At 63.9% G+C, this 56,948-nt stretch carries 51 protein-coding genes, 1 tRNA gene, 1 pseudogene and 1 riboswitch (2 of these 54 only partly in view); of the genes and pseudogenes, 25 read left to right on the top strand and 28 right to left on the bottom strand.

The features are described from left to right. A protein-coding gene (locus MTX23_RS32050; protein ID WP_280974082.1) for a LysR family transcriptional regulator crosses the window boundary here: on the top strand, window positions 1-810 show its 3' portion. It extends 84 nt beyond the left edge of the window; 810 of the gene's 894 nt are visible here — the last part of the coding sequence; the start codon falls outside the window, past its left edge; its stop codon occupies window positions 808-810. Between the two features lie 58 nt (window positions 811-868). Here MTX23_RS32050 and MTX23_RS32045 read toward each other — a convergent pair whose 3' ends face one another. Both MTX23_RS32045 and pobA read right to left on the bottom strand, forming a co-directional pair. After that, window positions 869-1,306 (bottom strand): PaaI family thioesterase, encoded by a 438-nt coding sequence (locus MTX23_RS32045; protein WP_280974081.1) that lies wholly within the window; start codon window positions 1,304-1,306, stop codon window positions 869-871. Window positions 1,307-1,567: 261 nt separating this feature from the next. Further along, entirely contained in the window at window positions 1,568-2,737 is a 1,170-nt protein-coding gene (gene pobA / locus MTX23_RS32040) for a 4-hydroxybenzoate 3-monooxygenase (protein ID WP_280974080.1), read from the bottom strand. A gap of 283 nt (window positions 2,738-3,020) precedes the next feature. On the opposite strand from pobA, the gene MTX23_RS32035 reads away from it, so the two are divergent. The 9 genes from MTX23_RS32035 (at window position 3,021) to MTX23_RS31995 (ending at window position 12,009) form a co-directional block, all read left to right on the top strand. After that, window positions 3,021-4,043, top strand: a complete 1,023-nt coding sequence (locus MTX23_RS32035; protein ID WP_280974079.1) for a TRAP transporter substrate-binding protein — start codon at window positions 3,021-3,023, stop codon at window positions 4,041-4,043. A 123-nt stretch (window positions 4,044-4,166) separates the two neighbouring features. Then, a complete protein-coding gene (locus tag MTX23_RS32030; RefSeq protein WP_280974078.1) occupies window positions 4,167-4,733 on the top strand; it encodes a TRAP transporter small permease in 567 nt (188 codons plus the stop codon). A gap of 6 nt (window positions 4,734-4,739) precedes the next feature. Beyond that, window positions 4,740-6,044: a TRAP transporter permease gene (locus MTX23_RS32025; RefSeq protein ID WP_280974077.1), complete on the top strand. Its 1,305-nt coding sequence runs from the start codon at window positions 4,740-4,742 to the stop codon at window positions 6,042-6,044. 45 nt (window positions 6,045-6,089) lie between these two features. Then, window positions 6,090-6,551 (top strand): DUF3237 domain-containing protein, encoded by a 462-nt coding sequence (locus MTX23_RS32020; protein WP_280974076.1) that lies wholly within the window; start codon window positions 6,090-6,092, stop codon window positions 6,549-6,551. A 147-nt stretch (window positions 6,552-6,698) separates the two neighbouring features. After that, complete coding sequence (locus MTX23_RS32015) at window positions 6,699-7,493, top strand: crotonase/enoyl-CoA hydratase family protein (protein WP_280974075.1); 795 nt, start codon at window positions 6,699-6,701, stop codon at window positions 7,491-7,493. Then, window positions 7,490-9,373 carry a feruloyl-CoA synthase gene (locus MTX23_RS32010; protein ID WP_280974074.1) on the top strand — a complete coding sequence of 628 codons (1,884 nt, stop codon included), beginning with the start codon at window positions 7,490-7,492 and terminating at the stop codon, window positions 9,371-9,373. Before MTX23_RS32015 ends, MTX23_RS32010 begins: the two co-directional genes overlap by 4 nt. Before the next feature lie 20 nt (window positions 9,374-9,393). After that, on the top strand, window positions 9,394-10,155 hold the full coding sequence (locus MTX23_RS32005; protein ID WP_280974073.1) for an SDR family NAD(P)-dependent oxidoreductase: 762 nt from the start codon (window positions 9,394-9,396) through the stop codon (window positions 10,153-10,155). Window positions 10,156-10,349: 194 nt separating this feature from the next. Further along, window positions 10,350-10,769, top strand: a complete 420-nt coding sequence (locus MTX23_RS32000) for a thioesterase family protein (protein ID WP_280974072.1) — start codon at window positions 10,350-10,352, stop codon at window positions 10,767-10,769. A gap of 88 nt (window positions 10,770-10,857) precedes the next feature. After that, window positions 10,858-12,009, top strand: coding sequence for an ABC transporter substrate-binding protein (locus tag MTX23_RS31995; RefSeq protein WP_280974071.1), 1,152 nt, complete (start codon window positions 10,858-10,860; stop codon window positions 12,007-12,009). Window positions 12,010-12,083: 74 nt separating this feature from the next. On the opposite strand, the gene MTX23_RS31990 is transcribed toward MTX23_RS31995, so the two are convergent. The 3 genes from MTX23_RS31990 to MTX23_RS31980 are packed head-to-tail and all read right to left on the bottom strand — an operon-like array spanning window position 12,084 to window position 15,627. Further along, window positions 12,084-12,815: an ABC transporter ATP-binding protein gene (locus MTX23_RS31990; RefSeq protein WP_280974070.1), complete on the bottom strand. Its 732-nt coding sequence runs from the start codon at window positions 12,813-12,815 to the stop codon at window positions 12,084-12,086. Then, on the bottom strand, window positions 12,812-14,581 hold the full coding sequence (locus MTX23_RS31985; RefSeq protein WP_280974069.1) for a branched-chain amino acid ABC transporter ATP-binding protein/permease: 1,770 nt from the start codon (window positions 14,579-14,581) through the stop codon (window positions 12,812-12,814). The genes MTX23_RS31990 and MTX23_RS31985 overlap by 4 nt, the downstream gene beginning before the upstream one ends. Before the next feature lie 5 nt (window positions 14,582-14,586). Continuing rightward, window positions 14,587-15,627 carry a branched-chain amino acid ABC transporter permease gene (locus tag MTX23_RS31980; protein ID WP_280974068.1) on the bottom strand — a complete coding sequence of 347 codons (1,041 nt, stop codon included), beginning with the start codon at window positions 15,625-15,627 and terminating at the stop codon, window positions 14,587-14,589. Window positions 15,628-15,806: 179 nt separating this feature from the next. On the opposite strand from MTX23_RS31980, the gene MTX23_RS31975 reads away from it, so the two are divergent. Next, a complete protein-coding gene (locus MTX23_RS31975) occupies window positions 15,807-16,325 on the top strand; it encodes a MarR family transcriptional regulator (RefSeq protein WP_280974067.1) in 519 nt (172 codons plus the stop codon). Window positions 16,326-16,429: 104 nt separating this feature from the next. Here MTX23_RS31975 and MTX23_RS31970 read toward each other — a convergent pair whose 3' ends face one another. From MTX23_RS31970 to MTX23_RS31920, 11 genes are all read right to left on the bottom strand, one after another. Beyond that, on the bottom strand, window positions 16,430-17,713 hold the full coding sequence (locus tag MTX23_RS31970) for a glycerate kinase (RefSeq protein WP_280974066.1): 1,284 nt from the start codon (window positions 17,711-17,713) through the stop codon (window positions 16,430-16,432). Window positions 17,714-17,941: 228 nt separating this feature from the next. After that, window positions 17,942-19,174 carry an ABC transporter substrate-binding protein gene (locus MTX23_RS31965; RefSeq protein WP_280974065.1) on the bottom strand — a complete coding sequence of 411 codons (1,233 nt, stop codon included), beginning with the start codon at window positions 19,172-19,174 and terminating at the stop codon, window positions 17,942-17,944. 211 nt (window positions 19,175-19,385) lie between these two features. After that, complete coding sequence (locus MTX23_RS31960) at window positions 19,386-20,612, bottom strand: ABC transporter substrate-binding protein (protein ID WP_280974064.1); 1,227 nt, start codon at window positions 20,610-20,612, stop codon at window positions 19,386-19,388. 160 nt (window positions 20,613-20,772) lie between these two features. Beyond that, window positions 20,773-22,002 carry an ABC transporter substrate-binding protein gene (locus MTX23_RS31955; RefSeq protein WP_280974063.1) on the bottom strand — a complete coding sequence of 410 codons (1,230 nt, stop codon included), beginning with the start codon at window positions 22,000-22,002 and terminating at the stop codon, window positions 20,773-20,775. 182 nt (window positions 22,003-22,184) lie between these two features. Continuing rightward, the gene (locus MTX23_RS31950; RefSeq protein WP_280974062.1) at window positions 22,185-23,411 is read right to left on the bottom strand and encodes an ABC transporter substrate-binding protein; all 1,227 of its coding nucleotides are present in this window, start codon (window positions 23,409-23,411) and stop codon (window positions 22,185-22,187) included. Between the two features lie 117 nt (window positions 23,412-23,528). After that, window positions 23,529-24,758 (bottom strand): ABC transporter substrate-binding protein, encoded by a 1,230-nt coding sequence (locus tag MTX23_RS31945; protein ID WP_280974061.1) that lies wholly within the window; start codon window positions 24,756-24,758, stop codon window positions 23,529-23,531. 31 nt (window positions 24,759-24,789) lie between these two features. Continuing rightward, window positions 24,790-25,833, bottom strand: coding sequence for a branched-chain amino acid ABC transporter permease (locus MTX23_RS31940; protein WP_280974060.1), 1,044 nt, complete (start codon window positions 25,831-25,833; stop codon window positions 24,790-24,792). 2 nt (window positions 25,834-25,835) lie between these two features. Next, window positions 25,836-26,714 carry a branched-chain amino acid ABC transporter permease gene (locus tag MTX23_RS31935; RefSeq protein WP_280974059.1) on the bottom strand — a complete coding sequence of 293 codons (879 nt, stop codon included), beginning with the start codon at window positions 26,712-26,714 and terminating at the stop codon, window positions 25,836-25,838. A gap of 12 nt (window positions 26,715-26,726) precedes the next feature. Beyond that, entirely contained in the window at window positions 26,727-27,440 is a 714-nt protein-coding gene (locus tag MTX23_RS31930) for an ABC transporter ATP-binding protein (RefSeq protein ID WP_280974058.1), read from the bottom strand. Beyond that, window positions 27,437-28,234 (bottom strand): ABC transporter ATP-binding protein, encoded by a 798-nt coding sequence (locus MTX23_RS31925; protein WP_280974057.1) that lies wholly within the window; start codon window positions 28,232-28,234, stop codon window positions 27,437-27,439. Before MTX23_RS31925 ends, MTX23_RS31930 begins: the two co-directional genes overlap by 4 nt. A 69-nt stretch (window positions 28,235-28,303) precedes the next feature. After that, window positions 28,304-29,170 (bottom strand): IclR family transcriptional regulator, encoded by an 867-nt coding sequence (locus tag MTX23_RS31920; RefSeq protein WP_280974056.1) that lies wholly within the window; start codon window positions 29,168-29,170, stop codon window positions 28,304-28,306. A 171-nt stretch (window positions 29,171-29,341) separates the two neighbouring features. On the opposite strand from MTX23_RS31920, the gene MTX23_RS31915 reads away from it, so the two are divergent. The 6 genes from MTX23_RS31915 to MTX23_RS31890 all read left to right on the top strand — a co-directional run bounded on the left by MTX23_RS31915 (window position 29,342) and on the right by MTX23_RS31890 (window position 38,083). Beyond that, window positions 29,342-31,438, top strand: a complete 2,097-nt coding sequence (locus MTX23_RS31915; protein WP_280974055.1) for a 3-hydroxyacyl-CoA dehydrogenase NAD-binding domain-containing protein — start codon at window positions 29,342-29,344, stop codon at window positions 31,436-31,438. Window positions 31,439-31,612: 174 nt separating this feature from the next. Further along, window positions 31,613-33,301, top strand: coding sequence for a dicarboxylate--CoA ligase PimA (gene pimA / locus MTX23_RS31910; protein WP_280974054.1), 1,689 nt, complete (start codon window positions 31,613-31,615; stop codon window positions 33,299-33,301). Further along, on the top strand, window positions 33,298-34,485 hold the full coding sequence (locus MTX23_RS31905; RefSeq protein WP_280974053.1) for an acetyl-CoA C-acyltransferase: 1,188 nt from the start codon (window positions 33,298-33,300) through the stop codon (window positions 34,483-34,485). Before pimA ends, MTX23_RS31905 begins: the two co-directional genes overlap by 4 nt. Before the next feature lie 175 nt (window positions 34,486-34,660). Then, window positions 34,661-35,851 (top strand): pimeloyl-CoA dehydrogenase large subunit, encoded by a 1,191-nt coding sequence (pimC, locus tag MTX23_RS31900; protein WP_280974052.1) that lies wholly within the window; start codon window positions 34,661-34,663, stop codon window positions 35,849-35,851. Between the two features lie 163 nt (window positions 35,852-36,014). After that, window positions 36,015-37,160 carry a pimeloyl-CoA dehydrogenase small subunit gene (gene pimD, locus MTX23_RS31895; RefSeq protein ID WP_280974051.1) on the top strand — a complete coding sequence of 382 codons (1,146 nt, stop codon included), beginning with the start codon at window positions 36,015-36,017 and terminating at the stop codon, window positions 37,158-37,160. Between the two features lie 149 nt (window positions 37,161-37,309). Further along, the gene (locus tag MTX23_RS31890; protein WP_280974050.1) at window positions 37,310-38,083 is read left to right on the top strand and encodes an SDR family oxidoreductase; all 774 of its coding nucleotides are present in this window, start codon (window positions 37,310-37,312) and stop codon (window positions 38,081-38,083) included. A 187-nt stretch (window positions 38,084-38,270) separates the two neighbouring features. Here MTX23_RS31890 and MTX23_RS31885 read toward each other — a convergent pair whose 3' ends face one another. After that, entirely contained in the window at window positions 38,271-39,464 is a 1,194-nt protein-coding gene (locus MTX23_RS31885; protein WP_280974049.1) for an O-succinylhomoserine sulfhydrylase, read from the bottom strand. A 77-nt stretch (window positions 39,465-39,541) separates the two neighbouring features. Then, a riboswitch (SAM riboswitch) is annotated at window positions 39,542-39,621 on the bottom strand. 122 nt (window positions 39,622-39,743) lie between these two features. Between MTX23_RS31885 and MTX23_RS31880 the strand changes: the two genes are divergently transcribed. Together MTX23_RS31880 and MTX23_RS31875 are read left to right on the top strand one after the other, a co-directional pair. Next, window positions 39,744-40,850, top strand: coding sequence for a 2'-deoxycytidine 5'-triphosphate deaminase (locus MTX23_RS31880; RefSeq protein ID WP_280974048.1), 1,107 nt, complete (start codon window positions 39,744-39,746; stop codon window positions 40,848-40,850). 170 nt (window positions 40,851-41,020) lie between these two features. Next, complete coding sequence (locus MTX23_RS31875; protein WP_280974047.1) at window positions 41,021-42,463, top strand: MATE family efflux transporter; 1,443 nt, start codon at window positions 41,021-41,023, stop codon at window positions 42,461-42,463. Window positions 42,464-42,652: 189 nt separating this feature from the next. Here MTX23_RS31875 and MTX23_RS31870 read toward each other — a convergent pair whose 3' ends face one another. The 4 genes and pseudogenes from MTX23_RS31870 to MTX23_RS31855 form a co-directional block, all read right to left on the bottom strand. Further along, window positions 42,653-43,069, bottom strand: a complete 417-nt coding sequence (locus MTX23_RS31870) for an SRPBCC family protein (protein ID WP_280974046.1) — start codon at window positions 43,067-43,069, stop codon at window positions 42,653-42,655. A 121-nt stretch (window positions 43,070-43,190) separates the two neighbouring features. After that, on the bottom strand, window positions 43,191-43,550 hold the full coding sequence (locus MTX23_RS31865) for a VOC family protein (RefSeq protein ID WP_280974045.1): 360 nt from the start codon (window positions 43,548-43,550) through the stop codon (window positions 43,191-43,193). A 53-nt stretch (window positions 43,551-43,603) separates the two neighbouring features. Next, window positions 43,604-44,443 (bottom strand): AraC family transcriptional regulator, encoded by an 840-nt coding sequence (locus MTX23_RS31860; RefSeq protein WP_280974044.1) that lies wholly within the window; start codon window positions 44,441-44,443, stop codon window positions 43,604-43,606. Window positions 44,444-44,452: 9 nt separating this feature from the next. Further along, a pseudogene (locus MTX23_RS31855) lies at window positions 44,453-44,650 on the bottom strand (cysteine methyltransferase); the annotation flags it as partial. Between the two features lie 101 nt (window positions 44,651-44,751). On the opposite strand from MTX23_RS31855, the gene MTX23_RS31850 reads away from it, so the two are divergent. Both MTX23_RS31850 and MTX23_RS31845 read left to right on the top strand, forming a co-directional pair. Beyond that, window positions 44,752-46,383: a 4-amino-4-deoxy-L-arabinose transferase gene (locus MTX23_RS31850; protein ID WP_280974043.1), complete on the top strand. Its 1,632-nt coding sequence runs from the start codon at window positions 44,752-44,754 to the stop codon at window positions 46,381-46,383. A 212-nt stretch (window positions 46,384-46,595) separates the two neighbouring features. Continuing rightward, a tRNA-Gly gene (locus MTX23_RS31845) sits at window positions 46,596-46,669 on the top strand. Window positions 46,670-46,783: 114 nt separating this feature from the next. Here the strand turns inward: MTX23_RS31845 and MTX23_RS31840 are convergent. Beyond that, window positions 46,784-47,803: an LLM class flavin-dependent oxidoreductase gene (locus tag MTX23_RS31840; RefSeq protein ID WP_280978289.1), complete on the bottom strand. Its 1,020-nt coding sequence runs from the start codon at window positions 47,801-47,803 to the stop codon at window positions 46,784-46,786. 244 nt (window positions 47,804-48,047) lie between these two features. Here MTX23_RS31840 and MTX23_RS31835 point away from each other — a divergent pair, with 244 nt between their 5' ends. Together MTX23_RS31835 and MTX23_RS31830 are read left to right on the top strand one after the other, a co-directional pair. Further along, entirely contained in the window at window positions 48,048-49,214 is a 1,167-nt protein-coding gene (locus tag MTX23_RS31835) for an NADH:flavin oxidoreductase/NADH oxidase (protein WP_280974042.1), read from the top strand. A gap of 23 nt (window positions 49,215-49,237) precedes the next feature. Then, complete coding sequence (locus MTX23_RS31830) at window positions 49,238-50,167, top strand: dihydrodipicolinate synthase family protein (protein ID WP_280974041.1); 930 nt, start codon at window positions 49,238-49,240, stop codon at window positions 50,165-50,167. Window positions 50,168-50,301: 134 nt separating this feature from the next. Here MTX23_RS31830 and MTX23_RS31825 read toward each other — a convergent pair whose 3' ends face one another. Together MTX23_RS31825 and MTX23_RS31820 are read right to left on the bottom strand one after the other, a co-directional pair. Further along, window positions 50,302-51,471 (bottom strand): cytochrome P450, encoded by a 1,170-nt coding sequence (locus MTX23_RS31825; protein ID WP_280974040.1) that lies wholly within the window; start codon window positions 51,469-51,471, stop codon window positions 50,302-50,304. A gap of 98 nt (window positions 51,472-51,569) precedes the next feature. Next, on the bottom strand, window positions 51,570-52,364 hold the full coding sequence (locus MTX23_RS31820) for a helix-turn-helix transcriptional regulator (protein ID WP_280974039.1): 795 nt from the start codon (window positions 52,362-52,364) through the stop codon (window positions 51,570-51,572). Here MTX23_RS31820 and MTX23_RS31815 point away from each other — a divergent pair. Next, complete coding sequence (locus tag MTX23_RS31815) at window positions 52,321-52,863, top strand: hypothetical protein (protein ID WP_280974038.1); 543 nt, start codon at window positions 52,321-52,323, stop codon at window positions 52,861-52,863. The two genes, MTX23_RS31820 and MTX23_RS31815, sit on opposite strands and share 44 nt — an antisense overlap. Window positions 52,864-53,234: 371 nt before the next feature. Then, window positions 53,235-55,343: a methyl-accepting chemotaxis protein gene (locus MTX23_RS31810; protein WP_280974037.1), complete on the top strand. Its 2,109-nt coding sequence runs from the start codon at window positions 53,235-53,237 to the stop codon at window positions 55,341-55,343. A gap of 149 nt (window positions 55,344-55,492) precedes the next feature. On the opposite strand, the gene MTX23_RS31805 is transcribed toward MTX23_RS31810, so the two are convergent. The 4 genes from MTX23_RS31805 to MTX23_RS31790 all read right to left on the bottom strand — a co-directional run. Next, a complete protein-coding gene (locus tag MTX23_RS31805; RefSeq protein WP_280974036.1) occupies window positions 55,493-55,858 on the bottom strand; it encodes a nuclear transport factor 2 family protein in 366 nt (121 codons plus the stop codon). Window positions 55,859-55,952: 94 nt separating this feature from the next. Then, entirely contained in the window at window positions 55,953-56,273 is a 321-nt protein-coding gene (locus MTX23_RS31800) for a cupredoxin family copper-binding protein (protein WP_280974035.1), read from the bottom strand. A 12-nt stretch (window positions 56,274-56,285) separates the two neighbouring features. Then, complete coding sequence (locus tag MTX23_RS31795) at window positions 56,286-56,807, bottom strand: DUF4142 domain-containing protein (RefSeq protein WP_280974034.1); 522 nt, start codon at window positions 56,805-56,807, stop codon at window positions 56,286-56,288. Between the two features lie 91 nt (window positions 56,808-56,898). Next, window positions 56,899-56,948: the end of an RNA polymerase sigma factor gene (locus MTX23_RS31790; protein ID WP_280974033.1), read on the bottom strand. Its footprint extends 640 nt past the window's final position; only the last 50 of its 690 coding nucleotides appear in the window; its start codon lies beyond the right edge, outside the window — the gene reads right to left on this strand; it ends in the stop codon at window positions 56,899-56,901.

Below are 56,948 nucleotides of genomic sequence, written 5' to 3'. Positions count from 1 at the left end.
TCGCCGTCGGCCGTGACGCGGCTGATTGCGGCGCTGGAGGAGCGGCTCGGCGCGCGGCTCTTGCAGCGGACCACTCGGCAGGTGACGCTGACCGACGCCGGTTCGCGCTACCTGGAGCGGGCGCGGCGGATCCTCGCTGATGTCGAGGAGGCCGAGGATGCGGTGGAGGGCGAGCGCACGCACCCTGAGGGCCGGCTGGTGATCTCGGCCCCGGTCGGTTTCGGCCGGCTGCATGTCAGCCCGGTCGTGACCGCCTACCTGAAGCGCTATCCCGACGTCGGCGTCGACCTGCGTCTGACGGACCGGGTCGTCAACCTCGTGGAGGACGGCGTCGATGCCGCGGTCAGGATCGGCCATCTGCCCGATTCGACGCTGGTGGCACGGCATGTCGGCGAGATGCGGCGCATCGTGGTGGCTTCGCCGGGCTATCTCATGGCACGCGGCGAGCCGAAGCGGCCCGCGGACATCGCGGCGCATGACATGATCCAGTTCGGCGCCATGACCGCAGCGCCCGACTGGCGCTTCGCGGAGAACGGTCGCGAGATCAGGGTCGCGAGCTCGCCGCGCTTTGCCAGCAACAGCTCGGATGCCGCCATCCAATATGCCGAGCAGGACGGCGGCCTGACGCGGGTGCTGGCCTACCAGGCGGCCGCGTCGCTGAAGGCCGGGCGGCTCAGAATCGTGCTTGCGGAGTTCGAGCAGCCGGCGCTGCCGATCCACATCGTCTACCCGACCTCGCGGCTGTTGTCGGCCAAGGTCCGCACCTTCATCGATCTCGTCACCGAGATCGATGACTGGCATTTCGGCTAGACCTTCGTTCGACGCGCTTTCCTCACGCGAACCGGGGTCCACTGCGCCCGTAAACGCTTCAGCCCGACGCCTTCTTCGGCACCACGCGGAAGGTGCCGTTGGCGCGCGCGATCGTCACGCCGTCGGCCTTGATCAGGCTCTGCGCGAAGCAGATCGTGCTGCCGGTCTTGATCACCTCGCTCTCTACCGCGAGCCATTGCCCGATATTCGCGGTGCCGACGAAATCGACCGCCAGCGAGATCGTCACAAAAGTGGTGGTCCAGCCCGTTGCCTGCCCGCAGCTATAGCCCATCGCGTTGTCGGCGAGTGCGGCGATCAGCCCACCATGGATCAGTCCGCGTGCATTGGTGTGTGGCTTGGCCAGCCGCAGGCCGAGGATCACGGCCTTGTCGGTCTTCTTTGCGTAAAGCGGCTCCCAGGGATCAGTGAGCGGGCTCTTGCGGAAATGCGGCTCGAAGCCGGCGGGGATGTCGAGGATTGGCGTATCGGTGCTCATCTGAGGCTCGCGCATTGGCGTTTCGTTTGCGCCATTGAACGCGATGTCGATGACAGTTTCACCGCCTACAAAGTTTTAAACGAAATTTGCGCTCGTGTTTGAATGCGGCCGGTTCGTCATCACCCGCGAAGGCGGGTGATCCAGTATTCCAGAGACGCCAGCGCTTGAATCGAGGAGCCGCGGCGTACTGGATACCCCGCATGCGCGGGGTATGACGACCGGCAGGCGGCGATGAAAACCGCAAAGAGCCCGGCAAGGTGCCTAGAACGGCAGCCCGACATAATTCTCCGCCAGCGAGGTCGACGCGGCCTTCGAGCTCACGAGATAGTCCAGCTCGGCGATCTGGATGCGCGCGGCGAATTCGCCGTCGTCGGGGAACTTGTGCAGCATCGAGGTCATCCACCAGGAGAAGCGCACCGCCTTCCAGACCCGCGCCAGCGCTTTGGCGGAGTAGCCGTCGATTCCGGCCGAGGACTTCTCGTCATAATATTCGCGCAGCGCCTGCGACAGGTAGTGCACGTCGCTGGCGGCGAGGTTCAGGCCCTTGGCGCCGGTCGGCGGCACGATATGCGAGGCGTCGCCGGCAAGGAACATCCGGCCGAACCGCATCGGCTCGGCGACGAAACTGCGCAACGGTGCGATGCTCTTCTCGATCGAGGGTCCGGTGACGAGCTCGTCGGCGGCCTTCTGGTCGACGCGGCGCTTCAGTTCGTCCCAGAACCGCTCGTCCGACCACTGGTCGACATGATCGTCGAGCGGGCACTGCACGTAATAGCGGCTGCGGTGGGTCGAACGCATGGTGCAGAGCGCAAAACCGCGCTCGTGGTTGTTGTAGATCAGCTCCGACGACACCGGCGGCGTTTCCGAGAGGATGCCGAGCCAGCCAAACGGATAGATCCGCTCATAGCTCGTGATCGCCGACGCCGGCACGCTGGCACGACTGATACCGTGGAAACCGTCGCAGCCTGCGATGAAATCGCATGCGATTTCATCGGTGACGCCGTCTTTCACATAGGTGACGCGCGGATGATCGGTGTCGAAATCATGCGGCTTGACGTCGGCGGCCGAGTAGATCGAGGTCAGCCCGGCGGCCTTGCGGGCGTTCATCAGGTCAAGCGTGACCTCTGTCTGGCCGTAGATCGTTACGGACTTGCCGGTCAGGCCATGCATGTCGATGCGATGCCGCGCGCCGCCGAACGCCAATTCGACGCCGTGATGGACCAGACCTTCGCGATGCAACCGGTCGGCGGCGCCGACCTTCTCGAGCAGGGACACCGTGCCTTCCTCGAGCAGGCCGGCGCGGATGCGCCCGAGCACATATTCCGGGGTCTGGCGCTCCAGGATCACGTTGTCTACGCCAAAGGTATGAAGTAGTTGCCCAAGCAACAGTCCGGCCGGACCTGCGCCTATGATTGCTACTTTTGTCCGCAATACCCGCTCCTTCCGATAAGGTAGGCTTGATCATGGCCCGCACGTCGCGGGCTGCCGTCGTCGGCTTGCCATGGTGATTATATCATATAACAGTCTTCGCAAAGCGCGTTTGATCAGCGAGGGGACTTCGCCGCAATGCAAGAGACCGATTCGGCCGGATGACCGCCGGTGCGACGCGGTGTCTGGCGGGCGCATTTCGCCTTGAACAAACGCGCAAGATATATAACATGTTAAGTAACGAGACCGGGCGCAAAGCCCGCCGTCATGGAGAGGAGGAGATCGAATGAAGAAGGCGTTGTTGGCGCTGCTCGTGGCCGCGGGTGTCACGCTGGCTGTTGCACCTGCGCTGGCGCAGGACAAGACGGTCAATCTGAAAGTGTCGCTCTGGGTACCGCCGGCACATCCGCTGGTTCCGGCGACGCAGGCCTGGGCCGCCGACATCGAAAAGGCCTCGGGCGGCACCATCAAGATCACCGTGTTCCCGTCGGAGCAGCTCGGCAAGGCATTCGATCATTACGACATGGCGCGCGACGGCATCGCCGACGTCACCTACGTCAATCCCGGCTATCAGCCTGGCCGCTTCCCGATCGCGGCCGCAGGCCAGCTTCCGTTCGTGTTCTCCGACGGCAAGAAGGGCACGCTGGCGCTGAACGAATGGTACCACAAATACGCGCCGACCGAGATGAAGGACACCAAGCTCTGCTTCGCCTTCATCCACGATCCGGGCGCGCTGCACGGCAAGAAGAAGATCCTGCTGCCGACCGACCTCAACGGCGTGAAGGTGCGCCCCGCCCAGAGCACGATCGGCGAGATGGTGAAGATGTTCGGCGGCACGAATGTGCAGGCGTCCGCGCCGGAAGCGCGCGATGCTATCGAGCGCGGCGTGGCCGACGAGATCACCTTCCCCTGGGGCTCGATCTTCCTGTTCGGCATCGACAAGGTGGTGAAGTACCACATGGACGTGCCGCTCTACACGACCGTGTTCACTTACAACATTAACCTCGCCAAATATAACTCGATGTCGGATGCCCAGAAGAAGGTGATCGACGATCACTGCACGCCGGAATGGGCTTCCAAGGTCACCGACCCCTGGACCGAGTTCGAGGCCAATGGCCGCACCAAGATGAAGGCGCTGGCGGGTCATGAGGTCTATCAGTTGACTGCGGATCAACTCGCCGAGTGGAAGAAGGCGGTCAAACCGCTGCATGACAGCTGGGCCGAGGCGGTGAAGAAGGCCGGTGGCGATCCGGAAAAGATCGCTGCCGATCTGCAGGCGACCCTGAAAAAGTACGACGCCGGATTCTGATTCCGTCATTCCGGGGCGCGCGCTGGCGCGTCCCCGGAAGCTCGTTCATAACGTCCAGGTCCGGGGCTCGCTCGCCTTGTGAACTCCCGGAATGACCGCTCCTGACAGCGATAGTCCGACATCATGGCTGCCAATCCTGAAGTCACTCAAGACGGCGTCATCACCGGTCCGCCCGAGCCGGCCCGCAAGAATTTCATGGACCGCTTCATCGATTCGATCGAATGGGTCGCAGCATTCTTCGTCGGCGTCGTCGCGCTGAACACCTTCACTGCGGTGTTCATGCGCAAATTCTTCTCGGTGACGATCCCCGACTACTACAATTTCGGCCAGTTCCTGCTCGGCATCCTGATCTTCTGGGGCATTGCGGCGACCAGCTATCGCGGCACTCACATCACCGTGGACCTGGTGTGGGCCAATGCCTCGCCGCGTTACCAGCGCTGGATCGACATCTTCGCGACGCTGGTGCTGCTGTTCGTCGTCACGGTGCAAACCTACACGTTGGTCGACAAGGTGATCGACACCAGGAACAGCCACATCGTCACCATGGATCTTGGTGTGCCGGTCTGGCCGTTCTTCCTGGTGTCGTGGATCGGCGACGTCTCCGCGGTGCTGCTGATTGCGATCCGCACCTACCGGCTGATCTTCCATCCGGAAGACATCCACGATGCCAAGATCAAGACCGCGGAGTAGCCGGTTATGAGCAGCGAGACCGTAGCCGTCATCGGCTTTGTCAGCCTGTTCGTGCTGATGCTGTTGCGCGTCCCCGTCGGCATGGCGATGGGCCTCGTCGGCATCACCGGCTTTGGCTATCTCACCGGCTTCGAGCCGGCGCTGAAACTGGTCGGCCAGACCACGATGCGCACGGTGACGGACTATTCCTTCGGCGTGATCCCGATGTTCCTGCTGATGGGCGCCTTCGTGTCCGTCTCCGGCATCAGCCGCGAGTTGTTCCGCGCCGCCAATACGTTCGTCGGCCACTGGAAGGGCGGGCTCGGCATTGCGACCATTGCCGCCTGCGGCGGCTTTGCCGCGATCTCCGGTTCGTCGGTCGCGACCGCCGCGACATTTTCCGCGGTGGCCTATCCCGAGATGCGCCGCTTCGGCTATCCGCAATCGTTCTCGACCGGCGTGATCGCGGTTGGCGGCACCCTGGGGGCGATGCTGCCGCCGTCCACGGTGCTTGCGGTCTATGGCATCATCACCCAGCAGGATATCGGCAAGCTGTTCATCGCCGGCGTCATCCCGGGCCTGCTCGCGATCCTCATGCACATGATCACGATCGGCATCATCGGGGTGACGCGGCCCGGATTCCTGCCGGCGGGGCCAAAGGCCAAATGGCACGAGCGTGTCCTGGCGCTGCGCGATGTCTGGGCGCCGTTGCTGCTGTTTCTGTTCGTGATCGGCGGCCTCTACGGCGGCTTCTTTGTCCCGACCGAAGCCGGCGCGGTCGGTGCGGTCGGCGCCTTCATCATCGGCATCCTCCGCGGCAGGCTCTCCAAGGACGGTATCCTGCAATCGCTGCTGCAGGCGACCCGCACGGCGGCCGCCGTGTTCACCGTGCTGATCGGCGCGCTCTGCTTCGGCTATTTCCTCACCATTACCCAGACGCCGCAGAACGTCACCGCCTTCCTCACCGGGCTCGGCATCGGCCCCTATGGCGTACTGGCGCTGATCCTGCTGATGTATATTGTGTTGGGCTGCCTGATGGACGCGATGGCGATGGTGATCCTCACCGTGCCGATCGTGTTCCCGGTCGTCACCTCGCTCGGCTTCGACCCGATCTGGTTCGGCATCATCATCGTGATGACGGTCGAACTCGGCCTGATCCATCCGCCGGTCGGCATGAATGTGTTCGTGATCAAGAGCGTGATCAAGGACGTCAACATGTCGACGATCTTTGCCGGTGTGCTGCCCTTCGTGATCACCGATCTGATCCGGCTGGTGATCCTGATCTTGTTCCCGCTGCTCGCGACCTGGTTGCCGCAGCGCATGATTGGCTAGGCATGATCCGGAAACGGATCATGCCGATCAGCGAATGAGCTTACGATGGCGCCTGAAATCCAGACTCGCTACGTCTTCACGATCACCGCACGTATCGCTGACGTGACTTCCGCCGGCGACATCGGGACCGGCGTCCGCCGCATCATCCCGATCACCGGCGGCGAGGTGAGGGGAGAGAAGGTCAACGGCAAGGTGCTGAGCTTCGGCGCCGACTTCCAGATGATCCGGCCCAACGAGCTGATCGAGCTGGAGGCGAAATATGCATTCGAGACCGACGACGGCGCCGTGGTTTATGTCGAGAACAAGGGCATCCGGTTCGGGCCGGTCGATCTGCTGCAGAAGCTGAAGCGCGGCGAGCCGGTTGATCCAAAGCTGATCTATTTCCGCACCGTGCCGAAGTTCGAGACCGGTGCCGAGAAATATCGTTGGCTGATGGAGCACATCTTCATCGCCTCCGCCGCGCGCCACGCCGACCGCGTCGTGATCGACGTGCATCAGGTGCTGTAGGTTCTGCAAACCCGGCTCAGCTCCAGAGTCGCCGTCGCCATACGGAATAGCCCGCTCCGTCCGGAGGAGTGTGAAGTCCCAGGGCATATTGACTCCTGCGATGATAGTTATACAACATAACTATTCTGAACAGGAAACAATAACGCCATGGGAAACGCCTCCGCCGCTGACCATGCGGCGCTGCTCAAGATCGAACAGTCCGGCGCCGTGCTGACCGTGGGCCTCAACCGTCCCGCCAAGCGCAACGCGCTGAACGACGGCATTATCCTTGCGCTGCAGGGCTGCTTTTCCGCCATTCCCGATACGATCGGCGCCGTCGTCATCCACGGCATCGGCGATCACTTCTCCTCCGGCCTCGATCTGTCCGAACTGACCGAGCGCGACGCGACCGAAGGGCTTGTGCATTCCCAGATGTGGCATCGCGTGTTCGACCGCATCCAGTATTGCCGCGTGCCGGTCATCGCCGCACTGAAGGGTGCCGTGATCGGCGGCGGGCTCGAGCTTGCCTGCGCGGCGCATATCCGCGTCGCCGAGCCTTCTGCCTATTTCGCGCTGCCGGAGGGGCAGCGCGGCATCTTCGTCGGCGGCGGCGGATCGGTGCGGCTGCCGCGGCTGATCGGCGTGCCGAGGATGGCCGACATGATGCTGACCGGCCGCGTCTATTCCGCGACCGAAGGCGCCTCCTACGGATTCTCGCAATATCTCACCGAGGCCGGCGGCTCGCTGCCGAAGGCGCTGCAGCTTGCCGAGCGCGCCGCCGCGAACGCGCCGCTGACCAATTTCGCGGTGCTGCAGGCGTTGCCGATGATCGCGGAGGCCAATCCGCAGACCGGGCTGCTGATGGAATCCCTGATGGCGACCGTCGCGCAGAGCGACAAGGAAGCCAAGCGGCGGATCCGCGAATTCCTTGACCGCAAGACCGCCAAGGTGAAGCCGACATGAGCGCCGAGCCTGATACCCCCCCGTCCGCGACAGCCGCCAGCGCACATCCGCTGCGCCCGATCTCCTTCGGCAATCCAGTCGTCACCGTCGAGCGCCGCGCCGACGGCACGATCTATCTTCGTCCGAAGGTGAAGCTTGCCGACTATCCCGTTCGCATCACCGACCGCCTGCATCACTGGGCCAGGGCCGAGCCGAACCGCGTGTTCATGGCCGAGCGCGCGCCAGGCGGTGGCTGGCGGCAGATCACCTACGCGCAACTGCTGGAGACGACCCGGCATCTCGCGTCGGCGCTGATCGCGCGCGGATTGTCCGCCGAGCGGCCGATCGTGATCCTGTCTGGCAATTCGGTCGACCACGCGCTGATCGCGTTCGGCGCGCTCTATGCCGGCATTCCGTTCTGTCCGGTCTCGCCGGCCTATTCGCTGGTGTCGCGCGATTACGGCAAGCTCAGTTTCCTGATCAAGCTGCTGACGCCGGGCCTCGTCTTCGTCGACGACGCCGACAAATTCGCCGATGCGCTGATCGCCAATGTGCCTGCGGGTATCGAGATCGCGGCCAGCCGCGGTGCCGTGCCCGGCCGCGACGTCATCCGGCTCACCGATCTCCTGGCGACGCCGGAAAACCCGCGTCTTGACGCGGTCCATCAGGGAATTGGCCCGGACACGATCGCAAAGTTCTTGCTCACGTCGGGGTCGACGGGCGACCCCAAGGCCGTCATCAACACCCAGCGCATGATCTGCGCCAATCAGGTGATGCTGCGCGAGACCCTGGCGTTCCTGAAGGATGAGCCGCCCGTCATCGTCGACTGGCTGCCGTGGAATCACACCTTCGGTGGCAACCACAATATCGGATTGACGCTCTACAACGGCGGCTCGATGTATCTCGACGAGGGCAAGCCGATGCCCGGCGGCATCGAGGAGACCGTGCGAAACCTGCGCGAGATTTCGCCGACGGTCTATTTCAACGTACCCAAGGGCTACGAATCGCTGCTGCCTTACTTGCGCGACGATGCGAGCTTGCGGGCGAAATTCTTCGACCGTCTGCATGCGATGTTCTTCTCGGGCGCGGCGCTGTCGCCGTTCGTCTGGAACAGCCTCGATGAGCTCGCGGTGCGGGAGAAGGGCTATCGCGTGCCTGTTCTGACTGGCCTGGGCGCCACTGAAACTTCACCGTTCTTCATGTCGGTGCGCCCCGCCACCAGCCGCTCCGGCCATGTCGGGCTTCCCGTGTCGGGCAACGAGGCCAAGCTTGTGCCGAACAACGGCAAGCTGGAAGTCCGCGCCAGGGGACCGAACGTGACGCCGGGCTACTGGCGCCAGCCGGATCTGACCGCCAAGGCCTTCGACGAGGAGGGCTTCTACAAATTCGGTGATGCGCTGAAGCCTGCCAATCCCAATGATTTCGATGCCGGCTTCGACTTCGACGGCCGCATCGCCGAAGACTTCAAGCTGGCAAGCGGCACCTGGGTCAGCGTCGGTCCTTTAAGGGCGCGCTTCGTCGGCACTTGCGCGCCGCTGGTGCGCGACGTCGTGATCGCGGGCCTCAACCGCGACGAGATCTCGGCGATCGTCATCCTCGACCTCGACGGCTGCCGCCTGATCAATCCCAATCTTGCGGCCAACGACGTCGCGGCGGCTGCCGCCGATCCGTTGGTGCGCGCGGCCTTCCACGAACGCTTCGCGCGATTCCTCGCCAGCGCGACCGGTTCGTCGAACCGTATCACCCGCGCGATCCTGCTCGACACGCCGCTATCGATCGACCGCGGCGAGGTCACCGACAAGGGTTCGATCAACCAGCGCGCGGTGCTGGAGCATCGCGCTGCGTTGATCGAAACGCTCTATGCGCCGGTGCCGCCGGCATCCGTCATCACGCTAACCTGATTTCGAAGAGGAGAACCGCTATGCAGTTGAAGGATCAGGCCGCCATCGTCACCGGAGGTGCATCGGGATTGGGCGCCGCAACCGCGCGCCGGCTGGCCGCGCAAGGCGCCAAGGTCGCGGTCTGCGACCTCAATGCCAAGCTCGCGGAGAGCGTGGCGGCCGAGATCGGCGGCATTCCGCTGGTCTGCGACGTGGCCGATGCGGCGGCCGCCGAAGCCGCGGTCGCGCAAGCCGCCAAGGCGCACGGCCCGGCGCGCGTGCTGGTGAACTGCGCCGGCATCGGGGTCGCAAAGCGCGTGATCGGCCGCGAGGGGCCGATGGCGCTTGGCGATTTTGACAAGGTGATCAAGATCAATCTGATCGGTTCCTTCAACATGCTGCGGCTTGCGACCGCTGACATGTCCAAGCTGGAGCCGCTTGCGACCGGCGAACGCGGCGTTGTGATCTGCACCGCTTCCGTCGCCGCCTATGACGGCCAGATCGGGCAGGCGGCGTATTCGGCGTCGAAGGGCGGCATCGTTGCGATGACGCTGCCGATCGCCCGCGAGCTCGCGCAGTTCGGCATCCGCGTGCTGACGATCGCGCCCGGCCTGTTCCTCACGCCGCTCCTCGCCAACCTGCCGCAGGAGGCGCAGGATTCGCTTGCCGCAGCGATTCCGTTCCCGCGCAGGCTCGGCCAGGCCGACGAGTTCGCCTCGCTGGCGCTGCACATGATCGACAACCCCTATCTGAACGGCGAAGTGGTGCGGCTCGATGCCGCGCTCCGAATGGCGCCGCGCTAAGTATGGCCATGAGCATAGGTCGAGAGCGTCTGGCGAGCTCGCTTCCACCTCTCCCATTGGGACAGGTCGGATCGCGCAGCGATCCGGGTGAGGGGTTGCGATCAACAACGAAGACCGTACCCCCTCACCCCAGCCCTCTCCCCGTGGGAGAGGGAGCCAATCGCTGGTGCCGCACTATCGGAGTTCGCTAAACCATGTTCGTTCATCGGCGCGACGTGCAGATCCAGTGGGGCGATTGCGACCCCGCCAACATCGTCTACTACCCGCGCTACTTCGCGATGTTCGACGATTCGACCTCGATCATGTTCGAAGCAGCCGGTTTCTCGAAGCAGGATATCATCCACAAATACGGGCTGGCCGGCATTCCCATGGTCGACACGCGGGCGAAATTCTATATCCCGTCAACCTACGGCGACTGGATCACCATCGAGAGCCGGATCGAGAGCATCAAGCGCTCGAGCTTCGAGGTGGTGCACCGCGTGTTCAAGGGCGAGGCGCTTGCGATCGAGGCGTTCGAAACCCGGGTGCTGGTCGGCCGCCACCCGGACGATCCCAACAAATTGAAATCGGCGCCGTTTCCGCAGGAGATCGTTGACCGTTTCATGAAGGACTGACTCGCAGCCCTCCATGACCTAAAGAAGGGGCTGAATTTGCCCCGCAAAATTGGTTTAAACCCAAAACACTATCCGCAGGGAGGAATAGATGAGGAAGGCCACTTTCGCCGCCGCGGCGTTCGCGGCGGCTGTTGCGCTGCCGGGAGCGCCAGCACTGGCGCAGACCAACGAAATCACCATCGGTATCTCGATCTCGACCACCGGACCTGCCGCAGCCCTTGGCATCCCCGAGCGCAACGCGCTCGATTTCGTGCCGAAGGAGATCGGCGGCGTGCCGCTCAAGCTGATCGTGCTTGATGACGGCGGCGACCCGACCGCTGCGACCACCAATGCGCGGCGCTTCGTCACCGAGTCCAAGGCCGACATCATCATAGGCTCCTGCACCACGCCGCCGTCGATCGCGGTGTCGACGGTCGCCAACGAAGCCGGCATTCCGCATCTTGGTCTTGCGCCGTTCCCGATCAACGAGGCGCGCGCCAAGTGGTCGGTCGACCTGCCGCAGTCGATCCCGATCATGGGCAAGGTGCTCTACGAGCATATGAAGGCGCACAACATCAAGACCGTCGGCTATATCGGCTACTCCGATTCCTACGGCGACCTCTGGGTCAACGACTTCAAAAAGCAGGCGGTGCCGATGGGCCTGACCATGACCGACGAGGAGCGCTTCGCGCGTCCCGATACTTCGGTCGCGGGCCAGGTGCTCAAGCTCGTCGCCGCCAATCCCGACGCCATCCTGATCGGAGCTTCCGGCACCGCCGCGGCGCTGCCGCAGACCGCGCTGCGCGAGCGCGGCTACAAGGGCTTGATCTATCAGACCCATGGCGCCGCCAGCATGGACTTCATCCGGATCGCGGGTGCGGCCGCCGAAGGCGTCATCATGTCGGCAGGTCCTGTGATGTCGCCGGAGACGCAGCCGGACAGCGCGCTGACCAAGAAGCCGGGCCTCGCGCTGAACACCGCCTATGAGGCAAAATACGGTCCCAACAGCCGCAGCCAGTTCGCCGGCCACTCCTACGACGCCTTCGAGGTGCTGAAACGCGTCGTCCCGGTGGCGCTTAAGACGGCCAAGCCCGGCACGCCGGAATTCCGCGAGGCGATCCGCAAGGCGTTCATCTCGGAAAAGGAAATCGTCGCGACCCAGGGCGTCTACAACTGGACCGAAAAGGACCGCTACGGCCTCGACGACCGTTCGCGCATCCTGCTGACGGTGAAGGACGGGAAGTACGTTCCGGCGATGTAAGCTGGTTGCGGGCTTGTGAAACGAAGAAGCCGGTCTCAGCGAGGCCGGCTTTTTTGCTGCGATGATAGCGCGCCCTAAATCGCGCTTTCGCCTTCGTGCTGGAAGCCGAGATAGCTCGCCGCGACGGCCTTGTTGGCAGCGATGTCTTTCGCGGAGCCGCTGAGCACGAACTCGCCGAGCTCCATCACATAGGCGCGGTCGGCGATCTGCAGCGCTGCTTGCGCGTTCTGCTCGACCAGCAGCACCGAGACGCCGGCAGCGCGGAGTTCGCCGACGATGCGGAAGATGTCGGCGACGATGATCGGAGCGAGCCCAAGGCTCGGCTCGTCCAGCATCAATAGCTTCGGTGCGCCCATCAGGGCCCGGCCCATCGCCAGCATCTGCTGCTCGCCGCCGGAGAGCGTGCCGGCGAGCTGCCTGCGCCGCTCCTTCAGGCGCGGAAACAGCGTGTAGACCCGCTCGAGCGAGGTTGCCGCGGTCGCCTTCGGGATGCGGAACGCACCGAGCTCGAGATTGTCCTCGACATTCATGGTGCCGAACAATTCGCGATGCTCCGGCACCAGGCTCAAGCCGGTGGCGACGCGGTCCTCGATGTCGAGCGGGACGAGGTCGGTGCCGGCGAAGGTCGTGCGGCCCTTCAGCGGCAGGATGCCCATCACGGCGTTGAGCAGCGTGGTCTTGCCGGCGCCGTTGGCGCCGATGATGGTGACGATCTCGTTCTCGGCGACGTCGAGTGAAACGCCGCGCACGGCCTCGACCTTGCCGTAGGAGATATGGACGTCGGCAACTGTCAGCAGCGCGCTCATGCTGCGGCTCCGAGATAGGCCTTGATCACGTCGGGATTGGTCTTGATGGTGGCTGGCGTGCCTTCCGCGATCTTGGTGCCGAAATCGAGCACCACGATGCGGTCGGCGAGGTCCATCACAAAGCCCATGTCGTGCTCCACCAGCAGCACCGACATGCCGCCGTCGCGCAATTGCCGCAGCAGCGCGGCCAGCCGCTGCTTTTCCATGTGGCGCAGGCCGGCGGCTGGCTCGTCGAGCAGCAGCAGCATCGGGTCGACGCACAGGGCGCGCGCGATCTCGACGATGCGCTGTTGTCCGAGCGACAGCGAGCCCGCGAGCTGGTCGATCTGGTCGGACAGGCCGACCCGTTCGATCTGCCGCGCGGCCTCCGCCAGCAGCTTCGCCTCGTCGGCACGGTCGAGCCGCAGCATGCTGGAGATCGCACCGGATGATCCGCGCAGATGCGCGCCGATTGCGACGTTCTCGAGCACGGTCATGTCGGGCACCAGCTTGACGTGCTGGAAGGTTCTGGACACGCCGAGCTTGACGATCTCCTGCGGCGGCGCGTTCTCGACCTTGCGGCCGAACACCGAGATCGCGCCGCTGGTTGCGGTCAAGACGCCGGTGATCAGGTTGAAGGTCGTGCTCTTGCCGGCGCCGTTCGGGCCGATCAGTGCGACGATCTCCCGGGCATTCACGTCGAAGGAGACGTCGTTGACGGCGATCACGCCGCCAAACTGCTTACGCGCTTTTTCGACATGCAGCAGCACCGACGACGATCCGGGCGCCCGCGCGCGATGTTCCAGCTTCAGCGACGTGTCGGGTGTCTTGCGGGCCGGCTTGAACGGCAGCCGGGACATCAGCCACGGCCAGACCCCCGATGGCGCGAGCTGCAGCAGCAGCACCAGCATGATGCCGAACACGATGGTCTCGAGCTGGCTCTGACCGCCGAAGATGTAGGGCAGGTAGCTCTGCAGCACTTCCTTGAGCACCACGACGATGCCGGCGCCGAGCACGGCGCCCCAGACATAGCCGGCGCCACCGACGACGGCGATGAACAGATATTCGATGCCGGCCTGCGCGCCGAACGGCGTCGGGTTGGCGGCGCGCTGGAAATGCGCGTAGAGCCAACCGGACAGGCCGGCCAGCACCGCGGCATAGATGAACACCAGGAGCTTGGCGCGCGGCGTCTGCACGCCGAATGCCTCCGCGGCGATATGTCCGCGTCGTAGCGCGCGGATGGCCCGTCCGGTGCGGGAATCCAGCAGGTTCATCGTCAGCAGCGCGGAGAGCAGCACCGCGACCCAGATCGCGTAATAGATCGCGTCCGGGCTCAGCATCTTGAACGAGCTGATCGAGAGGGGCGGAATTCCGGAGATGCCGTCGTTGCGGCCGAGGAATTCGAGCTTGCTGAAGAGGTAGAACAGGCCGATGCCCCAGGCAATGGTGCCGAGCGGCAGGTAGTGGCCTGAGAGCCGGACCGTGACGATGCCGAGCAGCACGGCCGCGATGCCGCTGACCAGCAGCGAGGCCGGCAGCGTCAGCCACGGCGACATGCCATAGGCGGTGGTGAGGACCGCCGTGGTGTAGGCGCCGAAGCCGCAGAACGCGGCCTGGCCGAACGAGGTGAGGCCACCGACGCCGGTGAGCAGCACCAGCCCCATCGCGACCAGCGCGGCGAGGCCGACATTGTCGAGCAGCACGATCCAGAACGGCGGGACGCCCGGGACGAGCGGGATCACCGCCATCACGAGCGTGAAGATGATGAGGGGAAGCCGCTGCGTCATCGCGCTCAATCCTTCTCTTCTTCGACCTCTGGCGCCGCGAGCGAGCGCAGCACCAGTACGGGAAGGATCAGCGTGAAGACGATGACTTCCTTGAAATTGCTGGCGTAGAACGATGAGAAGGCCTCGACGATGCCGACCAGGATGGCCGCCACCGCGGTCAAGGGATAGCTGACGAGGCCGCCGATGATGGCGGCGATGAAGCCCTTCAGGCCGATCAGAAAGCCGGTGTCGTAGTAGAGCGTGGTGATCGGCACGATCAGGATGCCGGAGATCGCGCCGATGACGGAGGCGAGCAGGAATGCGATCTGGCCGGACAGCGTGGTGCGGATGCCGACGAGGCGGGCCCCGAGGCGGTTGACGGCGGTGGCGCGCAACGCCTTGCCGGTCTTGGTGTAGCCGAAGAACAGCCACAGCGCGACGATGGAGGCCATCGTCAGGCCGTACACCGCAAGGCTCTGGCCGGTGAAGCGCAGCGGCCCCGCGGTCACCGCGGCATTCGACAGTGCCGGCGCGCGCAGCCCTTCGGCACCGAAGAACACCAGGCCAAGACCCTGCAGTGCGAGATGGCAGCCGACCGAGGCGATCAAGAGCACCAGCACCGAGGTGTGGGCGATCGGCTGGAACGCGATGCGGTAGAGAAACAGTCCGATCGCCGCCACAATCAGGAGCGCCAGGGCGATGTTGACCGCGACCGGCGTGCTGGGGCCGACCAGCGCATAGGTGAGGCCAAGCAGCGCGACGGGGAAGGCGATGTTGAGCGCGGCGGAACGCAAGACGAGCCGCGCATGCAGCGATTTGCGTGCGAAGAACAGGTCCAGCGCGAAGGCAACGAGGCCCATCGCGACGGCGAGTTGCACCGTGCCCGGCACCTGTCCGGTCGCCAGCATGGCGTAACTCAGCGCACCATAGGTGACGAATTCGCCCTGCGGGATCAGGATCACCCGCGTGACAGCAAACACCAGCACCAGGGCGAGCCCGAGCAGTGCGTAGATCGCGCCGTTGGTGATGCCGTCCTGCAGCAGGAACAGCATGATCGTTGTATTCAAGGCCGAGCGCTCCCCCTTAAGCGTCGGGCCGCCGCAACCGTTTATGCTGGTCAGGTCGGCCGATATCGGCTGTTGATAGCGGCCGATATTTGATATAGTGGATAACAATTATCGAACATAATCTCAAGATCCCCGAACGTCGCGCGGGATCCTTGTACCGGGATTACGAGCCTGGAGCGATGACTGTTTCCAAGACCGCCTCCGACGCCGTCAGACCACCGCGCGCCCTGCGCAGGGAACCGGTCGATGCCGTCGGGGACGACAGCATGCTGCAACTGGGCGAGCTGTCCGGACTGCTCGGCTATTCGTTGAAGCGCGCACAGCTCAAGGTATTCGAGGACTTCCTGCGCTGCGTCGCGCCGCTGCAGCTGACGCCGGCGCAGTTCTCGGTACTGCTCCTGCTCGACAAGAATCCCGGCCGCAACCAGACCGAGATCGCCAATACGCTCGGCATCCTGCGGCCGAACTTCGTCGCGATGCTCGATGCGCTGGAGAGCCGCGACCTCTGCGCCCGGATGCGATCCACCAACGACCGCCGCTCCCACATCCTGGTGCTGACCGACAAGGGCCGCGCCGTGCTGGCGCGCGCCAAGAAGCTCGTTGCCAACAAGCACGAGGCGCGGCTGATCGAGGTGCTCGGCCCCGCCAACCATGCCGCGCTTCTGGAAATGCTGGCCAAGCTTGCGCAGGAGTTTTGAGGGTCTGTCATTCCGGGGCGTCGCGCAGCGACGAACCCGGAATCTCGTGCCACAATCTCCAGGTTCCGGGTTCGCGCTGACACGCGCCCCGGAATGACGATCAATCAGTCGACCAAAATCACCCGCACATCGTTGACGTTGGTCAGCGTCGGGCCGGTCAGCAGCAGATCGCCGGTATTGGCGAAGAAACCGGTGGCATCGTTGTTCTCGAGATAGGCCTTGGGATCGAGGCCCATCGATCTCATTTTCGCGAATGTCGCGTGATCGATCATGGCGCCGGCCGGATCGGTGGCGCTGCCGGCACCGCCGTCGGCACCGTCGGTATCGGCGGCAAGCGCCGACACATTCGGCGTATCCTTGAGCAGGTCGGCGAGCGCCAGCGCGTATTCCTGGTTGGGGCCGCCGCGACCGCTGCCGCGCACGGTCACCGTGAGTTCGCCGCCGGACAGGATCGCAACGCGCTTGCCTTCGCTGCGCGCCTTGAGCGCGAGGCGCGCATGGTCGGCTGCGACCTCGCGCGCCTCGCCCTCGAGATCGGCGCCGAGCGCAATGGTCTCGTAGCCGGCGTCGCGCGCGACCTTCACCGCGGCATCGATCGAGGCTTTCGGCTTCGCCAGCAACTCGAAGGTCGCGTGGGCGAAAGCGGGGTCGCCCGGCTTGCAGCTTTCATTGCTGACATCGTCGAGCGCGCGGCGCACGGCATCGTCGATCGAGAGATTGTATTTGGCGACCAAAGCGCGGGCATCCGCCAGCGTGGTCGGATCGGGGACCGTTGGTCCAGATGCGATCGCGGAGGGATCGTCATGCGGGACGTCGGAGATCGCCAGCGTGACGATCTCGGCGGCGTGCTGGCCGGCACGGGCCAGCCGCCCGCCCTTGATGCGCGACAGGTGCTTGCGGACGGTGTTCATCTCGCCGATCGGTGCGCCTGAGCGCAGCAGCGCGCGGTTGACCTGCTGCTTCTGCGCAAAAGTAACGCCCTCGACCGGCGCGATCCAGTTCGCCGAACCGCCGCCGGTCAGGAGCACCAGCAGCAGGTCGTCAGGCGTTGCCTCCGCGGCGAGCTGCAGCGTATCGTCGGCTGCCCTCAAGCCGGCCTCATCGGGCACCGGATGGCCGGCCTCGACCACCGTGATGCGCCGCGTCGGCACGCCATGGCCGTGGCGGGTGGTCGCGATGCCGACCAGCCGCGCCGGATCGAGGCCGAGCGCGTCGAGGTAATGGCGCTCGGCCGCTGCAGCCATCGCGCCGGCGCCCTTGCCGGCGGCGAGGATGATCACGCGTCCCTTCGGCACCGGTCGCAGCCGCGACGCCAGCACGACGTCGGGGTGCGCAGCGGCGACCGCCGCATCGAAGATCGAACGCAGGAAGGGACGTCGGTCGGTCATGGTTGTGCTTTCGCGAGAGCCGAGGCGCGAGTGAGGTCGGGCCGAATTGCACGCTGCATTCCCTCTCCCGCTTGCGGAGGAGGGTTAGGGTGGGGGTGTTGCCACGAGTCGTATTGCGTAGAAAGCCCCCACCCGGATCGCATCTTTGATGCGATCCGACCTCCCCCGCAAGCGGGGGAGGTGAGGGGGAAATTGCGGCGCTTGGATCGAAACAAGAGCCATCTCGTCTCAGTTGCCGGCGATCTCGCCGCTGACGACGTCGCCGAACAACTGCCAGCGCTCGCCCTTGAACTGCATCAGCTGCAGCTGCTCGATCGGCTGGAAGTCGTTAGGCCCGGTGGTCAGCGTCACGCCCGGCAACAGGCCGCCCTGCGCGAACTGCTTCAGGCTGGCCGCCTGCGCCATCACATTGGCGCGGGTGAGATCATCGCCGCAGCGGCGCAGCACCTCAACCATGGTGGTCGCCATGTTGTAGCCGGTCATCGCCGAGGATTCGACGCGGTTGGTGTCAGGCATGTACTTTGCGAGCAGTTCGTCGAAGGCCTTCATGCCGGCATCGTCCTTCCACTGCGGATCGCTGGCATCCTTCGCATAGGCCGCCGAGATCACGCCCTGCGCATTCTCCAGCCCCGCCGGCCGCATCACCGCCGCGGTCGAGGCCGAGACGTTGGAGACGATGGTGACCGGCTTCCAGTTCATCTCGCCGAGCTTTTTGATCGCCTGCGCGCCGAACTTCGGCGTGGTGAAGAAGATGACGACGTCAGGATTGTACGATTTGAGCCGCACAACGTGGGAGTCGATGGTGGGTTCGGCGACCTCGTAGCTCTCCTCGGCGACAATGCGCGAGGGATCGCTGGCAAAACCGTCCTTGAGACCCTTGAGGTAGTCCTTGCCCATGTCGTCGTTCTGGTAGAGCACGGCGACCTTGGCGGCCGGCTTCTCCTTGAGCAGGTATTTCGCGTAGATCAGCGACTCGCTCTGGTAGCTGGGCAGCCAGCCCATGGTCCAGGGGAAGGTCTTCGGGGCGTTCCACTTGGTCGCACCGGTCGCGACGAACAGCTGCGGCACCTTCTTGGCGTTGAGGTATTTCTGGATCGCGGTGTTGGAGGCGGTGCCGAGCGTGCCGAACAGGAGCAGCACCTCGTCGCTCTCGACGAGCTTGCGGGCCTGCTCGACCGCCTTCGGTGGCGAATAGGCATCGTCATAGGAGATGAAGTTGATCTTGCGTCCGTTGATGCCGCCTTCGTCGTTCACCTTCTTGAACACGGCGGCCATTGCCTTGCCGACCACGCCATAGGCCGAGGCCGGGCCGCTATAGGGCACGATGTTGCCGATCTTGATCTCGGTGTCGCTCGCACCCGTGTCGTACTTCTTCTGCGCCAGCGCGGCGTTGCCGGTCGCGGCGGCGACGGCAAGGCCGAGAAGGGCGGTTGCGACACGGTGTCGGATCGGCATCGGCATGTCCTGAAAGCTCCCTATTTGCTGCCGCCTTTCTGAGACGGCTGGTTTCTCGTTGGTCTGCCGCCGGTCTACCTAGCGCATTGCCAGGCAAAGTGTAAGCAGGCAGCGCCCGCGGTCGGTTCTTCCGGTCAGGCCGTCCGGGCTTATAGCTAACGAAAAGCCCCCTGCGACGGTATCGCAGGGGGCCGCGTCATTCGATTTTGGCGGCAGGTCAGCCGCCGACGTCGGCACTGATCACGTCGCCGAACAGTTCCCACCTCTCGCCCTTGAACTTCATCAGCTGGAGCTGGCTGATCGGGGCGAAGTCGGTCGGGCCGGTGTTGATCTTGATGCCGGGCAGCAGCACCTCGGTGCGGAAGTCCTTGAGGCTCGCGGCCTGCTTCATGACGTTCTCGCGGGTGAGATTGTCGCCGCACTGCTTGAGCACCTGGACCAGGGTCTGGGCCACGCCGTAGCCGGTCACGGTGCCGCCATCGAGCTTGTCGCCTTCGGGGAAGTCCTTCGCCATGAAGGCGTAGAATTCCTTCATGCCGGGATCATTGTCCCACTGTTTGTCGGAGGCGTCCTTCAGATAGGCCGCCGAGATGATGTCCTGCGCATTCGCGTAGCCGGCGGGCTTGATCACGCTGCCGACGGAGGCCGATACGTTGTTGAGGAAATGGGTCGGCTTCCACCCAAGCTCTGCGACCTTCTTGATCGCCTGCGCCGCGAATTTCGGCGTTGCGATGTCGATGAAGACGTCGGCGCCGCTCGCCTTCAGCTTGACGATGTGGCTGTCGATGGTCGGCTCAGAGGTCTCGAAGCTCTCCTCGGCGATGATCATGCTCGCGGCCTTCTGGCCGAGCCCGTCCTTCAAGCCCTTCAGATAGTCCTTGCCGTAATCGTCATTCTGATACAGCACGGCGATCTTGGCATTCGGCAGATTCTTCAGGATGTATTTCGCGTAAATCTGGGTCTCGCTCTGGTAGTTGGGCTGCCAGCCCACGGTCCAGGGGAAATCCTTCGGATCGTTCCACTTGGTGGCGCCGGTCGCGACGAACAGCTGCGGCACTTTCTTGGAGTTCATGTATTTCTGGATCGCCGAGTTCGACGGCGTGCCGAGCGAATTGAAGATGAACAGCACCTCGTCGCTCTCGACGAGCTTGCGCGCCTGCTCCACGGCCTTTGGCGGCGAATAGGCGTCGTCATAGGAGATGAAATTGATCTTGCGGCCGTTGATGCCGCCGGCGTCATTGATCTTCTTGAAGTAAGCGGCCTCGGTGCGGCCGATGATGCCGTAGGCGGATGCGGGGCCGCTGTAGGGCATGATGTTGCCGATCTTGATCTCGGTGTCGCTGGCCCCGGTGTCGTATTTCTTCTGGGCAAGCGCCGCACCACCTGATGTGGCGACAAGCGCGAATGCGGCCGCAAGGACCGCCAAGCGTCGAGTAGCGGACATATTAACGTCTCTCTCCCTGTTGTCAGACTGATGTATCGCGGCCTTTTATGTCGAAGGCTCTTTTATTGTTCGACGTGATTATCATTTTGCTGGGGGCGCCTCAATGAAAAGCCCCTGCGACATTGCCGCAGGGGCTGCGTCTTTAGTCTGTCGTTAAGGCTTAACCACCGACATCGCTGCTCAGGATGTCACCAAAGCGCTCCCAGGTCTCGCCCTTGAAACGCATCAGTTGCAGTTGTGAGATGGGCGCGAAATCGGTCGCCGAGGTGTTGACCTTGACGCCCGGTAGCAGGCCGAGAGGTTCGAAGTCCTTCAGGCTGGCCGCCTGCTTCATGACGTTCGCGCGGGTCAGGTTGTCGCCGCAGGCCTTCAGCACGTGAACAAGGCCCTGGGCGACGATGAAGCCATACATCACCGAACCGTCGGCCCGGTTGGCCTCGGGATAGTACTTGTCTAGGAACGCATTCCAGGCCTTCATTGCCGCATCGTTCTTCCATTGCGGATCAGTGGGATCCTTGAAATAGGCCGACGAGATGATGTCCTGCCCATTTTCAAAGCCTGCCGGCTTCATGACGCTGCCGATCGAAGCGGACACGTTGTTGAGGAAGTGCAGCGGTTTCCAGCCGATCTCGGCGTTCTTCTTGATCGCCTGCGCAGCGAATTTCGGCGTGGTGATGTTGAAGAACACGTCAGCGCCGGACGCCTTCAACCTCACGATGTGGGAGTCTATGGTCGGCTCCGTCACCTCGTAGCTGTCCTCGGCGACGATCATCGACGCCCCCTTCTTGCCGAGCCCGTCCTTGAATCCCTTCAGATAGTCCTTGCCGTAGTCATCGTTCTGGTAGAGCACGGCAATCTTGGCGTTCGGATGGTTCTTCAGGATGTACTTGGCATAGATCCTGGATTCGCTCTGATAGTTGGGCTGCCAGCCCATGGTCCAGGGGAAGTCCTTCGGATCGTTCCACTTGGTGGCACCGGTCGCGACGAACAACTGTGGCACCTTCTTCTGGTTCATGTATTTCTGGATCGCCGAGTTCGGCGGGGTCCCGAGCGAGTTGAAGATCAGCAGCACCTCGTCGCTCTCGACCAGCTTGCGCGCCTGCTCCACCGTCTTCGGTGGCGTGTAGGCGTCGTCATAGCTGATGAAGTTGATCTTGCGACCGTTAACGCCGCCCTCGGCGTTGATCTTGCGGAAGAAGGCTTCCTCGGTCTTGCCGATCACCCCGTATGCGGACGCCGGACCGCTATACGGCATGATATTGCCGATCTTGATCTCGGTGTCGGAGGCGCCGGCGTCGTATTTTTTCTGTGCGATGGAGGGGCTCGTGGTCGCTGCGAGCAGTGCGAGCGCGGCCGAAAAGACCCCCAATCGCAGATGGATAGCAGGCATTTTGATCTCCCTTGGATCACGTTGAATGTGTCACGTTTCTTGGATTGGGAGCACTTCGCGGCTCCTCGCGGCATTGAATACCTTTCGCCTGGCACCAGCAACAAAAAGCCCCCCGCGACCGGGTCGCGGGGGGCGTCATTTAGTCGAAGGTGCAAGCCCGGGAACGCCTAGCCGGCGCAAGCTCAGTTGCTCAGGTCGCCCGACATGATGTCGCCGAACAGTTCCCATGTCTCGCCCTTGAAGCGCATCAACTGGAGCTGCTTGATCGGGGCAAAATCGGTCGCCGACGTGTTGACGGTGATGCCCGGCAGCAGCGTGTCGGGAGCAAAGCCCTCCAGGCTCGCCGCCTGCTTCATGACGTTGGCGCGGGTGAGATCGTCACCGCACATCTCCAGCACCTTCACCATGGTCTGCGCCGCGGCGTAACCGAAGGCGATGGCACCGTCGAGCTTGTTGCCTTGCGGATAGTCCTTTTTCAGGAAAGCGAGGAACTTCCGCATGCCGGGGTCCTTGTCCCACTGCGGATCGGAACCGTCCTTGAGAAAGGCTGCGGAGAGGATTCCTTGTGTGTTCTCGAATCCCGACGGCTGCATCACGCCGCCGACAGAGGCTGAGACGTTGGTGACGAATTGCAGCGGCGTCCACGCGATCTCGGCGACCTTCTTGATCGCTTGCGCCGCGAATTTCGGCGTCGTGATGCTGATGAAGGTGTCGGCGCCGGAAGCCTTCAGCTTGACGATGTGATTGTCGATCGTGGGCTCCGAGATCTCGTAGCTTTCCTCGGCGACGATCATCGAGGCCTTGTCGCCAAAGCCATCCTTCAGGCCCTTGAGATAGTCCTTGCCGAAGTCGTCGTTCTGATAGAGCAAGGCGACCTTGGCGTCCGGCTTATGCCTGATGATGTATTTCGCATAGATGTGCGCCTCGTTCTGGTAGCTCGGCTGCCAGCCCATGGTCCAAGGGAATTCCTTGGGGTCGTTCCATTTTGAGGCGCCGGAGGCGACGAACAGCTGCGGCACCTTCTTCTCGTTCATGTATTTCTGGATCGCGGAGTTGGTCGCGGTGCCGAGCGAGTTGAACACCAGCAATACCTGATCGCTCTCGACGAGCTTGCGCGCCTGCTCCACCGTCTTGGCCGGCGAGTAGCTGTCGTCGTAGGAGATGAAGGTGATCTTGCGGCCCCTGATGCCGCCGGACTCATTGATCATCTTGAAGTAGGCGGCCTCGGTCTTGCCGATCACGCCATAGGCCGAGGCGGGACCGCTGTACGGCATGATGTTGCCGATCTTGATCTCGGTGTCGCTGGCCCCGGCGTCGTATGTCTTCTGAGCCATTGCGGCATTACAGCTCGTCACGATCAGCGCGAGCGCCGACGAGAGCGCCGTCAGGGACAGGCGTACTGCTGTCATGGTTTCCCCACCTCTTTTTTTGGTTCGTGCATTCAATACCATCGGCGCCGGGCGTCAACAAAAAGCCCCCGCGACATCAGTCGCGGAGGCTTGTCGTTTTGTTTCTGCACAGCAGCGTTATTCCGAGGCAACGTCGCCCGAAATGATCTCGCCGAACAACTCCCACTTCTGCCCCTTGAAGCGTTGCATCTGCAACTGAGCGATCGGGGCGAAGTCGGTCGCGGAGGTGTTGATCTTGACGCCGGGCAGCAGCGTGTCAGGCGTGAAGTCCTTCAGGCTCGCCGCCTGCTTCATCACATTGGCGCGGGTGAGGTCGTCACCACACATTTCCAGCACCTTGGCCAGCGTTTGCGCCGCGCCATAGCCGTAGACGACGCCGTTGTCGGTCTTGTCGACGCCCGGCATGTACTTGTCGAGGAACGCATTCCACTTCTTCATCCCGGGATCGTTGGCCCATTGCGGGTCGGAGCCATCCTTGGCATAGGCCGCCGAGAGCACGCCCTGGGCATTCTCGAAGCCTGCCGGCTGCATGACGCTGCCGACCGAGATCGAGACGTTGGTGATGATCTGGAGCGGCTTCCAGCCGAGCTCGGCGGTCTTCTTGATGGTCTGCGCCCCGAACTTCGGCGTGGTGTAGATCAACAGCACGTCCGGGTTGGCGGCCTTGATCTTGACGATATGGCCGTCGATCGACGGCTCGGACACCTCGTAGCTCTCCTCCATGATGATGCTGGAGGCCGCCTTGGCGCCGAAGCCGTCCTTGGTGCCCTTGAGGTAGTCTTTGCCGAAATCGTCGTTCTGATAGAGGATCGCGATCTTGGCGTCGGGCTTCTCCTTCATCAGCCATTTGGCATAGATGTGCGCTTCGCTCTGGTAGCTCGGCTGCCAGCCCATGGTCCACGGGAAGTGCTTCGGGTCGTTCCACTTGGTGGCGCCGGTGGCGACGAACAGCTGCGGTATCTTCTTGGAGTTGAGATACTTCTGCATCGCGGTGTTGGACGGCGTACCGAGCGGATTGAAGACGGCGAGCACCTCGTCGCTCTCGACCAGCTTGCGCACCTGCTCGACCGCCTTCGGCGGCGAGTAGCCGTCGTCATAGGTGATGAAGTTGACCTTGCGGCCGTTGATGCCGCCCTGGTCATTGATCATTTTGAAATAGGCTTCTTCAGTCTTGCCGATCACGCCATAGGCGGACGCGGGGCCGCTGTAGGGCATGATGTTGCCGATCTTGATCTCGGTATCGCTTGCCCCGGTATCGTATTTCTTCTGGGCAAACGCGGCAGTGGACGACGCAGCAAAGGCGGCGACCGCCGCGGAAGCCGCGGCGATCCGTAGTGCAAAAAGCATAGTATCTCCTGGTTGGTCTTCTTGGGGGTTCTTAGTTCTTCTTGAACTTCCCGATCAGTTGCTGGGCAACGATCGCAACCTGCCTGGCGCCGTGCGGCACGAGGAAGATGACGAGGAACAGCAGCACGCCGAACACCGCGCCGGAAAGGCCCTTGGAGACGCTCTCGGCGATGTTCGGCACGAAGATGATGAAGGCCGACCCCACGATCGAGCCGGGCAGCCAGCCGACGCCGCCGACCACCATGCCGAGGAACAGCGAGATCGCGAGCTGGATCGTGTAGCCGTCGGGCGCCACGAACTGCACGGCAATGGCCCCGAGACCGCCGGCAACGCCGGTGATGCCGGCGGAGACGCCGAACGCCAGCGTCTTGTAGAGCGAGACGTCGACGCCCATTGCGGAAGCCGCAATCTCGTTGTCGCGGATCGCCATGAAGGCGCGGCCCGAGCGCGAACGCAGGAGGTTCACGGAGGCGACGTAGATCGCGATCGTGATCGCCAGCGTGAAGTAGTAGAGCCACATGTCCTGCGAGATCTTCAGGTGGAGGCCCGACAGCACGCTTTGCAGCACCTCGGGCGCATCCGGCTTGGTCACGACGAGGCCCTGCACGCCGCCGGTCCAGTCCTCGAAATAGCCGAGCTTCAGAAGCTGCGGCATCGCGGTCGCGAGCGCGAAGGTCGCAAGCGCCAAATAGACGCCGGACAGCCGCAGCGCGGGCAGGCCAAACAGGAAGCCGAAGCCAAAGCAGATGACGCCGGCGATTGGCAGCGTCAGGGCATAGTTCATGCCCGCATGCTCCATCAGGATCGCCGACGTGTAGGCGCCGACCGCATAGAACGCGCTCTGTCCGAGCGAGAACTGTCCGCTGCCACCCGTGAGGATGTTCAGCGCCAGCACCGCCAGCCCGTAGATCAGCAGCATCGTCAACTGGAAGATGATGAAGTTCTTGACGAACAGCGGGACGATGAGGAGCACGGCGAGCAGGACGAGCGACGTGCCATAGCCGAGCGTCATGGCGCGCTTGGGCACGGCCTCGACGGCTGGGGCTTCCGTGACGACTTCTTCAGCTGCGCTCATGATCAAACTCGCTTCACGATGGCGCGGCCGAACAGGCCTGCCGGTTTGACGACCAGGACGATGACGATCAGCGCGAGCGCGATCGGAAGTTTCAGTTCGTTGCCGACGCCGGGGATGTAGGTGCCGACCAGGTTCTCGAAGATGCCGACCAAGAAGCCGCCCATCACCGCACCGAACGGGCTGCTCAGGCCGCCGAGCACGGCGGCGGCAAATCCGTAGATCAGCACGCCCAGCATCATGTTCGGCTCGAGGAACACCACCGGCGCGATCATCATGCCGGCGATCGAGCCGATCGCGGCCGCCATGCCCCAACCCAGCGCGATCATCCACGAGGTGTTGATGCCGACCAGCCGCGCCGATTCAGGCAGTGCCGCGGCCGCGCGCATCGCAAGGCCCACCCGGGTGAAGCGGAAGAAGAAGAACAGCAGAACCAGCATCAACAGCGTCACACCGATCATGCCGGCCTGGTGAGTCGAGATCAGCTGGCTGCCGAGGAACGGTGCGGAGCCGAACGGCGTCGGATACTGCTTGATGGTGAAGTCCCAGATCAGGCCGGCGACCGAGTTGATGATCGCGTACAGCGCGATAAACCCGGCGACGTTGGTCAGCACCGGCGCCTTCGCCAGCGGCTTGAACAACAACCGCTCGATCACGATACCGGCGGCGAACGAGAACACGACCGTGATGACAAAGGCGCCCCAGTAGGGCACGCCCCATTGCATCAGCTGCCAGGACACGAAGGTCGAGAACATCGCCATTTCGCCCTGGGCGAAGTTCAGGTGGTCGATGGCCTGGTAGATCATGACCACCGCGAGCGCCATGCAGGCATAGATCGCGCCAGTGGCGATGCCGGCCAGGATCTGGTTGGCAAAAAGCTCCATTGTGCCAGCTCCTCAGTAGCCGAGATAGGATTTGCGGACGTCTTCGTTGTTCGCGATGTCCTTGGCATTTCCCGACATCACGATCCGTCCGGTTTCGATCACATAGGCCTGGTCGGCGAGTTCAAGCGCGAGCTGCGCATTCTGCTCGACCACCAGGATCGTCACCTTTTCCTCACGATTGATCTTGCCGAGGATCCGGAACAGGTCGCGCACGATCAGCGGTGCAAGCCCGAACGACGGCTCGTCGAGCAGCATCAGCCGCGGCCGCAACATCAGCGCGCGGGCGACCGCAAGCATCTGCTGCTCGCCGCCCGAGAGCGTGCCGGCCTGTTGCGAGTAGCGCTCCTTCAGCTTCGGAAAGTGGTCGTACATCCGCTCGATGTCGGCGACGATGTTCTTCTTGTCGGTCCGGGTGATGGCGCCGAGCTGCAGGTTCTCCTCCACCGTCATGGTGGTGAAGGTGCCGCGGCCCTGTGGCACATGCGCGATGCCGAGGCGGACGACGTTCTCGGTCGAGCGGGTGCCGATCGGCTTGCCCTCGAACTCGATCGACCCGGTCGAACGCACCATGTTGCAGATCGCCCGCAACGTCGTGGTCTTGCCGGCGCCGTTGGCGCCGAGCAGTGTGGTCAGCGAGCCTTCGTTGAGCGAGAAGTTGAGGCCGTGCAGGGCCTGGACCTGGCCGTAATAGGCGCGAAGGTCCTTGACGTTGAGCATCGCGGTCATTGGTCCTTGCTCCCCAGATAGGCTTTGATGACATCCGGGTCGGCCTGGATCTGGGCCGGCGTTCCCTCGGCGAGCTTGCGGCCGAAGTTGAGCGCGACGACATGGTCGGCGATCGACATCACGAGGCCCATGTGGTGCTCGACCAGCAGGACTGTGATCCTGCGATCGGCACGGATTTTTCGGATGAGGTCGCCGAGCACATGTACTTCCTCATGGTTGAGGCCGCCGGCCGGCTCGTCGAGCAGCAGGATCTTGGGATCCGCGGCGAGCGCGCGCGCCAGCTCGACCCGTTTCTGGGTGCCGAAGGGCAGGCCGGAGACCACGGTGTGGGCGACATTCTCGAGGTCGAGATAGGCGAGGATCTCGTGCACCTTCCTGTTCATGTCGGCTTCGCCGCGGCGGACCCAGGCAAGGCGGAGCGAGTCGCTGATGATGTCGCTCGAGGTGCGCGCATGGGCGCCGACCCGCACATTGTCGATCACGGAGAGATTGGGAAACAACGCGACGTTCTGGAACGTGCGGCCGATCCCGATCTCGGCGATCCGGTGCGGCGGACGCGTCAGGATGCTCTGGCCTTCCATCAGGATGTCGCCGGACGACGGCTGGTAGAGCCGCGACAGGCAATTGAACAGCGTCGTCTTGCCGGCGCCGTTCGGTCCGATCAGGCCGAGGATATTTCCCTGCCGCATGTCGAAGGACACGCCGTTCAGCGCGATGATGCCGCCGAACACGACGCTGACGTCGCGAACCGCGAGCAGGGGCTGTTGTCCCTGCGCGAGCTGTGCCTGCGTCATCTCGTCTCGCCCGCCATCATTTCGCGGTGCGAGTGACCTTGCGATATGGTTCGCCGGTCGTGATGGAAGCTATCTGATCCCCTCGGCCAAACGTGCAAGTTTCCCTCCTACTCTGGACTTTTTGCTTTCTTCTTTTTTTGATTGCGGCGCCATCCCACCGAGCGCCTGCTCGATGTTCCTTACCATCGCGACAAGGCGAGGTCCAATGTCGTTGCGCAATCTATCTTCCGTGAAGCGGAATGCCGGTGCGCCACAGTTGAAGGCATAAGGACCGGTTCCGTCATTCAGCTTCAATCCAACGCCCACCGCAGCGACATCGTTCTGCCAGTCGCCCGTGGACATCGCGAATCCGTACTTCGCCACCATCTCGCCGGAACGCTCGATGCCGTCGCGCATCTTGGCCCAGCGGCTGCCATAGTGGTCCCGCAGTTCGCGCAATAATGCCGCACGCTCATCCGGCGGCAATGCCCAAATATAGGCACGCCCCATCGCGGTGGTTGCGATGGGTATCCTTGAACCGACGTCCAGTTGCACACCGAGCGTCAGGCCGTTCCGGCTCTGGCCGAAGTAGATCATGCTATGACGGTCGCGGCCACCCACTGCAACAGCCCCGCCGGTCGCGCGCATCACCTCTTCTCGATACGGCTCGGACAAATGCCGAACGCCCAGATTTGCTAGCGCTGCATAGCCGAGCGCCATCGCCGACGGCGCAAGCTGGTACTTCTCGAATTTTGGAACGGGTGTAAGGTAACCCAGCTTGGTCAACGTATAGGTCAGCCGGGAAATGGTTGGCTTCGGCAGTTTGGTGCGCGCCGCAATCTCCTGATTGCCGAGAAGCCCGTCATTGGGTTGGAATGCGCGCAAAACATCCAGTCCGCGGGAAAGCGCGACGACAAAATTGCGATCGGTCGCAACTTTCTTGCCAGAACGTTTCATTCCCTGCCGCTTTGTCATGCTCGTTGACAAGGCTCGTGCTTCAAAATAACCCTCGCTGTCAAGATGTGGAATTTAATTTCGCAGTGCGAAATTAGTCGAAGCATAGCGGCGTGACGCAAGTCGCGCAGCTACTCAACACAAGTTCAAGAACAGCAGCCAGGGAGAGTCCCCGTGAGTGAAGTCGTCAAGCTCGAGCGTCATGACAACATTGCTGTCGTCACGGTTAACAGCCCCCCTGTGAACGCGCTGAGCGCTGCGGTGCGCGGCGGTATTTTCGAATGCATGAAGAGCGCGATTGCCGACCCGCAGGTGCAGGGCATCGTGCTGACCTGCGGTGGCCGCACCTTCATCGCCGGCGCCGACATTACCGAATTCGGCAAGCCGCCGAAGCCGCCCGGTCTCGCCGAAGTGCTGAGCCTGATGGACGACTCGCCGAAGCCGATCGTCGCCGCGATTCACGGCACTGCGCTCGGTGGCGGCCTCGAGGTCGCGCTGGCTTGCCACTACCGTGTTGCCACCAAGGATGCCAGGCTCGGCCTGCCCGAGGTGAAGCTCGGCCTGCTGCCGGGCGCCGGCGGCACTCAGCGGCTGCCGCGCGCGGTCGGGCCGGAGCTCGCCGTCAAGATGATCGTCGGCGGCGATCCGATCAGCGCCGACGCCGCGCTGAAGGCCGGCCTGATCGAGGAGATCGTCGAAGGCCCGGCATCGGGCGGTGAGGCATTTGCGCGCAAGGTGGTCGCCGAGAAGCGTCCGCTGCGCAGGCTGCGTGACGACGACTCCAAGCTCGCCGCGGCCAAGGCTGATCGCTCGATTTTCACCAATGCCGTTGCCGCCATGACCAAGAAGTCGCGCGGGCTCGAGGCGCCGTTCGCGGCCGCCGACGCGGTCGGTGCCGCGATCGACCTGCCGTTCGATGAAGGTCTGAAGAAGGAGCGCGAGGGCTTCCTCAAGCTGGTCTCGAGCGACCAGTCGAAGGCGCAACGCTACGCCTTCTTCGCCGAGCGCGAGGCCGCCAAGATCGCGGGCGTGCCCGACGGCACCAAGGCGCGCCCGGTGACGCGCGTCGCCATCATCGGCGCCGGCACCATGGGCGGCGGCATCGCGATGTCGTTTGCCAATGCCGGCGTTCCGGTCACTCTGATCGAGACCGGCGAGGAGCCGCTCAAGCGCGGCATGGGCATCATGCAGAAGAACTACGAGGCGACCGCGGCGCGCGGTGGCATCCCAGCGGATGCCCCGGCCAAGCGGATGGCGCTGATCAACGGCGTCGTGGGACTCGAGAACGTCAAGGAAGCTGACCTGGTGATCGAGGCCGTGTTCGAGACCATGGCGGTCAAGAAGGAGGTGTTCGGCAAGCTCGACCAGTATGCCAAGCCCGGCGCCGTGCTTGCCTCCAACACCTCGTATCTGAACATTGACGAGATCGCGAAGGAGACCAAGCGTCCGCAGGACGTGCTGGGCATGCACTTCTTCTCGCCGGCCAACGTGATGAAACTGTGCGAGATCGTCCGCGCCGACAAGACCGCGCCGGACGCGCTAGTCACGGCCGTCTCGATCGCCCGCAAGATCGCCAAGGTGCCGGCGGTGGTCGGTGTCTGCGACGGCTTCGTCGGCAATCGCATGCTGGCGCAGCGCGGCAAGCAGGCCGAGAAGCTGTTGTTCGAGGGCGCGCTGCCGCAGCAGGTCGACGCCGTCGTGACCAAGTTCGGCATGCCGATGGGCCCGTTCGCGATGGGCGATCTCGCGGGCCTCGACATCGGCTGGCGCTCGCGCAAGGACCGCGGCATCAAGTCGGAGATCGCGGACGCGCTGTGCGAAGCCGGCCGTTTCGGCCAGAAGACCGGCAAGGGTTACTACAAGTACGAGGCGGGCTCGCGCGCGGCGCTGCCCGATCCGGAGGTCGAGAAGCTGATCGACGAGACCCTGGCGCGCCTTGGCCGCAAGAAGCGCGTGGTGACCGACGACGAGATCCTCGAGCGCATGATGTACCCGATGATCAACGAGGGCGCGAAGATCCTCGCCGAGGGCATCGCGGCACGGCCGAGCGACATCGACGTGGTCTGGCTCTACGGCTATGGCTGGCCGATCTATCGCGGCGGCCCGATGTACTGGGCCGACACGGTGGGCCTGAAGCACATCGCCGATCGTCTCGCCTTCTACGCCAAGGAGACCAACGATCCCTCGCTCGAGCCGGCGCCACTGCTCAAGAAGCTCGCGGACGAGGGCAAGACCTTCGCCTCGCTTGCCGCGCCATCGAAGGCGGCTTGATCACCTTCGGCAATACAACGGCAGTGACAGGGTTCCCTCTCCCCTTGTGGGAGAGGGTTAGGGAGAGGGGTGGCCGCATCGGCACTGCCCGTGTGAACACCTTTCCCCAATCCCTCCCCACAAGGGGGAGGGGAGCCTGAGCACAGTGCTCACCTCACGGTAGTCAGTGTTTTCATGACCTATCCCGGCAAACAATTTTATCCGAAGGGCGTGCACTGGAGCGACGAGATCGCGCGCGGCACGCTGCCGGACCTGCTCTCGACCGCGGCCGCTGAGTTCGGCGTGCGTCCGGTGATCGAATTCCGCGACCGGCCGATCAGCTACAGCGAGCTGGAGGCCCTGGTCGAGACCGTCGCCAGCGCTTTCATGCGCGCGGGCTACGGCAAGGGCGCATCGGTCGCGCTATTTCTCGGCAACACGCCCGATCATCCGATCAATTTCTTCGGCGCGCTGAAAGCGGGCGCCCGCGTCGTGCATCTGTCACCGCTCGACGGCGAGATCGCGCTGTCACACAAGCTCTCCGACTCCGGAGCGCGGGTACTCGTCACCAGCAATCTGTCGGCGCTGCTGCCGACCGCACTGAAATTCCTCGACAAGGGTCTGCTCGACCGTTTGATCGTCTGCGAGGACGACAATTGGGGCAAGGTTGGTACGCCGCAAACCGCATTGCCCGACAACCCTGCGATCATCACGCACAGGCAGTTCATCGACGGTGCGACCAAGCCCGTGCAATGGCCCGCGGTCAACGTCGAGGACGTCGCGCTCCTGCAATATACCGGCGGCACCACCGGTCTGCCGAAAGGCGCAATGCTGAGCCACGGTAATCTCACGGCCGCGGTGTCGATCTACGACGTCTGGGGCAAGCCGGGCCGGCTCGAACGCAATGCGATCGAGCGCGTGATCTGCGTGCTGCCGCTGTTTCATATCTACGCGCTCACCGTCGTGCTGCTGTCGGCAATCCGGCGCGGCCATCTGATCTCGCTGCACCAGCGCTTCGACGTCGAGGCGGTGATGCGCGACATCGAGGTCAAGCGCGCGACCGTCTTCCCGGGCGTGCCGACGATGTGGATCGCGATCGCGGCGCTTCCCGATCTCGACAAGCGCGATCTCTCCTCGCTCGTGGTCGCCGGCTCCGGCGGCGCGCCGCTGCCGGTCGAGGTCGCAAAGATCTTCGAGCGCCGCGTCGGCATGAAGCTGAAGAGCGGCTGGGGCATGACAGAGACCTGTTCGCCCGGCACCGGCCATCCGAAGGAAGGGCCGGAAAAGCCCGGCTCGATCGGGCTGATGCTGCCCGGCATCGAGCTGGACGTGGTGTCGCTCGAGGACTCCACCAAGGTGATGCCGGTCGGCGAGGTCGGCGAAATCCGCATCCGCGGTCCGAACGTCACCAAGGGTTACTGGAACCGGCCGCAGGAGACCGCGGAGGCCTTCGTCGGCGACCGCTTCCTGACCGGCGACATCGGCTACATGGATGCCGACGGCTATTTCTATCTGGTCGACCGCAAGAAGGACATGATCATCTCCGGGGGCTTCAACGTCTATCCGCAGATGATCGAACAGGCGATCTACACGCATTCCGCCGTGCAGGAGGTGATCGTGATCGGCATTCCCGACGATTACCGCGGCGAGGCGGCCAAGGCCTTCATCAAGCTGCGTGACGGCGAAAAGCCATTCTCGATCGACGAGCTGCGCGCGTTCCTCACCGGCAAGGTCGGCAAGCACGAGCTGCCGGCCGCGGTGGAGTTCGTCGCCGAGCTGCCGCGTACCCCAGTCGGCAAGCTGTCGCGCCACGAGCTGCGCGAGCAGCAGCCGAGGACATCCCAACCCACACCCCACCAGACCGCAGCAGGATCCCGCTCATGACCGACGCCGTTATCGTCTCCACCGCCCGCACGCCGATCGGCAAGGCCTATCGCGGCGCGCTCAACGTCACCGAGGGCGCGACCCTGCTCGGGCACGCGATCGGCGAAGCGGTGGCGCGGGCCAAGGTCGATCCGAAGGAGATCGAGGACGTGGTGATGGGCGCGGCGCTGCAGCAGGGCGCGACCGGCGGCAACATCGCGCGCAAGGCGCTGCTGCGCGCCGGGCTGCCGGTGACGGTCGCCGGCACCACCATCGACCGCCAGTGCGCCTCCGGCCTGCAGGCGATCGCGCTCGCGGCACGCTCGGTGATCTTCGACGGCGTCGAGATCGCGGTCGGCGGCGGCGGCGAATCGATCTCGCTGGTGCAGAACGACAAGATGAACACCTTCCACGCCCAGGATCCTGCGTTACTCAAGATCAAGGGCGAGGTCTACATGCCCATGATCGACACCGCCGAGGTGGTCGCCAAGCGCTACAACATCTCACGCGAGAAGCAGGACGAGTATTCGCTGGAGAGCCAGCGCCGTACTGCGGCCGCCCAGCAGGGCGGCAAGTTCAAGGACGAGCTCGCGCCGATCAAGACCACGATGGCGGTCACCGACAAGGCGACCGGCGCGGTGTCGATGAAGGAAGTGACGCTGTCGCAGGACGAGGGCCCGCGGCCCGACACCACGGCTGAAGGCCTCGCCGGCCTCAAGCCGGTCCGCGGCGAGGGGTTCACCATCACTGCCGGCAACGCCAGCCAGCTCTCGGATGGTGCCAGCGCCTCGGTCATCATGAGCGACAAGGAAGCCGCTAAGCGCGGGCTGAAGCCGCTCGGCATCTTCCGCGGCTTCGTCTCTGCCGGCTGCGAACCGGATGAGATGGGCATCGGCCCGGTGTTCGCCGTGCCGCGTCTCCTCAAGCGCCATGGCCTGAAGGTTGACGACATCGATCTTTGGGAGCTGAACGAGGCGTTCGCGGTGCAGGTGCTCTATTGCCGCGACAAGCTCGGCATCGATCCGGAGAAGATCAACGTCAATGGTGGCGCGATTTCGGTCGGCCATCCCTATGGCATGTCGGGAGCCCGGCTCACCGGCCACGCACTGATCGAGGGCCGCCGCCGCAAGGCGAAATACGCCGTCGTCACCATGTGCGTCGGCGGCGGCATGGGCGCGGCCGGTCTGTTCGAGGTGGTGCATTAATTCTGTCGTCCCGGCCAAGCGAAGCGCGAGCCGGGACCCATACGCCGCGGCCCTCGTAAGAGGCACAAGCGGCAGCCGGCTTTACCAGTTGCGATGGCCGGTGGTTGGGTCCCTGCTTTCGCAGGGACGACGGGAAGAGAATGACGAGGCAGTTGAATTTCAAAAGGAGGATCCGATGGATCTCGCTTTTACCAAGGAAGAGATAGCGTTTCGTGAGGAGGTGCGGGAGTTCTTCAAGAACAACGTGCCGCCGGAGACGCGGCGCAAGCTGCAGGAAGGCCGTCATCTGTCGAAAGACGAGATGGTCACCTGGTGGCGTATCCTGAACAAGAAGGGCTGGGGCGTCACCCACTGGCCGAAGGAATACGGCGGCACCGGCTGGAGCAGCGTGCAGCACTACATCTTCAATGAGGAATTGCAGTCCTATCCGGCGCCGCAGCCGCTCGCCTTCGGCGTCAGCATGGTCGGCCCGGTGATCTACACCTTCGGCAACGAAGAGCAGAAGAAGAAGTATCTGCCGCGCATCGCCAATGTCGACGACTGGTGGTGCCAGGGCTTCTCGGAGCCGGGCTCGGGCTCGGACCTCGCCTCGCTGAAGACCAAGGCCGAGCGCAAGGGCGACAAGTGGATCATCAACGGCCAGAAGACCTGGACCACGCTCGCTCAGCACGCCGACATGATCTTCTGCCTCTGCCGCACCGATCCGGCCGCGAAGAAGCAGATGGGCATCTCCTTCATCGTCTTCAGCATGAAGTCGAAGGGCGTCACCGTGCGTCCGATCCAGACCATCGACGGCGGCCACGAGGTCAACGAGGTGTTCTTCGACGACGTCGAGGTGCCCTACGAGAACCTGATTGGCGAGGAGAACAAGGGCTGGGACTACGCAAAGTTCCTGCTCGGCAATGAGCGCACCGGCATCGCCCGGGTCGGCGTGTCGAAGGAGCGGCTGCGCCGCATCCGCGCGCTGGCGTCCAAGGTCGAGGCTGGCGGCCGTCCCGTGATCGAGGATCCGGCGTTCCGCGAGAAGCTCACGGCCTGCGAGATCGAGCTGAAGGCGCTCGAGCTTACCCAGCTCCGCGTCGTCGCCGACGAGGGCAAGCACGGCAAGGGCAAGCCCAATCCGGCGTCGTCGGTGCTCAAGATCAAGGGCTCGGAAATCCAGCAGACCACCACCGAGCTCCTGATGGAGGTGATCGGTCCGTTCGCCGCGCCGTATGACGAGCACGGTGACGCCGGCTCCAACGAGAGCATGGATTGGACCGCGCAGATCGCGCCGAGCTACTTTAACAACCGCAAGGTTTCGATCTACGGCGGCTCCAACGAGATCCAGCGCAACATCATCAGCAAGGCGGTGCTGGGGCTGTAGAGCCACACGTTTCAACTGTCGTCCCCCGCGCAGGCGGGGGACCCAGTACGCCCCAGCGGTCGTGGTTCGCAATGATGGCCGGCGATGACTGGATCCCCGCCTTCGCGGGGATGACGAGCAGAGATCAGGGCAGGCGCCCGCGTGATTTTGGAGAGACGGTAAAATGGATTTTGATCTGACCGAGGAGCAGCGGCTTCTCAAGGACAGCGTCGACGGGCTTCTTGCTGACGCCTACGACTTCGATGCGCGCAAGAAGTACATGAAGGAGAAAGGTGGCTGGAGCAAAGCCATCTGGGGCCGGCTTGCCGAGCAGGGTCTGCTCGGCCTGCCCTTCGCGGAAGCCGATGGCGGCTTCGGTGCCGGCGCGGTCGAGACCATGATCGTGATGGAAGCGCTCGGCAAGGCGCTGTTGGTCGAGCCCTACCTTGCGACGGTCGTGATCGCCGGCGGCTTCCTCCGCCACGGCGGCTCGGCCGAGCAGAAGTCGAAGTACATTCCGGGCATCATCGACGGCAGCAAGACCTTTGCGTTTGCGCAGCTCGAGAAGAACTCGCGCTACGATCTGCACGACGTCGTCACTACGGCGAAGAAGAAAGGCGACGGCTGGGTGATTGACGGCGAGAAGTTCGTGGTGCTCAACGGCGAGGCCGCGGACACGCTGATCGTCACCGCGCGCACCAAGGGTGGCCAGCGCGACAAGGCAGGCATCGGCCTGTTCCTGGTGTCGGCGGACGCCAAGGGCATCACCCGGAAGGGCTATCCGACCCAGGACGGCCTGCACGCAGCCGACATCACCTTCACTAACGTCGAGGTCGGTGCTGACGCTGCGATCGGCGAGCCCGAGAACGGCCTGCCCTTGATCGAGCGCGTGGCGGACGAGGCCCGCACCGCGCTGTGTGCGGAGGCCGTCGGTGCGATGGATGAATCGCTGAAGACCACCGTCGAGTACATCAAGACGCGCAAGCAGTTCGGCGTGGCGATCGGCTCGTTCCAGAGCCTGCAGCACCGCGCTGCCGACATGTTCGTGGCGCTGGAGCAGGCCCGCAGCATGTCGATGTTCGCGACCATGGCGTCCGACTTCGACGATGCCAAGGAGCGCTCGTCCGCGGTCGCGGCCGCCAAGGTGCAGGTCGGCAAGTCGCTGAAGTTCGTCGGACAGCAGTCGATCCAGCTCCATGGCGGCATCGGCATGACCATGGAGGCCAAGATCGGCCACTACTTCAAGCGGCTGACCATGATCGAGAACACGCTCGGCGACACCGATTACCACCTCCGTCGCGTCAGCGAGGGTGGCGGGCTGTTGGCCTGAGGCTGCACACGTCATTCCGGGGCTCGCGAAAGCGAGAACTATGGTGCGCGTTTGCGTGCCTGAGAATCTCGTACCACAACCTCTAGGTTCCGGGTCTGCGCCTTGCGGCGCATCCCGGAATGACGCGTCAATAACAGGGAGGCAACACCATGAAGAACACTCCATTCGATCTCACCGGCCAGGTCGCCGTCGTCACTGGATCGAGCCGCGGCATCGGACGCGCGTCGGCCGAGCTGCTGGCGCAGCTCGGCGCCAAGGTCGTGATCTCCTCGCGCAAGGCGGACACCTGCAAGGAGGTGGCCGACGGCATCAACAAGACTGGCGGCGATGCGATCGTCATCCCCTGCAACATATCGCGCCGCGAAGAGGTCGAGGCGCTGATCTCCGGGACGATCAAGCACTACGGCAAGATCGACACCCTGGTCTGCAATGCCGCGGTGAACCCGTATTACGGCCCGTTGCTCGACATCAAGGACGAGGCCTTCGACAAGATCATGGGCTCGAACGTGAAGAGCAACATCTGGCTCTGTGCGCTGGCGGTCCCGCAGATGGCCGAGCGCGGCAAGGGCTCGGTCGTGATCATCTCCTCGATCGGCGGCCTGCGGGGGTCGACGGTGATCGGCGCCTACGGCATCTCCAAGGCGGCGGATTTCGCGCTGTGCCGCAGCCTCGCCGGCGAGTGGGGCCCGAAGGGCGTGCGCGTCAATTGCGTGGCGCCGGGCCTGGTGAAGACCGATTTCGCCCGCGCGCTATGGGAGGATCCGGAGAACCTCAAGCGCCGCACCGCGTCCTCGCCGCTGCGCCGAATCGGTGAACCCCACGAGATCGCGGGCGCGGTGGCCTATCTTGCCTCCGACGCCTCGACCTTCATGACCGGGCAGACCATCGTGATCGATGGCGGCGTCACAACGGCGGCGACGTAACGGCTGACTTGCTTCGCCTCTCCCGCTTGCGGGGTCGAGACGAGCGAAGCTCGCTCTTAGGCCGACGCGCGTAGCGCGACGGGTGGGGGCTCTCTCCGCGACGTGACTCGTGGAGAGAGCCCCCACCCCAGCCCTCCCCTGCAAGCGGGAGAGGGAGGACAGCTCATTCCGGGGTGTCGCGTCAGCCTCACACCTTCTCCAGCGCCTGCTCGAAATCCTCGATCAGGTCGTCGGCATGCTCCAGCCCTGCCGAGAAGCGGATGAAGCCCTCGCTGATGCCGAGCTCGGCGCGCGCTTCCGGTGCCAGGCGCTGATGCGTCGTGGTCGCGGGATGCGTGACCAGGCTCTTGGCATCGCCGAGATTGTTGGAGATGCGCGAGATCTTCAGCGCATTGAGGCAGCGGAAGGCGCCGGCCTTGCCGCCCTTCACCTCGAAGCCGACCAGCGTCGAGCCGGCTCCCATCTGCTTTTTCACCGTCTCGGCCTGCGGATGATCGGCGCGGCCGGGATAGACCAGCCGCGTGATCTTCGGATGCTTCGCCAGCGCCTCGGCGATCTTCGCCGCGTTGTCGGTCTGCACGCGGACGCGGATGCCGAGCGTCTCGAGCCCCTTCAGCAGCACCCAGGCGTTGAACGGCGACAGTGACGGGCCGGTCTGGCGCATGAAATTATGGATGTGCTCCGCAATGAACGCTTCTGATGACAGGATGATGCCGCCGAGACAACGGCCCTGGCCGTCGATGTGCTTGGTCGCGGAATAGACCACGACGTCGGCGCCGAGCGACAGCGGGCTCTGCCAGATCGGGGTCGCAAACACGTTGTCGACGATCAGCCGTGCGCCGCCGCTGTGTGCGATCTTGGCGATTGCGGAAATATCCAGCACGTCGAGGGTCGGATTGGTCGGACTTTCCAGGAAGAACGACTTGGTGTTCGGCCGCAAGGCGCGCTGCCACTGGTCGAGGTCGAGGCCGTCGACCAGCGTCGTCTCGATGCCGTAGCGTGGCAGCAGGTCCTGCACCACGTAAAGGCACGAGCCGAACAGCGCTTTCGACGCGACCACGTGATCGCCTGCCTTCAGCGGCGCAAGGATCGCGGTCGTCACGGCGGCCATGCCGGTTGCGGTCGAGCGCGCGGCTTCCGCGCCCTCGAGCTCGATCATGCGGCGCTCGAACATCGCAATGGTCGGGTTGGAATAGCGCGAATAGATGAAGCCGGGGTCCTGGCCTTTGAAGCGTGCCTCGCACTGCTCGGCGGTGTCGTAGACGTAGCCCTGGGTGAGAAACAGCCCCTCCGACGTCTCGCCGAATTGCGAGCGCAGCGTGCCGCCGTGGACGAGGCGGGTTTCGGGGCGATAGCGGCGGGTAGCTTCAGATTCAGACATGTGACCTCCGACGCGGCCATTTCCTTACGAAAAACAGCCACAAAAAAACCGGCCTGGAGCAATCTCCACAGGCCGGGATCACACTGTCCCCGGCCTGTTTAGCGACTTATTTTACGTGGCTGCAAGCCGGCCGGCTCAAATCACCACGGGATAAGTGCTGCTGATATTCCCTCGTACCCTTTCCGTCAAGGCGGTCATCAGATAACCCGTAAATGCCCATATTTTGGGGCTTGGATGGCCGTTCAGGGTATGATCGGGTCATCCTAGGGGACCCACGCCGTGTCATTCGAGCTGGAAAACGAAGCCAATGGAATTCTGCCCGACCGCATGATCGCGGAGATGGCCGATGCTGGCCTCATTCTGCCTGCCTATGACTTTGTCGAGAGCCAGATCCAGCCGGCGAGCCTCGACCTGCGCCTTGGCGATATCGCCTACCGGGTCCGCGCCAGCTTTCTGCCCGGCCCCGACTCCACCGTTGCCGAGCGCATCGACGAGTTGAAGCTGCACGAGATCGACCTCTCCGACGGCGCGGTGCTGGAGACCAATTGCGTCTATATCGTCCCGCTGCTGGAAAGCCTGGCGCTGCCGCCGCAGATCGTCGCCGCGGCCAACCCGAAGAGTTCGACCGGCCGGCTCGACGTCTTCACCCGCGTGATCGCCGACGGCACCCGCCGCTTCGACGTGATCGGCGCCGGCTATCACGGCCCACTCTATGCCGAGATCAGCCCGAAGACGTTTCCCGTGCTGTTGCGTGAGGGCTCGCGGCTCAGCCAGATCCGCTTCCGGATCGGCGATGCGGTCCTCACTGCCGACGAACTCGACGCGCTGCATGCAGCCGAGCGACTAGTCGATATCGACGATGCGGATCTCACCCAGGGGGTTGCGCTCTCGGTCGATCTGTCCGGTGAGAGTTCGAACGGCTTCGTCGGCTACCGCGCCAAGCGCCACACCGGCGTGGTCGATATCGATCGCCGTGGCGGCTATCCGGTCGATGAATTCTGGGAGCCGATCAAGGCGCGCCCCGACGGCAGCCTGATTCTCGATCCCGGCGAATTCTATATCCTGGCGTCGAAGGAGGCCGTCCAGGTGCCGCCGGATTACGCCGCGGAAATGGTGCCGTTCGATCCCCTGGTCGGCGAATTCCGCGTCCACTATGCGGGCTTCTTCGATCCCGGTTTCGGCTATGCCGGCGCCGGCGGGAAGGGCGCGCGCGCCGTGCTTGAAGTGCGCTCGCGCGAGGTGCCGTTCATCCTCGAGCACGGTCAGATCGTTGGCCGTCTCGTCTATGAACGCATGCTGGAGCGCCCCAACGCACTGTACGGCCAGCGCATCGGCTCGAACTACCAGGCACAGGGCCTGAAGCTCTCGAAGCATTTTCGCGTGTAGCAAAATTCCGTAAGCCGGATTTCGTATCGCGCCATAGTCGACAGGGCTGGCGCAAAGGTTCACCCGCAATCGCGCAGGTCCCCCTTGCGTTCCGCGCACGTGGAATCTGCCGCGGTCATGGTAGGGAAGCACCATGGCGCGGCTCCCGAAGATCGCGCGCGGGAGTTGAAATGTCCGATCTCGGCCTCGCCGAAATACCCGTCGATGAAGGCGAACGTCCGCTGCCGCCGCCGGTCACCAGGCCGGCGCGCAATGCACTGCTCGATGGGCCGATCCTGCGTACGCTGCTCTGGCTCGCCTGGCCGAACGTGATCGCGCTGTCCGCCGGCACCTGCGTGGTGATCGCGGAGACCTCCTATATCGGCCGCCTCGGCGTCGAGTCGCTCGCGGCGATGGCGCTGGTGTTTCCCTGCGTGATCCTGACCATGACGATGTCGGGCGGCGCCATGGGCGGCGGCGTCGCATCGTCGATCGCGCGCGCGCTCGGCGCCGGCGAGACCGAGCGCGCCTCGACGCTCGCGGCACACGCGCTGCTGATCGGCCTGACCTTCGGCGTCACGTTCATGCTGGGCATGCTGCTCTTCGGGCCGCGCCTGCTCGAGCTGCTCGGCGGGCGCGGCAACGTGCTGGCGCAGGCGATCGCCTATTCGCAAGTCTTCTTCGGCGGCGCGATCCTGCCCTGGCTGATGAACACCATGGCCGGCATCCTGCGCGGCACCGGCAACATGAAATTGCCTTCCACGATGATCCTGTCATCGGCAATTTGGCAGATCATGTTCGGCGGCGCGCTCGGGCTCGGCCTCGGACCGGTGCCGCAATTCGGCATGCGCGGCGTCGCCGCTGGCGCGCTGATCGCCTATTCGATCAGCATCAGCGTGATGGGCTGGTACCTGTTCTCCGGCCGCGCCCGCGTCAGGCCGAAGCTCAAAGGCCTGCGTGTGCAGTGGGCGATGTTCATCGACATCCTCAAGGTCGGCGCCGTTTCCTGCTTCTCGCCGCTGCAGTCGGTCTTGACCATCTCGATCTTCACCCACATGCTGGCACAGTTCGGCACCGCGGTGCTCGCCGGCTATGGCATCGGCGCGCGGCTCGAATTCATGCTGACCTCGGTGGCTTTCGCCGTCGGCATCGCGTCGGTCCCGATGATCGGCATGGCCGTCGGCGCCGAGCGCGTCGCGCGCGCCCGGCGCATCGCATGGACTGCCGGCACAGTGTCGTTCCTCGCGGTCGGCGTGGTCGGCAGCTTCATCGCTGTCTTCCCCGACCTCTGGGTCAATCTCTTCACTGACGATCCGCATGTGCGGAGCACCAGCCATCAATATCTCTCGACCGCCGCTCCGATGTACGCCTTCATCGGCCTGGCGATGTCGATGTACTTTTCCTCGCAGGGCGCCGCCAAGGTGCTGGGCCCGGTGCTGGCGCAGACCGCACGGCTGATCTTCATCGGCAGCGGCGGCTGGTGGCTCACGACGCATGGGGCGACCGCGCAGAATTTCTTCGCGCTCGCCGCCGCCTCGATGGGTGTGCTCGGCGTGCTCTCCTGCCTCAGCGTGATCCTCACGCGCTGGGGCAAGCCCGCGCCAGTCGCCAAGGTGCAGCCGGCGCTGTCGTAAACGAGGTTTCACGACTCTTGCACCGTCATCCTGAGGAACGCATAGCGCGTCTCGAAGGATGCACGGTCCCCGATATTTCGCACTGGTCACGGTGAGAGCCGGGCCGTCGCCCTTCGAGACGGCCGCTTCGCGGCCTCCTCAAGGTGACGGTGATGGTTTCGAATGCGCCCGTGAAGATTACGGCGCAGCTCACGCTGCGCTTGCTGTCCTGGCCGATTGGGCAAGTGCCGTCTGCATCGCGAGCGCGCCCTGGTCCATCTGGCTGGCGATGTACGGCGCGATCTCGTTCGGCAACAGATCGACGATCCAGGCTACGCGGCTGCGTCCCTCACCCTCGGCGAACACCTGCACCGAGGCCGAATGCTGCTTCAGCCGTTCGCTGACCACGGCATAGACCAGCCGCAGCCGCGCATCATCGCAATCGACCAGCAGTTCGCATGCCACCGTGCCGTTGGCGAAGCTGACGATGCGCGCGTCGCCGTCGAGCGCGGTGTCGGTCACGAAGCCCGGCACCAGCCGCGTGTGCAGCGCGCCGAAATCGCGCAGCGCGTCCCAGACATGGTCCGCCGGCGCGTCGATCGGGATATCCTTGTGAATCGAGGCCATGGTTCGGTCCTCTCGCGCGTTGGATTGTCGTCATTGCGAGGAGTGAAGCGACGAAGCAATCCATGCTTCCTTGCAAGCCGCACCATGGATTGCTTCGCTTCGCTCGCAATGACGATGAGACTCAGGCGCACACCGCCTCGACATTGTTGCCGTCGGGGTCGATCAGGAACGCAGCATAGTAGGTCGGACTGTAATCCTTGCGGTGGCCCGCGGCCCCATTGTCCTTGCCGCCGGCCTTCATGCCTTCGGTGTGGAATGTCTTGATCGCCTCGTGGCTCGGGGCGCGGAAGGCGACATGGGCGCCGCCCGCAGCCTCGCCCTTGTGCAGATGCAGCCAGAGCGCCGGCTGACCCTTCGGGCCGAAGCCGGCGCCACGGTCGTCGCGTGAGCACAGGACGAAGCCGAGCGGCGCCAGCGCTGCGGTGTAGAAGCGGACACTGGCATCGAGATCAGCAACGCGCAATCCGATATGGTCGTACATGATGGTCTCCAGAAATGGGCGCGTCGGCGACGCGCGGCCTGGAGCGACCCTAGCTATTGCAGTGCAAGTCGTTCTTGGAAAATCTTGCGGTCGCCGCGGGAGGCCTGGCGGAACTTCAGGGGCGAGGCGCCGGCGGCGCGGTGGAAACTGCGCACGAAATTGGAGAGGTCGCCGAAGCCGACGTCATAGGCGATGTCGGTGATCGGGCTGTCGTCGTCGGCAAGCCGGCGTGCCGCATGGCGCAACCGTGAGCGCACGAGATATTGATGCGGGGTGACGCCGAGCACGGCGGAAAACAGCCGCAGGAAATGGAACGTGCTGAGGCCGGCCTGCTTCGCCGCATCGTCCAGATCGATGGCGCGATGCGAATGGGCGTCGATCCATAGCGCGGCCTCCACCGCGCGGCGGCGGTCCCGCAGGCCGGCCGTGAGGGGCTTTGCCTTGCGGTCGGACACCACCTCGACGAAGCGGCTGGCAAGGAGATGCCCGACCTCGTCGAGGCCGACGTCGCTGTTGCCATCTGCCGCCGTTTGCGCGAGCTCGCCGAGCACCATCAGTTCCGGTAGCGGCGGCACCGAGCCGACCTGCCAGGCCGCGGCGCGGTCGCCGATCCTCTCCACCAACTCCGGATCGAGGAAGAACGACAGGCACTCGTCGCCGACGACATGGTCGTGGGTGCAAGTGTATTCGTCGCCGGGATGGCCAATCAGGAACGATCCCGCCACCAACTCGTGGAAACGGCCGCGGCAATGGCAGCCGAAGCTGCCCTTGAGTACATAGGACACCGAATGGCAGGCAAATTGCTCGGCGAACGGCTTGTCGCCAGGCTCCGCCGTGCAACGAAATTCGTTCACGGTCATGCGATCGCGCTGCAACAGCGTGGTGTGGTTCATACCCCGAATTTAGGGGTGAGGCCGCGGCGGCGCAACGAACAGCAGCACGTCGAACAGGGTTTTGCCCGCGCTCGGTTGCCCGCCCTCGATCGAGAGCAATCGCCGCTTGGAGATGCTGCCGCCGCTTGGCGAGATCCGGTCGCCGCGCGGAATCGTCCGGGTCAACTGGTAGACGCGCTGGCTGAAGGCCGGGATGCCGGTCATGTCGCCCCGCCATGACGCCACCAACCCCCGCAAAAGGATCATAACAGCCTCGGGATCGCGCGCATCTGGAATCTTTACATTCGGTTAAGGATACGACGGATGGGGTGGCCGATGTCGAGCACCTGCGTTCGCTCACCCATCTTAAAGGCTTGAGCGATATCTATTTCGCTCGAATTTGCAGCTCCGCGACATTGCGGCCTCCCGATGGGTTCGGCGGACGAATGACGAGACCAGGCGCCGATCCATCGCCGGATGACATGGCCAAAGCATCGACCGGCCGCGTCCATGGTCTGGCAGCGTTGGTGCTGCTCGCCCTGGCGCTACGCCTCCCGCTGGCGTTCTGGCCCAACATCATCCATCCCGACGAGATCTTCCAATATCTCGAGCCGGCCTGGCGGCTGCTGGGTCATGACGGCATCGTCACGTGGGAGTGGCGTTACGGTATTCGCAGCTGGTTCCTGCCGACCTTGCTGGCGGGCCCGGCCGCGTTGGGTGACCTTGTCGCGCCTGATGGCGCAGGGGCCTTCGTCGTGCCTCGTCTGGTCGCCGCGCTCGCATCGGTGTCGATCGTGGTCAGCGCCTGGTTCTTTGGCGCGCGGGTCTCGCGAACCCACGCCGTCGTCGCGGCCTTCGTTGCCGCGACCTGGTTCGAGTTCATCCTGTTCGCACCGCATACGTTGAGCGAGCCCTTGGCGACGGCGCTCATCGTGCCGGCGGCGCTGCTGCTGACCGACGGGCCGTCGCAGCGACGCCTCGTCATCGGCGGGGCCTTGCTTGGTCTCGCCTTTCTCTGTCGCTTTCAATACGCGCCGGCCATTACCGTGCTTGCCATCGGGGCGTGCTGGCAGTGCTGGCGAAATGCGATTCCGATGGTGGCCGGCGGGCTGGTCCTGCTGGCGTTCGCGGCAGTGATCGATGTCGCGCACGGTGTAATCCCGTTTAGTTGGCTGGTCGCCAACGTCGAACAGAACCTGTTGCACGATCGCGCGGCTGAGTTCGGCGTGACGTCTTGGGTGACCTATCTCGTCAGTTTCTTGGTGGTATGGTCCGTGGCGATCGTGCCGCTGGCCTGGGCGATCTGGCGGGGCTTTCGGCACGCACCGCTCCTGCTCGCAGTAGCGCTCGTGAACCTCGGCTGCCACAGCCTGATTGGGCACAAGGAATACCGCTTCATATTCCTGTCGGTGGTCCTGCTGATCATAGTGGCGGCGCTGGGATCAGCCGATTGGATCCAGTCGTTGCGTGCGAGACGCGCATGGCGGCCCTGGGCGTTGCCGATGATCACAGGCGCGTGGGCGCTGCTCTCGGTGCTGCTTGTTGGGGCGAGCCAAGAGATGCGTGACGACTGGATGCGCGGCGTCGGTGCAGCACGCCTGGCGGCAGACCTGCGCGGTGACCCAGAACTCTGCGGTCTCGCGCTCTACAATCTTCCGTTCCACCTTCTGCCGGGGCGGGAACGACTGTCGGGCTCGTCGCCGCTTTATTCGCTTCAGCCCAACGACCTGCTCGCACAGGGACGCCTCCCGGCCGTGGTCCAGGCGACAAACCCTGCCTTCAACCGAGTCCTCGCGCGCCCGGACTCGGCAGCCGATCTCCCGGCAGGATTTTCACGGCGCAGCTGCGCCAGAGTCGGCAACGGCGACGCCTGCATCTTTGCCCGAAACGGGACCTGCGGCGCCATACCCGCCGCGGCGCCATTTACAATCAATGACGTGCTGGTGCGGCTCGACTACTAGAGCATTTTCGGTTCTGGTTGAATCAGAACCGAAGCTCTAGATTCTTGTTTTGACGCGTTTTCTTCGCGCGAACCGGTGTCCACTTCGCTCGAAAGCGCTCTCGTCAGGGGAGACCCGCGGACCAATGCGAATGCGCGCTTGATCCCTTGCCTTGCCCCGGGCTATGGTCCGGCAGGCCTCGCAAGGTGAGGCCAACCTAAGCGACTGAGATCGCGGGCGTAGTTCAATGGTAGAACGGCAGCTTCCCAAGCTGCATACGAGGGTTCGATTCCCTTCGCCCGCTCCAACGCTCGTTTTCGTGCATCCAGATCTACGCGCCGGCATTCTGCCGCATCACAGCGTGCTGGTCCCAGTTAGCGGAAGCTGACTGCCGAGCCACGTGAAGCTGTCGCGGATATGATCAGCGCCAGCCGAGGGAGGGTGCGATCTGTGTCAAAATCGTTTCGATGACATGTGCGTTGTAGGCGACCCCGAGCTGATTGGGGACCGTCAGCAGCAGGGTGTCGGCCTCTGCGATGGCCTCGTCGGCTTTGAGCTGCTCGATGAGCTTGTCCGGCTCGGCTGCGTAGCTGCGGCCGAAGATTGCACGCGTCTTCTCGTCAATGAAACCGATCTGGTCTTCCGCCTGGTCGTTTCCGAAATAGGCGCGATCGCGGTCGTCGACCAGCGCGAAGATGCTGCGGCTCACGGAGACCCGGGGCTCGCGCGCATGACCGGCCTCCTTCCAGGCCGCACGGTAGGCTCGGATCTGGGCAGCCTGCTGGACGTGGAAGGCTTCGCCCGTTTCGTCGTTCTTGAGGGTCGAGCTCTGCAGGTTCATGCCGAGCTTCGCCGCCCACACCGCGGTGGCGTTGGAGCCGGCGCCCCACCAGATGCGGTCGCGCAGACCTTCCGAATGGGGTTCGAGCCGCAGCAGGCCGGGAGGATTGGGAAACATCGGCCGCGGATTCGGCCGCGCAAAACCCTGTCCGCGCAGCAGGTCGAGGAAGATCTCGGCGTGACGCCGCCCCATCTCGGCGTCGGTCTCGCCCTCGGGCGGCTGGTAACCGAAGTAGCGCCAGCCATCGATCACCTGTTCGGGCGAGCCACGGCTGATGCCGAGTTGCAGCCGGCCGCCCGCGATCAGGTCGGCTGCGCCGGCATCCTCAATCATGTACAGCGGGTTCTCGTAACGCATGTCGATCACGGCGGTGCCGATCTCGATGCGGCTGGTTTTGGCTCCGACCGCAGCGAGAAGGGGGAAGGGCGAGGCAAGCTGGCGGGCGAAGTGATGGACGCGGAAATACGCGCCGTCCGCACCCAATTCCTCGGCGGCGACGGCAACGTCAATGGATTGCAGGAGCGTATCCGCAGCGGAGCGCGTCTGTGATTGCGGCGAGGGCGTCCAGTGCCCGAACGAAAGGAATCCGATCTTCTTCATACGGCCAATGTAATCATGTCCGGGATGGTTTGCGATCGATGTGCCGTCACGAAGAAGGAAAGCATTTACCAACCGACCAAATTTGCTGAAGCTGCGGCTGCGGTTCCGGCGTGGATGACCGTTCCCTCGCTCCTCGCATGCATCCAGCTCCTGTCGCCTGCGTCGTTGCGCGGCTTGCGGTGAGGCGGCGTGCCGCCTAGCTTTCGGCCACCACTTGCCCGCCAGCACGCTCCCGCAGGTCCTGATGTCGCAGCCGCTTCTGTTTCAGCCGATCACGCTTCGCGGCGTGACCTCCCGCAATCGTATCCTGATTTCGCCGATGTGCCAGTATTCGGCGATCGACGGCCTCGCCAACGACTGGCATCTCGTGCATCTCGGCAAGTTCGCCCAGGGCGGTGCCGGATTTGTGATGGTCGAGGCTGCCGCGGTCTCGGCCGACGGCCGCATTACCCATGGCGACGTCGGAATCTGGAATGACGATCAGATCGCGCCGCTCGAGCGCATCGCCGCCTTCCTGAAGGACAATGGCGCCGTCCCGTCGATCCAGCTCGCGCATGCCGGCCGCAAGGCCAGCATGCAGCGCCCGTGGTACGGTAACGCCGCGCTCGATGCAGCCGATCGTGCACGCGGCGATCTGCCATGGCGGACGGTTGCGCCGAGCGCGATCCCGATGGAGGAGGGCTGGCTGATGCCGCATGCGCTTGAGGTCGACGAGCTGGCCGCCCTCAGGGAGCAATGGCGTCTCGCCACCTTGCGCGCGCTGGAGGCCGGGTTCGAATTCGTCGAGGTGCATTGCGCGCACGGCTATCTCCTGCACGAATTCCTGTCGCCGCTGTCGAACCGCCGGACCGACGCCTATGGCGGCGATCGCGACGGGCGCATGCGCTATCCGCTCGAGATCATCGAAACCGTGCGTGCGGCCTGGCCCGCCGAGCGGCCGCTGTCGGTGCGGATTTCCTCGGTCGACGGCATCGATGGCGGCTTGCAGCTCGACGACCAGCTTGCGTTTGCCCGCGAAGCCAAGGCGCGTGGCGTCGATCTGATCGACTGTTCCTCCGGCGGTCTGCTCGGCTCGGCGACCGCGGCGCGGATTCCGCGCGGCTACGGATTCCAAGTGCCCTATGCCGATGAGATCCGCCGCGCTGCCGATGTCGCCACCATTGCGGTCGGGCTGATCCTGCATCCGCAGCAGGCCGAGGACATTCTGGCCAACGCCCATGCCGATGTGATCGCGATCGGCCGCGAGGCGCTGTTCGATCCGAACTGGCCGCTGCATGCCGAGCTTGCGCTTGACGGCGGAAGCGGCGAGATTTTTGCGTCCTGGCCGAAGCAGTATGGCTGGTGGCTGGAACGGCGCGAGCCGGGTCTGCGCAGGCTCGAAGGGCCGCCGCTGCCGTTCCGCAAGGTGTGACCGATCGCAAGGGAGGTTCTGGCATGACTATTCCGGTACAGCGTCCCTATCGCGGCGTCTTCCCCGTGGCGCCGACCATCTTCGACGCCAACGGCAATCTCGATCTCGACGGGCAGCGCCGCTGCGTCGATTTCATGATTGATGCCGGCTCCCATGGCATCTGCATCCTCGCCAACTTCTCCGAGCAGTTCGTGCTGACCGATGCCGAGCGCGAGACCGTGATGCATGCGGTGCTCGAACATGTGGCCGGTCGCATTCCGGTGATCGTCACGACGACGCATTTCTCCTCGGCGGTGTGCGCCGCGCGCAGCCGCCAGGCGGAAGCCGCCGGCGCTGCCATGGTGATGATCATGCCGCCCTATCACGGCGCGACCTTCCGCGTGCCGGAGGGAAGTATCTATGAATTCTATCAAGTCGTGTCGGATGCCATCAGCATTCCGATCATGATTCAGGACGCGCCGGTCGCGGGCACGCCGCTCTCGGTCGATTTCCTGGCGCGGATGGCCAAGGAACTCGCCAATATCAGGTACTTCAAGATCGAGGTGCCGATGGCCGCGAACAAGCTGCGTGGCCTGATCGAGAAGGGCGGCAGCGTGATCGAGGGACCCTGGGATGGCGAGGAAGCGATCACGCTGATGGCCGATCTCGACGCCGGCGCCACCGGCGCGATGACTGGCGGCGGCTATCCCGACGGCATCCGGCAGATCATGGATCCATTCTTCGCGGGTCGCCGCGACGAGGCGATGCAGGCCTATGCGCGCTGGCTGCCGCTGATCAATTACGAGAACCGCCAATGCGGACTGCACGCCTGCAAAGTTCTGATGCGCGAGGGCGGCGTCATCAAGTCGGAGATGGTCCGCCATCCGCTGCAGCCGCTGCATCCGGCGACGCGCGCCGGCCTGATCGAGATCGCGCGCCAGCTCGATCCAGTTGTGCTGCGTTGGGGGCGTTGATTGCGCTGGTCGCTTTGGCGAGACGCCTGCGCCGATCGGCGCGGCGCTGTCGGCCGATCTGTTTCATTTATATTTCGCCGCCGGCCGCGTGTTCATTCAAAGGCGGCTTGGGAGCGTGCGAGCAACGTTCCCTGCTATTGATCCCATATCACTGGCAGATCCAGCAGTCCGCGGAATGCCCAGCCGCCGATCCGCGGCGGCTGATCCGCAACCAACTGCAGGTTCTTGAGCCGCCCGAAGATCGCGGGCAACGCAACATCGGCCACCATGGCGCGCGAGGCCCACGCGCCGGCGCAGAAATGCGGACCCGCGCCAAACGCGATACTCTTGCTGGCGTCGCGCCGGACATCGAACCTGTCAGGCTCGTCGAAATGCTTTTCGTCGCGGTTCGCCGAGCCGAACATCAAGAACACGCGCTCATTGGTCTCGAAGACGATGTCCCGGATCGTCCAGGGCTTTGCGATCCGCCGCGGCGACATTCCGATCGGCGAGATCCAGCGGGCATACTCCTCGAAGGCCTGTAGCCACGGGATGGCGCCGCTCCTCGCCAGTTCGAGCTGATCGGGGTGCGTCAGCAGCGCCCACACCGTGCCTGTGATCGCGTCGCGCGGCTCGTTCTGGCCGCCGGAGATCGCGAGCTTGATGTTGGCGCGCACGCTCTGCATCGGCATGTCGGTTTGCAGCAGCACGCCGAGCAGGCTGAGGTCGGGCGTCTTGCGCAGTACCGGCACCATGTCGTCGATCGCGGCATCGATGCCCGAGGTCGCCGCGTGGCAGCGCGCTTCGACCGCGGGATCGCCGATATAGTTGGCGATGCCGTCGATCATGCCCTGCGACCACGCGTTCATGTCCTGGTAGCGCATGTTGGTGAGGCCGGTGATCGATTTCAGGCATTCGGCCGAAAACGGCAGTGCGAAAGCCTGCACGAAGTCGATCACACCGTCGGGCTTCAATTCGTCGAGGATGCGCGTCGCGTGTCCTTGGAACTGCGCGGTCCAGTGCGACCGCACCGTCTTCGGCGAGATCGCCGGGAAGATCGCCTTGCGCTCGTTCATGTGCGCGTCACCGTCCTTGCGCATCATGTTGTGGCCCATCAGCTTGTTCATCAGCCCTTCGGGCTGGTGCGACGAGAACACGTCGATCTGCTTCTCGGAGATGAAGATATCGTTGCGGCTGCACAGCAGCGTGCTGCCGAGTTGCGGCACGAAGGCGATCGGCGCCTCTTTCCGCATCCGCGCAAGGGTGGGATAGGGATCCTGCCAGAAGGCTGAGACGTCGATGTCGAAATGCGGCGCGGTGCTCACGGCTGTTACCTCAAGGCTCGATCCGCACGCCAGACTAGGCCGAAGCACGGTCGCTGTCTGTCCCTACGGTTTGGGACAGGCGCCGTCGGGCCGCCTGATCAGTTCAGCTGACGGGACGATGCCATCAGGCGCAGCGCGATGGCGAACAGCTCGTTCTGCGAGGAGATGCCGAGCTTGTCATAGGCGCGCTTGCGGTAGGTGAGGGCGGAATGCAGGCCGATGCCGAGTTCGGCTGCGATCGCTTCCGAGCTGAGGCCGGACAGGATCCGCAGGCAGACCTCCTTCTCGCGCCCGGTCAGCCTGACCAATGGCTCGGCGGTCGCAAACAGGGTCTTCAGCCGGCCCATCGGATCAGTCTCGATGGCGTCGCGCTGGAAGTGGCGTGCCACGGCCGCGGTCACCACGGGCGCGATCGCGGTCAGGCGCGCGATCTGGTCGCGGCTGAAGCGGCCTTGCGCTGTGATCTGATAGAAGTTGACGTAGAAGCAGGTGTCGTCGACCCAGATCGCCGATGCGAATTTGTCGACGATGTCGGAGTCGTCGAAGAAGATCTTGCGATAGCTGTCGCTGTACATGCGGCGGGAAAAATTCGGCAGCAGGATCGGCGCTGCTTGCGCCTGCCCTTCGAACACCGCATCGCGGTTCGGGTCTGACAGGTGGAAATGCTCGGAATAGGCGATGCCGAGGTCGCCCCCGATCGGGATATTACCGACGTCGAGCAGGCATGCGGCCGACCGCGCGCCTGCAAACGAGAACACCATGCAATGGCCGACGCCGGCGACGCGGCGCAGCGCGCCGATCAGCGCCTGCGGGAAACTGTCCCGCCCGATCGCGAGCAGGGCGGGGGTGATGTCGCTGATCGCCGATTGCCTGAAGGCCAGCTCTGCCTTCATGGTGTCCTTCCGGGTCTCTCTCGTTTTCGGGGAGACTATCAGCGACATCGCTGGTGCGAAAGCGCCCGGCGGAGCGGCTACCGCCGGTGGCGGGACTTTCGCGTCACGCGCCGCGCGCGGCCGCGTCGCGGCTGACCGGTGCGCGCAAATACGCGCGGCCCGCGGCATGCTGAATTGGTCGGTGAAATATCTGGCCGGGCGAACCGGAATCTCTTCCGCCATCATCCGCCGGCTTGAGGAGCATAATGACACTGCACCCACGCGCGACGAAACGATGGAGGTCCTTCGGAATACGTTTTCAGATGCGGGGATCGAAATTCTCGTTTTCGCCGGACGGCAAGCCAAGTGTCCGACCACGATAAGGGCTCTTAATTTTTGTCGTCGGCTCGCTGGTTGGCTCAGTTCTTGCGATCTCTGTCGATTCAGAGTCAAAGTTCGCGCAAATTTTGCAATCTTTGATCTCGTTGCGGTACGGAAGCGCAGCTTTTTGCGCGCATGAGGCAATCTAGATTATTTTTTCCTTAACGCACTTATAAGCATTGTCTGCGACATTGCTCCCACACGTAAGGCACGGGAACAGACCATGCAGAACGCAGTGGTTGCGGTGCGCCAGTCGAGCGTTTCCGGAGCGAGCTCGATGAGGATGAGCGAGACTCCAGCGGGATCGGTTCGAGGTTGCACCAGGCGCTGGCTTGATCCCGTGGCCCGGCCGCTCCCACGCATCCTTCGCCATCCCTCTCAACCAGGGAGGTGCTCGAGCCAAGCCTGATCGGTCCGCCGCCCAATTCGCTCGCCCCCCGCTGTGCCGCGCCAAGGCGCATCACACACAAATCCATTCTGCCAATAATTTTCTCAAAGGGTCCCCCAGTCATGTCCATTAAATTGAAATTGCGCATTCGTGGCCGGCTGATTGCCTGCTTTATCGCCGTATGCGCCATCTTCGCGCTTGCCGTCGGATATACGGTTTTTGCCGTTGGTGGAGTTTCCACGGTCGTCAGTCGCATGGTGAACCTGCGTACGCCCGTGGCGCTCGCAAGCACGGAATTGGTTGGCAATGTCTATTCCACGCTCGCGACGTTGCGCGGCTATCTGCTGACGGGAAATCCGCAAGGCAAGCTCGATCGCATGGCCATGTGGAAAGAGGTGGATGCCACGGTGGTCGCCTTCGACGAGCAGTCGGTGCATTTTACGGACCCCGAGAATAAGCGGAAATGGGCCGAGGCCAAGACCCTGCTCGCGGAGTTCCGCGCTGCTCAAGACAAGGCCGAAGCAATCGCCTTCACCTCTGACGCATATCCGGCGACGAAGCTCCTGGTTACCGAAGCAGGCCCGCACTCCGAGGTGATATTTTCCGAGATCACCCGGATGATCAACGAGGAGGAAGGCTTGGAGGCAACGTCGGACCGCAAGAGATTGCTCAAGGCGATGGCGGATACGCGGGGCAATTTTGCCGCTGCGACAGCCCAGCTCCGCATGTATCTGTTGTCCGGTGACAAGACTGACAAGGAAAAGTTCGTCAGACCGTGGGAGCTGTTCGAAAAAGGCTTTGCCGCCGTGAGTGCGCAAAAGGCGCTCCTCACGACCTCCGAGCTGGCGTCTTTCGACAAGATCACAAGGGCACGCGGCGAATTTGCGCCGTTGCCCGAGAAGATATTCTCCCTGCGGGAATCCCCGGGCTGGAATGCTCCGGTCGAAATTCTCGTCACGCAGGCAGCACCGCGCGCGCTCAAGATCCTGGATCTGCTTGATGGACCCAAGGGCGCCGACGGCACCCGCTCCGGAGGCATCAAGACGAACCAGAAGAAGATGCTCGACCAGGAGAAGCACGAGGTAGAGTCGGGCGTATCGTTCCTCACGATCGTGCTGTGGGTATTGCTTGCGGCGGGTCTCGGAATCAGCGCGATCATTGCGCTGCTCACGGCGCGCGCAATAGCAACGCCCATCCAGAGGATGACCGCCGCTATGGGCAAACTCGCCGGCGGCGACACATCCCTCGTGGTGCCCGGGGTCGAACGGGTCGACGAGATCGGCGAGATGGCTGGCGCCGTCCAGATTTTCAAGGATAGCATGATCGAAGCGGATCGCCTGCGCGCCGAGCAGACGCAATCGGAGGCTCGTGCCGCTGCCCAACGCAAGGCGGACATGCACGCCTTGGCCGGCCAGTTCGAGAACGCGGTCGGGGAAATCATCGAGACGCTGTCATCGTCCTCGACCGAGTTGGAGGCCGCGGCCAACACGTTGACCAAGACCGCCGAGAACACCCAGGAGCTATCGACCATGGTCTCCGCCGCGTCCGAGGAGGCATCGGCGAACGTTCAGTCGGTGGCCTCTGCCAGCGAAGAGATGAGCGCCTCGGTCAACGAGATCAGCCGTCAGGTGCAGGAGGCCGCCGGGATTGCCGGTGCGGCGGTGGAGCAGGCGCAGAAGACCAATGATCGCGTCAATGCGTTGTCACAGGCGGCGACCCGCATTGGCGATGTTGTGGAATTGATCAATACCATCGCCGGCCAGACCAACCTCCTGGCGCTTAATGCAACCATCGAAGCGGCACGGGCCGGAGAGGCAGGGCGCGGCTTTGCGGTGGTCGCATCCGAGGTCAAGGCGCTGGCCGAGCAAACCGCGAAGGCGACCGGCGAGATCAGTCACCAGATCGCGGGCATGCAGGCAGCGACCCAGGACTCGGTGATCGCGATTAAGGAGATCAGCGGGACCATCGGCCGGATCTCCGAAATCTCGTCGACCATCGCCTCCGCGGTGGAAGAGCAGGGGGCGGCGACCCAGGAGATTTCCCGCAACGTCATGCAGGCGGCGCAAGGCACCCAGCAGGTGGCCTCGAGTATCTCCGACGTGCAGCGCGGCGCGACCGAAACAGGTTCGGCGTCTAGTCAGGTGCTTGCATCTGCGAAAACGCTGTCGAACGATAGCGCAAGACTCAAGATCGAAGTCGAGAATTTCCTGACAACGGTCCGGGCAGCCTGACGCAAAGGGGCGAGACGCGCAGTCCACGCGGCGGGTTCGCGGGAAGCATAACCCGCCGCGGTCCTGGAGAAAGAGGGGATTGCGCCGCAGCCTGTGGTCGGGCCGCGCCTCGCGCGGCCCGCGGGCCATCCGCCCTTCGTCTTCCGGGCTCAGCTCCCCTGCGGCACCTGGTCAAGGAAGCCGGTGATGCTCCTGATCCGGCCGTCCTTCAGCGTCGCGAAATCCGTGCCCTTGATCGGGCTGTCGACACCGTCCGGGCCGAGACCCCAGGAGAAGCGGACGTGGTCGCCGAAGCCGTTCGGCTCACCGATCAGCTCGAACCTGAAGTCGGGAAATTTCTGCTGCACGCCTGCGATCAGCGCATCGACGCCCTCGTGACCGTCGCCGCTCATCAGCGGGTCGATATAGCGGGCATCCGCGGTCCAATTCTCGCTCAGCATCTCGCGGCGGCGGCTCGCCGTGCGCTCGTTCCAGAGATCGATGTAGCGGCGGGCGATAGTTGCGTGGTCGGTCATGATTCTCTCCTTCGATGGTGCCGGATCATTCGGCTGTCCGGACTATCGAAGGTTTGCAGCGCCCGATCGATTACCTCTGACGTCATGCTGCGCGCTACGGTGCGATCTTCAGCACCGCTTTCATGTTGGGATGGTAGCGGCAGTAGTAGTCCACTGTGCCGGCCTTCTTCAGCACCAGGGTCGCGGACTGCTTCGGCGCAAGCGTCACGTCGAAGTTGCCGTTCCTGGCGGTCGCAGTGTGGGCGAAGACGTCCTTATTGACCCATTCGACGGTGTCGCCGACCTTGGCCGAGACCTCGGCCGGCGAAATCTCGAGGTTCTCCATCACGATCTGGATGGTGGCTGCATGCGCCGGGACGGCCATCGCGCCGAGCGTGAGCAGAGCAAGCATTGCGAGATGGCGTCCCGACGACATGAGAGCGTCTCCCTATTTCAGGTTGGACGCGACGTGCTCGGCATGCTGCTCGTGGCCCTGGAAGATCTTCAGGCCGGTCTGCAGCAGATTCTTCAGCTCGGGATTGCTGGCTGACGGAATCAACTGCGTCTCCAGCGCCGTATTGACGGTCTTGTGATAGGCGACCTCGTTGTCGATGTAGGCCTTGTCGTAAGCGGCGCCTTTCAGCTTCGCGAGCTCGGCGAGCTTGTCGGCCGCCTGCTTCGACAGCGCCTTGCTGGTGTCGTTGTCTTCGGGGGTGACCTTCAGCTTCTTGACGAGATCCAGCGCCTGCTTGTTGACCGCCTCATGGTCGCGCACCATGTCCTTGGCGAAGGCCTTGACCTCCTTGTTGGATGCTTTCGATTCCGCCTGCTTGGCGGCTTTGATGTCGATCACGCCGGCCGTATAGGCGATGTGCGCGATCTGTGGATCGGTGAGTTTTGCATTCTGGGCGAATGCAGCGCTGCCCAACAGGCTAAGCGCTGCGACCGCGATGCTCAATCGAACCAACATAGTATGACACTCCTGTTGCGCGGGCATGGCCCGTCGGGGGGTTGTTTGCACAGGAGTTGGATGGTGCTGGCGCGCGGAGGTTCCCAAGAATTTATGCTGTGTAGCCGAGCCGTCTCAGCACGGTGTCCGTCAACCGCTCGC

The sequence above is a fragment of the Bradyrhizobium sp. ISRA436 genome (genome assembly GCF_029910015.1).
Lineage (GTDB): Bacteria > Pseudomonadota > Alphaproteobacteria > Rhizobiales > Xanthobacteraceae > Bradyrhizobium.
The sequence above is the reverse complement of the archived record's forward strand: the minus strand, read 5'-3'. Positions and strand labels throughout refer to the sequence as shown.

Coding starts and splice junctions, on each gene's coding strand:
- MTX23_RS31875 (WP_280974047.1), top strand. CDS start 41,021: ATGTCCGATCTCGGCCTCGCCGAAATACCCGTCGATGAAGGCGAACGT.
- MTX23_RS32010 (WP_280974074.1), top strand. CDS start 7,490: ATGAGCGCCGAGCCTGATACCCCCCCGTCCGCGACAGCCGCCAGCGCA.
- MTX23_RS31975 (WP_280974067.1), top strand. CDS start 15,807: ATGACTGTTTCCAAGACCGCCTCCGACGCCGTCAGACCACCGCGCGCC.
- MTX23_RS31945 (WP_280974061.1), bottom strand. CDS start 24,758: ATGCTTTTTGCACTACGGATCGCCGCGGCTTCCGCGGCGGTCGCCGCC.
- MTX23_RS31940 (WP_280974060.1), bottom strand. CDS start 25,833: ATGAGCGCAGCTGAAGAAGTCGTCACGGAAGCCCCAGCCGTCGAGGCC.
- MTX23_RS31840 (WP_280978289.1), bottom strand. CDS start 47,803: ATGAAGAAGATCGGATTCCTTTCGTTCGGGCACTGGACGCCCTCGCCG.
- pimC (WP_280974052.1), top strand. CDS start 34,661: ATGGATCTCGCTTTTACCAAGGAAGAGATAGCGTTTCGTGAGGAGGTG.
- MTX23_RS32005 (WP_280974073.1), top strand. CDS start 9,394: ATGCAGTTGAAGGATCAGGCCGCCATCGTCACCGGAGGTGCATCGGGA.
- pimA (WP_280974054.1), top strand. CDS start 31,613: ATGACCTATCCCGGCAAACAATTTTATCCGAAGGGCGTGCACTGGAGC.
- MTX23_RS31935 (WP_280974059.1), bottom strand. CDS start 26,714: ATGGAGCTTTTTGCCAACCAGATCCTGGCCGGCATCGCCACTGGCGCG.
- MTX23_RS32035 (WP_280974079.1), top strand. CDS start 3,021: ATGAAGAAGGCGTTGTTGGCGCTGCTCGTGGCCGCGGGTGTCACGCTG.
- MTX23_RS31835 (WP_280974042.1), top strand. CDS start 48,048: ATGTCGCAGCCGCTTCTGTTTCAGCCGATCACGCTTCGCGGCGTGACC.
- MTX23_RS31965 (WP_280974065.1), bottom strand. CDS start 19,174: ATGCCGATGCCGATCCGACACCGTGTCGCAACCGCCCTTCTCGGCCTT.
- MTX23_RS31810 (WP_280974037.1), top strand. CDS start 53,235: ATGTCCATTAAATTGAAATTGCGCATTCGTGGCCGGCTGATTGCCTGC.
- MTX23_RS32015 (WP_280974075.1), top strand. CDS start 6,699: ATGGGAAACGCCTCCGCCGCTGACCATGCGGCGCTGCTCAAGATCGAA.
- MTX23_RS31805 (WP_280974036.1), bottom strand. CDS start 55,858: ATGACCGACCACGCAACTATCGCCCGCCGCTACATCGATCTCTGGAAC.
- MTX23_RS31860 (WP_280974044.1), bottom strand. CDS start 44,443: ATGAACCACACCACGCTGTTGCAGCGCGATCGCATGACCGTGAACGAA.
- MTX23_RS31800 (WP_280974035.1), bottom strand. CDS start 56,273: ATGTCGTCGGGACGCCATCTCGCAATGCTTGCTCTGCTCACGCTCGGC.
- MTX23_RS31815 (WP_280974038.1), top strand. CDS start 52,321: ATGTCGCTGATCGCCGATTGCCTGAAGGCCAGCTCTGCCTTCATGGTG.
- MTX23_RS31995 (WP_280974071.1), top strand. CDS start 10,858: ATGAGGAAGGCCACTTTCGCCGCCGCGGCGTTCGCGGCGGCTGTTGCG.
- MTX23_RS31820 (WP_280974039.1), bottom strand. CDS start 52,364: ATGAAGGCAGAGCTGGCCTTCAGGCAATCGGCGATCAGCGACATCACC.
- MTX23_RS31930 (WP_280974058.1), bottom strand. CDS start 27,440: ATGACCGCGATGCTCAACGTCAAGGACCTTCGCGCCTATTACGGCCAG.
- MTX23_RS31985 (WP_280974069.1), bottom strand. CDS start 14,581: ATGACGCAGCGGCTTCCCCTCATCATCTTCACGCTCGTGATGGCGGTG.
- pimD (WP_280974051.1), top strand. CDS start 36,015: ATGGATTTTGATCTGACCGAGGAGCAGCGGCTTCTCAAGGACAGCGTC.
- MTX23_RS31925 (WP_280974057.1), bottom strand. CDS start 28,234: ATGACGCAGGCACAGCTCGCGCAGGGACAACAGCCCCTGCTCGCGGTT.
- MTX23_RS31960 (WP_280974064.1), bottom strand. CDS start 20,612: ATGTCCGCTACTCGACGCTTGGCGGTCCTTGCGGCCGCATTCGCGCTT.
- MTX23_RS31905 (WP_280974053.1), top strand. CDS start 33,298: ATGACCGACGCCGTTATCGTCTCCACCGCCCGCACGCCGATCGGCAAG.
- MTX23_RS31830 (WP_280974041.1), top strand. CDS start 49,238: ATGACTATTCCGGTACAGCGTCCCTATCGCGGCGTCTTCCCCGTGGCG.
- MTX23_RS31970 (WP_280974066.1), bottom strand. CDS start 17,713: ATGACCGACCGACGTCCCTTCCTGCGTTCGATCTTCGATGCGGCGGTC.
- MTX23_RS31885 (WP_280974049.1), bottom strand. CDS start 39,464: ATGTCTGAATCTGAAGCTACCCGCCGCTATCGCCCCGAAACCCGCCTC.
- MTX23_RS31795 (WP_280974034.1), bottom strand. CDS start 56,807: ATGTTGGTTCGATTGAGCATCGCGGTCGCAGCGCTTAGCCTGTTGGGC.
- MTX23_RS31890 (WP_280974050.1), top strand. CDS start 37,310: ATGAAGAACACTCCATTCGATCTCACCGGCCAGGTCGCCGTCGTCACT.
- MTX23_RS32000 (WP_280974072.1), top strand. CDS start 10,350: ATGTTCGTTCATCGGCGCGACGTGCAGATCCAGTGGGGCGATTGCGAC.
- MTX23_RS31955 (WP_280974063.1), bottom strand. CDS start 22,002: ATGCCTGCTATCCATCTGCGATTGGGGGTCTTTTCGGCCGCGCTCGCA.
- MTX23_RS32045 (WP_280974081.1), bottom strand. CDS start 1,306: ATGAGCACCGATACGCCAATCCTCGACATCCCCGCCGGCTTCGAGCCG.
- MTX23_RS31920 (WP_280974056.1), bottom strand. CDS start 29,170: ATGAAACGTTCTGGCAAGAAAGTTGCGACCGATCGCAATTTTGTCGTC.
- MTX23_RS32025 (WP_280974077.1), top strand. CDS start 4,740: ATGAGCAGCGAGACCGTAGCCGTCATCGGCTTTGTCAGCCTGTTCGTG.
- MTX23_RS31990 (WP_280974070.1), bottom strand. CDS start 12,815: ATGAGCGCGCTGCTGACAGTTGCCGACGTCCATATCTCCTACGGCAAG.
- MTX23_RS31865 (WP_280974045.1), bottom strand. CDS start 43,550: ATGTACGACCATATCGGATTGCGCGTTGCTGATCTCGATGCCAGTGTC.
- MTX23_RS31950 (WP_280974062.1), bottom strand. CDS start 23,411: ATGACAGCAGTACGCCTGTCCCTGACGGCGCTCTCGTCGGCGCTCGCG.
- MTX23_RS31870 (WP_280974046.1), bottom strand. CDS start 43,069: ATGGCCTCGATTCACAAGGATATCCCGATCGACGCGCCGGCGGACCAT.
- MTX23_RS32020 (WP_280974076.1), top strand. CDS start 6,090: ATGGCGCCTGAAATCCAGACTCGCTACGTCTTCACGATCACCGCACGT.
- MTX23_RS32030 (WP_280974078.1), top strand. CDS start 4,167: ATGGCTGCCAATCCTGAAGTCACTCAAGACGGCGTCATCACCGGTCCG.